At 68.0% G+C, this 57,073-nt stretch carries 52 protein-coding genes (2 of these 52 cut by a window edge); 30 read left to right on the top strand and 22 right to left on the bottom strand.

The features are described from left to right. From K2R93_10745 to K2R93_10735, 3 genes are all read right to left on the bottom strand, one after another. Window positions 1-38, bottom strand: partial view of a hypothetical protein gene (locus tag K2R93_10745; GenBank protein ID MBY0490307.1) — the beginning only. The gene continues 397 nt to the left of window position 1, outside the view; the window shows 38 of its 435 coding nt (coding positions 1-38); it begins with the start codon at window positions 36-38; the stop codon falls past the left edge of the window. Window positions 39-59: 21 nt separating this feature from the next. Next, the gene (locus tag K2R93_10740; GenBank protein MBY0490306.1) at window positions 60-1,379 is read right to left on the bottom strand and encodes a hypothetical protein; all 1,320 of its coding nucleotides are present in this window, start codon (window positions 1,377-1,379) and stop codon (window positions 60-62) included. Window positions 1,380-1,445: 66 nt separating this feature from the next. Continuing rightward, window positions 1,446-1,958, bottom strand: a complete 513-nt coding sequence (locus tag K2R93_10735; GenBank protein MBY0490305.1) for a cupredoxin domain-containing protein — start codon at window positions 1,956-1,958, stop codon at window positions 1,446-1,448. A gap of 368 nt (window positions 1,959-2,326) precedes the next feature. On the opposite strand from K2R93_10735, the gene hisG reads away from it, so the two are divergent. From hisG to K2R93_10685, 10 genes are all read left to right on the top strand, one after another. Continuing rightward, complete coding sequence (hisG, locus tag K2R93_10730; GenBank protein MBY0490304.1) at window positions 2,327-3,205, top strand: ATP phosphoribosyltransferase; 879 nt, start codon at window positions 2,327-2,329, stop codon at window positions 3,203-3,205. After that, a complete protein-coding gene (gene hisD, locus K2R93_10725) occupies window positions 3,202-4,560 on the top strand; it encodes a histidinol dehydrogenase (protein MBY0490303.1) in 1,359 nt (452 codons plus the stop codon). Before hisG ends, hisD begins: the two co-directional genes overlap by 4 nt. Then, the gene (locus K2R93_10720; protein ID MBY0490302.1) at window positions 4,557-5,627 is read left to right on the top strand and encodes a histidinol-phosphate aminotransferase family protein; all 1,071 of its coding nucleotides are present in this window, start codon (window positions 4,557-4,559) and stop codon (window positions 5,625-5,627) included. The genes hisD and K2R93_10720 overlap by 4 nt, the downstream gene beginning before the upstream one ends. After that, window positions 5,624-6,280: an imidazole glycerol phosphate synthase subunit HisH gene (hisH, locus tag K2R93_10715; GenBank protein ID MBY0490301.1), complete on the top strand. Its 657-nt coding sequence runs from the start codon at window positions 5,624-5,626 to the stop codon at window positions 6,278-6,280. The genes K2R93_10720 and hisH overlap by 4 nt, the downstream gene beginning before the upstream one ends. Then, window positions 6,277-6,990 (top strand): 1-(5-phosphoribosyl)-5-[(5-phosphoribosylamino)methylideneamino]imidazole-4-carboxamide isomerase, encoded by a 714-nt coding sequence (gene hisA, locus K2R93_10710; GenBank protein MBY0490300.1) that lies wholly within the window; start codon window positions 6,277-6,279, stop codon window positions 6,988-6,990. The genes hisH and hisA overlap by 4 nt, the downstream gene beginning before the upstream one ends. Continuing rightward, on the top strand, window positions 6,987-7,535 hold the full coding sequence (locus K2R93_10705; GenBank protein MBY0490299.1) for an imidazoleglycerol-phosphate dehydratase: 549 nt from the start codon (window positions 6,987-6,989) through the stop codon (window positions 7,533-7,535). Before hisA ends, K2R93_10705 begins: the two co-directional genes overlap by 4 nt. Before the next feature lie 3 nt (window positions 7,536-7,538). Then, a complete protein-coding gene (gene hisF / locus K2R93_10700) occupies window positions 7,539-8,309 on the top strand; it encodes an imidazole glycerol phosphate synthase subunit HisF (GenBank protein MBY0490298.1) in 771 nt (256 codons plus the stop codon). A gap of 229 nt (window positions 8,310-8,538) precedes the next feature. Further along, a complete protein-coding gene (gene hisN, locus K2R93_10695; protein ID MBY0490297.1) occupies window positions 8,539-9,318 on the top strand; it encodes a histidinol-phosphatase in 780 nt (259 codons plus the stop codon). Beyond that, window positions 9,315-9,926 (top strand): bifunctional phosphoribosyl-AMP cyclohydrolase/phosphoribosyl-ATP diphosphatase HisIE, encoded by a 612-nt coding sequence (locus K2R93_10690; protein ID MBY0490296.1) that lies wholly within the window; start codon window positions 9,315-9,317, stop codon window positions 9,924-9,926. The genes hisN and K2R93_10690 overlap by 4 nt, the downstream gene beginning before the upstream one ends. A gap of 152 nt (window positions 9,927-10,078) precedes the next feature. Then, window positions 10,079-10,858 (top strand): DUF4397 domain-containing protein, encoded by a 780-nt coding sequence (locus tag K2R93_10685; protein MBY0490295.1) that lies wholly within the window; start codon window positions 10,079-10,081, stop codon window positions 10,856-10,858. 40 nt (window positions 10,859-10,898) lie between these two features. Here K2R93_10685 and K2R93_10680 read toward each other — a convergent pair whose 3' ends face one another. The 5 genes from K2R93_10680 to K2R93_10660 all read right to left on the bottom strand — a co-directional run bounded on the left by K2R93_10680 (window position 10,899) and on the right by K2R93_10660 (window position 17,021). Next, entirely contained in the window at window positions 10,899-11,735 is an 837-nt protein-coding gene (locus K2R93_10680) for a D-hexose-6-phosphate mutarotase (GenBank protein MBY0490294.1), read from the bottom strand. Window positions 11,736-11,740: 5 nt separating this feature from the next. Next, window positions 11,741-13,255 (bottom strand): Gfo/Idh/MocA family oxidoreductase, encoded by a 1,515-nt coding sequence (locus K2R93_10675; GenBank protein MBY0490293.1) that lies wholly within the window; start codon window positions 13,253-13,255, stop codon window positions 11,741-11,743. A 46-nt stretch (window positions 13,256-13,301) separates the two neighbouring features. Beyond that, window positions 13,302-14,012, bottom strand: a complete 711-nt coding sequence (locus K2R93_10670; protein MBY0490292.1) for a DUF429 domain-containing protein — start codon at window positions 14,010-14,012, stop codon at window positions 13,302-13,304. 145 nt (window positions 14,013-14,157) lie between these two features. After that, window positions 14,158-15,558 (bottom strand): insulinase family protein, encoded by a 1,401-nt coding sequence (locus K2R93_10665; GenBank protein MBY0490291.1) that lies wholly within the window; start codon window positions 15,556-15,558, stop codon window positions 14,158-14,160. Between the two features lie 14 nt (window positions 15,559-15,572). Then, window positions 15,573-17,021 (bottom strand): insulinase family protein, encoded by a 1,449-nt coding sequence (locus K2R93_10660; protein MBY0490290.1) that lies wholly within the window; start codon window positions 17,019-17,021, stop codon window positions 15,573-15,575. Window positions 17,022-17,140: 119 nt separating this feature from the next. Between K2R93_10660 and K2R93_10655 the strand changes: the two genes are divergently transcribed. Next, complete coding sequence (locus tag K2R93_10655) at window positions 17,141-17,695, top strand: hypothetical protein (GenBank protein ID MBY0490289.1); 555 nt, start codon at window positions 17,141-17,143, stop codon at window positions 17,693-17,695. Beyond that, window positions 17,688-18,167, top strand: coding sequence for a nucleotidyltransferase (locus K2R93_10650; protein MBY0490288.1), 480 nt, complete (start codon window positions 17,688-17,690; stop codon window positions 18,165-18,167). The genes K2R93_10655 and K2R93_10650 overlap by 8 nt, the downstream gene beginning before the upstream one ends. A gap of 13 nt (window positions 18,168-18,180) precedes the next feature. Here the strand turns inward: K2R93_10650 and K2R93_10645 are convergent, their stop codons facing one another. Continuing rightward, entirely contained in the window at window positions 18,181-21,060 is a 2,880-nt protein-coding gene (locus K2R93_10645) for a protein kinase (protein ID MBY0490287.1), read from the bottom strand. 330 nt (window positions 21,061-21,390) lie between these two features. On the opposite strand from K2R93_10645, the gene K2R93_10640 reads away from it, so the two are divergent. From K2R93_10640 to K2R93_10615, 6 genes are all read left to right on the top strand, one after another. Further along, window positions 21,391-21,684, top strand: coding sequence for a type II toxin-antitoxin system prevent-host-death family antitoxin (locus K2R93_10640; GenBank protein ID MBY0490286.1), 294 nt, complete (start codon window positions 21,391-21,393; stop codon window positions 21,682-21,684). An 8-nt stretch (window positions 21,685-21,692) separates the two neighbouring features. Beyond that, complete coding sequence (locus K2R93_10635; GenBank protein ID MBY0490285.1) at window positions 21,693-22,139, top strand: type II toxin-antitoxin system VapC family toxin; 447 nt, start codon at window positions 21,693-21,695, stop codon at window positions 22,137-22,139. Window positions 22,140-22,143: 4 nt separating this feature from the next. After that, window positions 22,144-23,073 (top strand): UDP-N-acetylmuramate dehydrogenase, encoded by a 930-nt coding sequence (gene murB, locus K2R93_10630; GenBank protein ID MBY0490284.1) that lies wholly within the window; start codon window positions 22,144-22,146, stop codon window positions 23,071-23,073. Window positions 23,074-23,331: 258 nt separating this feature from the next. After that, window positions 23,332-27,075, top strand: coding sequence for a TonB-dependent receptor (locus K2R93_10625; GenBank protein ID MBY0490283.1), 3,744 nt, complete (start codon window positions 23,332-23,334; stop codon window positions 27,073-27,075). A gap of 102 nt (window positions 27,076-27,177) precedes the next feature. After that, the gene (locus K2R93_10620) at window positions 27,178-28,539 is read left to right on the top strand and encodes a hypothetical protein (GenBank protein ID MBY0490282.1); all 1,362 of its coding nucleotides are present in this window, start codon (window positions 27,178-27,180) and stop codon (window positions 28,537-28,539) included. Between the two features lie 117 nt (window positions 28,540-28,656). Beyond that, window positions 28,657-29,040, top strand: a complete 384-nt coding sequence (locus tag K2R93_10615) for a GxxExxY protein (GenBank protein MBY0490281.1) — start codon at window positions 28,657-28,659, stop codon at window positions 29,038-29,040. A 66-nt stretch (window positions 29,041-29,106) separates the two neighbouring features. Here the strand turns inward: K2R93_10615 and K2R93_10610 are convergent, their stop codons facing one another. Then, window positions 29,107-30,063: a creatininase family protein gene (locus K2R93_10610; GenBank protein ID MBY0490280.1), complete on the bottom strand. Its 957-nt coding sequence runs from the start codon at window positions 30,061-30,063 to the stop codon at window positions 29,107-29,109. Between the two features lie 223 nt (window positions 30,064-30,286). Between K2R93_10610 and K2R93_10605 the strand changes: the two genes are divergently transcribed. Continuing rightward, entirely contained in the window at window positions 30,287-31,354 is a 1,068-nt protein-coding gene (locus K2R93_10605; GenBank protein ID MBY0490279.1) for a hypothetical protein, read from the top strand. Window positions 31,355-31,487: 133 nt separating this feature from the next. On the opposite strand, the gene K2R93_10600 is transcribed toward K2R93_10605, so the two are convergent. From K2R93_10600 to K2R93_10580, 5 genes are all read right to left on the bottom strand, one after another. Beyond that, entirely contained in the window at window positions 31,488-33,581 is a 2,094-nt protein-coding gene (locus K2R93_10600) for an ankyrin repeat domain-containing protein (GenBank protein MBY0490278.1), read from the bottom strand. Window positions 33,582-33,588: 7 nt separating this feature from the next. Then, window positions 33,589-34,989: a DUF1552 domain-containing protein gene (locus K2R93_10595; GenBank protein MBY0490277.1), complete on the bottom strand. Its 1,401-nt coding sequence runs from the start codon at window positions 34,987-34,989 to the stop codon at window positions 33,589-33,591. A gap of 27 nt (window positions 34,990-35,016) precedes the next feature. Next, entirely contained in the window at window positions 35,017-37,545 is a 2,529-nt protein-coding gene (locus K2R93_10590) for a DUF1592 domain-containing protein (GenBank protein ID MBY0490276.1), read from the bottom strand. 292 nt (window positions 37,546-37,837) lie between these two features. After that, complete coding sequence (locus tag K2R93_10585) at window positions 37,838-38,743, bottom strand: 2-dehydropantoate 2-reductase (GenBank protein ID MBY0490275.1); 906 nt, start codon at window positions 38,741-38,743, stop codon at window positions 37,838-37,840. Window positions 38,744-38,772: 29 nt separating this feature from the next. Next, the gene (locus K2R93_10580) at window positions 38,773-39,468 is read right to left on the bottom strand and encodes a hypothetical protein (protein ID MBY0490274.1); all 696 of its coding nucleotides are present in this window, start codon (window positions 39,466-39,468) and stop codon (window positions 38,773-38,775) included. Between the two features lie 158 nt (window positions 39,469-39,626). Here K2R93_10580 and K2R93_10575 point away from each other — a divergent pair, with 158 nt between their 5' ends. Continuing rightward, entirely contained in the window at window positions 39,627-40,400 is a 774-nt protein-coding gene (locus K2R93_10575) for a VOC family protein (protein ID MBY0490273.1), read from the top strand. Between the two features lie 224 nt (window positions 40,401-40,624). Here the strand turns inward: K2R93_10575 and argG are convergent, their stop codons facing one another. Continuing rightward, window positions 40,625-41,956 carry an argininosuccinate synthase gene (argG, locus tag K2R93_10570; protein MBY0490272.1) on the bottom strand — a complete coding sequence of 444 codons (1,332 nt, stop codon included), beginning with the start codon at window positions 41,954-41,956 and terminating at the stop codon, window positions 40,625-40,627. Between the two features lie 95 nt (window positions 41,957-42,051). On the opposite strand from argG, the gene K2R93_10565 reads away from it, so the two are divergent. From K2R93_10565 to K2R93_10550, 4 genes are read left to right on the top strand one after another with little or no spacing between them, the layout of a single operon-like run. Next, window positions 42,052-43,599 carry a tetratricopeptide repeat protein gene (locus K2R93_10565; protein ID MBY0490271.1) on the top strand — a complete coding sequence of 516 codons (1,548 nt, stop codon included), beginning with the start codon at window positions 42,052-42,054 and terminating at the stop codon, window positions 43,597-43,599. A gap of 38 nt (window positions 43,600-43,637) precedes the next feature. Continuing rightward, window positions 43,638-44,786 carry an asparaginase gene (locus K2R93_10560; GenBank protein MBY0490270.1) on the top strand — a complete coding sequence of 383 codons (1,149 nt, stop codon included), beginning with the start codon at window positions 43,638-43,640 and terminating at the stop codon, window positions 44,784-44,786. Window positions 44,787-44,837: 51 nt separating this feature from the next. Then, on the top strand, window positions 44,838-45,788 hold the full coding sequence (locus tag K2R93_10555) for an alpha/beta hydrolase (GenBank protein MBY0490269.1): 951 nt from the start codon (window positions 44,838-44,840) through the stop codon (window positions 45,786-45,788). 31 nt (window positions 45,789-45,819) lie between these two features. Beyond that, window positions 45,820-47,448 (top strand): amidase, encoded by a 1,629-nt coding sequence (locus tag K2R93_10550; GenBank protein ID MBY0490268.1) that lies wholly within the window; start codon window positions 45,820-45,822, stop codon window positions 47,446-47,448. A gap of 124 nt (window positions 47,449-47,572) precedes the next feature. Here the strand turns inward: K2R93_10550 and K2R93_10545 are convergent, their stop codons facing one another. Next, window positions 47,573-48,550: an NAD(P)H-binding protein gene (locus tag K2R93_10545; GenBank protein ID MBY0490267.1), complete on the bottom strand. Its 978-nt coding sequence runs from the start codon at window positions 48,548-48,550 to the stop codon at window positions 47,573-47,575. Window positions 48,551-48,630: 80 nt separating this feature from the next. Here K2R93_10545 and sseA point away from each other — a divergent pair, with 80 nt between their 5' ends. Both sseA and K2R93_10535 read left to right on the top strand, forming a co-directional pair. Continuing rightward, a complete protein-coding gene (gene sseA, locus K2R93_10540) occupies window positions 48,631-49,506 on the top strand; it encodes a 3-mercaptopyruvate sulfurtransferase (protein ID MBY0490266.1) in 876 nt (291 codons plus the stop codon). After that, complete coding sequence (locus tag K2R93_10535) at window positions 49,503-50,099, top strand: hypothetical protein (GenBank protein MBY0490265.1); 597 nt, start codon at window positions 49,503-49,505, stop codon at window positions 50,097-50,099. The genes sseA and K2R93_10535 overlap by 4 nt, the downstream gene beginning before the upstream one ends. A gap of 6 nt (window positions 50,100-50,105) precedes the next feature. On the opposite strand, the gene hemJ is transcribed toward K2R93_10535, so the two are convergent. From hemJ to K2R93_10520, 3 genes are read right to left on the bottom strand one after another with little or no spacing between them, the layout of a single operon-like run. After that, entirely contained in the window at window positions 50,106-50,651 is a 546-nt protein-coding gene (gene hemJ, locus K2R93_10530; protein ID MBY0490264.1) for a protoporphyrinogen oxidase HemJ, read from the bottom strand. Between the two features lie 34 nt (window positions 50,652-50,685). After that, a complete protein-coding gene (locus K2R93_10525) occupies window positions 50,686-51,387 on the bottom strand; it encodes a peptidylprolyl isomerase (protein ID MBY0490263.1) in 702 nt (233 codons plus the stop codon). Next, complete coding sequence (locus K2R93_10520) at window positions 51,384-51,890, bottom strand: DUF2165 domain-containing protein (protein ID MBY0490262.1); 507 nt, start codon at window positions 51,888-51,890, stop codon at window positions 51,384-51,386. The genes K2R93_10525 and K2R93_10520 overlap by 4 nt, the downstream gene beginning before the upstream one ends. Before the next feature lie 114 nt (window positions 51,891-52,004). Here K2R93_10520 and K2R93_10515 point away from each other — a divergent pair, with 114 nt between their 5' ends. After that, on the top strand, window positions 52,005-53,378 hold the full coding sequence (locus tag K2R93_10515) for a M20/M25/M40 family metallo-hydrolase (protein ID MBY0490261.1): 1,374 nt from the start codon (window positions 52,005-52,007) through the stop codon (window positions 53,376-53,378). 27 nt (window positions 53,379-53,405) lie between these two features. Here K2R93_10515 and K2R93_10510 read toward each other — a convergent pair whose 3' ends face one another. Together K2R93_10510 and K2R93_10505 are read right to left on the bottom strand one after the other, a co-directional pair. Beyond that, a complete protein-coding gene (locus K2R93_10510) occupies window positions 53,406-53,816 on the bottom strand; it encodes a hypothetical protein (protein ID MBY0490260.1) in 411 nt (136 codons plus the stop codon). A gap of 139 nt (window positions 53,817-53,955) precedes the next feature. Next, a complete protein-coding gene (locus K2R93_10505) occupies window positions 53,956-54,801 on the bottom strand; it encodes an NAD(P)H-binding protein (protein ID MBY0490259.1) in 846 nt (281 codons plus the stop codon). 137 nt (window positions 54,802-54,938) lie between these two features. Between K2R93_10505 and K2R93_10500 the strand changes: the two genes are divergently transcribed. The 3 genes in view from K2R93_10500 to K2R93_10490 are tightly spaced (at most 47 nt apart) and all read left to right on the top strand, a layout consistent with a single transcriptional unit that may run on beyond the window. Then, window positions 54,939-55,907, top strand: coding sequence for an AraC family transcriptional regulator (locus tag K2R93_10500; GenBank protein ID MBY0490258.1), 969 nt, complete (start codon window positions 54,939-54,941; stop codon window positions 55,905-55,907). A gap of 47 nt (window positions 55,908-55,954) precedes the next feature. Next, the gene (locus tag K2R93_10495; GenBank protein ID MBY0490257.1) at window positions 55,955-56,227 is read left to right on the top strand and encodes a metal-binding protein; all 273 of its coding nucleotides are present in this window, start codon (window positions 55,955-55,957) and stop codon (window positions 56,225-56,227) included. Window positions 56,228-56,231: 4 nt separating this feature from the next. Continuing rightward, window positions 56,232-57,073 carry the 5' portion of a serine/threonine protein kinase gene (locus tag K2R93_10490; protein MBY0490256.1) on the top strand. The gene runs 829 nt beyond the window's last position, so only the first 842 of its 1,671 coding nucleotides appear in the window; the start codon lies at window positions 56,232-56,234; its stop codon lies off the right edge, out of view.

Raw genomic sequence — 57,073 nt, 5'->3', positions numbered from 1 at the left:
TGGCCACGCTCGAGGGAGAGCAGGGTATCGGCCCACATATCTCGCGGATCCTAGCGACGCTACCGCTCGAGGGGCAGCTGGCCCGTCCATAACACCACCGCACGGATGCGCCGCGACTCGAGCGCGAGCGCGCGGACCACCTCAGTGAGCCAGGGCAGGGCGGTCCGGCCGCGCTGCGCCACCAGCACCACATCGGCGTCGCTCGCGACACTGCGCGCAGTGGTCGCGCCGGTCAGGGTGAGCTCCGACGCCTCGGCGGCGAGCCCACGCCGCACGGCCTCCACCAGCACCGGCCGGTCGGCCAGCACCGTGATGCGCTGCGCCGCATCGTCGAGCGGTGTGAGGGCATAGTGGAGCGTGACCCAGGTGTCCGGCGCCCCGTCGGTGCGCCGGGCATCGGCGTCGTGAAGCAGCACGCGAGCGCCCGTGATCGCGAGCAGTTCGTCGGCCGTGCTCACCGTGGGGCGGCGCAGCTCGCGCGCCAACACCACCGCAAAGCCCACCGCGAGGCCAAGCACGAGCGCCGCGAGCAGCATCGCCAACGGCGGAATCGGCGCCTGCGCGGTCGCTCGCAGCGCGGCCTGCTGGCGCAGCAGGTCGTCGTTGATCGCCCGGGCCGCAGCGAGTGCCGAATCGGTGCGCGCGAGCACGAGGCGCTGCTGCGCGACCGCCGCTTCGAGCACCGTGTCGGCGGGCAGCGGCGCACTCAGAAGCGGCGTGGTGGTGGTATCGGTGAGCGTGGCTGATGGGGCCATCGAATCTGGCACGGCGCTGAAGGCGCGCCGGCGCGCGAGTTCACTCTCAGCGAGGCGCTCCAGCCGCTGCCCCAGCGCGGTAAGTCGCGCGGTGAGTGCCGCATAGCGGGCGTCGGGTCCGCCAAGCGCGGCCGAGGCTTCGCGCTCGCGATTGAGGGCTTCGATCGTATCGAGCGCGGCGCGCACCGCGGCGTTGCCGCGCAGCGCGGGCGAGGCGACCAGTGCGCGATAGCTCTCCACGAGCGGCGCCTGACGTACGCGCGCGACGAGCTGCTCGAGCGCCGCCGTCCCGCGGCTGCTGGGTGTACTGTCACGCAGGGAATCCGCACCGGTGGGCGTGATCGGCGACGCGAGCGGGCGCGCAGCCGCCAGCTGCGCCACGGCGCTGTCCAGCATGCGCTGCGCGCCATCACGCTCGGCGCGGAGCCCCACCGTATCGCGCAGCGGTGGCAGGGCGGCGAGCGCCGCCGCGAGCTGTCGATCGGCGCGGCGTGGCACGAGCACGAAGGTGAGCAGCGCGCCAATGACGACGAGCGCGCCAATCCCGGCAATGAGCAACGCGCGCCGCGAGGCATTGGCCGTGCGCGCGGTCAACCAGCGAATACGATCAGGTGAAGCGGTCACCCCGCAAAGCAGACGGGGGCCGGCGCGTTGCGCCAGCCCCCGTGGTCCTTCAGGTCACACGTCCGATTACTGGACGGTGATCTTGCCCTTCATGTTCATGGCGAGGTGCGGCGTGCAGTGGAAATCGTACGTGCCAGCCGGGATGCCCGCGAACGAGATCGTGTACGTCTCGTTGGCGTTGAGGAGCATCTTGCCCGACAGCTCGCCCGACTGCTCCGGCATGTTGGCCGAGAGCTGCGCCTTCGCGGCGGCCGGCACGGCGGCCGGGTCGAACGCGACGTTGTGCGGGCCACCCGTCACCATGACGAACTTCACGCCGTCGCCGGCCTTGATCGTCAGTTCGGCGGGCTCGAACTTATAGCCCGTGCCGTCGCCGATCATCTTGATTTCGTGCGTCGTGCCCGTGATCGGGGCCATCGCACCCGCGGCCGGAGCCGCCGCCGGGGCTTCCGCCGCCGGAGCCGCCGCCGCCGAAGCGCCAGCCGCCGCGGCCGTATCCGTCGCCGCCTTCTCACCACCACCGCACGCGCCGAGCACGATCGCCGCGCCGGTCACCACCGCAAAGCCGAGAAACCGCATGTCGAGAGGCCTCCAGAGCCTATCAGGAAATTTCCTTCTGAGTCAGGCGTCCGCATCGCGTAACGCCTGCGCTCGCAGGGCCCTGCGAGCATTGTGAACTTATTCACAAGGGTTTCCAGCGCCAAGGCCCTGTCGGGAAAATCCGCCTTGACGCCTCCGACTTTCGGCGCTAGCCTCCGGCCATCATGCTGAACCGCCACACCACCCACCATCATGCGCATCATGGCCACGGCCCGACGGGTCGGGGCGTTTCGCGCGTGACAGGGTAACCGGCAGCCAGCGCCCGTCCCACGCCCGAACGACCTGCGGCCCGTCCCTCCGGACGGGCCTTTTTGTTTTCCCTGCTTTCTTCCGCTCCGAGTACCGCCATGCTCCGCATCGCCCTGCCCAACAAGGGCCGTCTCTCCGAAGACACCCGCGAACTCTTCAATGACGCCGGCCTCGAGGTCCGCTCCTCGGGCGACCGCGCCCTCACCGCGTCGCTTGGCGGGGAGTTCGAGGCCATTTTCGTCCGCGCCCAGGACATCCCGGAGTTCGTCGCCGACGGCGCCGCCGATGTGGGCGTGACGGGGTGGGATCTGGTCAACGAATCGGGGCGGGAGCTCACCTCCCATCTGGATCTGGGCTTCGGGAAGTGCCGTCTGGTGGTGGCCGCCAAGGACGACAGCGGCATCCGCTCAGTCGAGGACATCGGGGCCAACGGCAAGACCGTTCGGGTGGCAACCGTCTTCCCGAACATCACGCGCCGCTTCTTTGCCGACGCCGGCCGCCCGGTCGAGGTCGTGCCGGTGTCCGGCGCCGCCGAGATCGCCCCGCACCTGGGGATCGCCGACGTCGTCGTGGACCTGACGTCCACGGGGTCGACCCTGCGGGTGAACGGCCTGCGCGAGATCGAGACGGTGCTGCGCTCCTCCGCCCACCTGATCACCGCCAAGGGCTTCCCGCCCCCGGGTGCCAACGACCGCGGCCGCGATCTCGACGACCTGGTCACCGCCCTCGCCTCGGTGATCCGGGCCCGGGGGCAGCGCTACCTCATGGCCAACGTCCCCCGCGCCTCGCTCGACGCCGTGCGCGGGGTGCTCCCCGGGCTCAACGGCCCGACCGTCATCGATATCGCCGAATCCGAGACGTTCGTCGCGGTGCACGCCGTCGTCAGCGCCGCCACCATCTATCGCACCATCTCCCAGCTCCGGGGCATCGGCGCCGAGGGCATCCTCGTGACACGCATCGAGAGGCTCGTCCCGTGAGTGCGGCGCCTCCAAACGACGGGCGCGTGGCCGGCCGGCTCGCGTTGCGCGCCCGGGGCCCCGTCGCCGATCTGACCCCGGACACGCGGCGGGCGCTGGTGGACCGGTCGTCCACCACCGACGCCACCGTTAGGATCCGAACGACCGCCATCATTGAAGAGGTGCGGAAGAACGGCGACGAGGCGCTACGCCGCTTTGCCCGCGACTTTGATCGCGTCGCCCTCGCCTCGCTGGAAGTGCCGCGCGCGGCCTGGACCGAGGCCCTCGACCGCCTCGATCCCGGGCTCCGGCGCTCCCTCGAGCGGTCGGCCCGGAACATCGCGGCGGTACACGAGGCCTTCCGGCCGCAGGCCACGCACTGCTCGCCGGAGCCCGGGATCGTGGTCGGGCGCCGCCCCGACCCGCTCGCCCGGGTGGGGATTTATGCGCCCGGTGGGCGCGCCGCGTATCCCAGCTCGCTGCTCATGGGGGCCGTTCCGGCGCGGGTGGCCGACGTGGGTGAGGTCATCGTCTGCTCCCCGCCGGGCCCCGATGGGCGGCCGTCGGAAGTGGTGCTCGCCGCCGCCGCGCTCGCCGGCGTCGATCGCGTCTTCGCTCTGGGCGGCGCCGGCGCCATCGCCGCCATGGCCCTCGGCACGGCCACCGTGCCGCGCGTGGACCGCATCATGGGGCCCGGCAACGCCTGGGTCGCGGAAGCCAAGCTGCAGCTCGTCTCGCACGTGGCCATCGACTCGCCGGCCGGGCCGAGTGAGCTGCTCGTGCTGGCCGATGCGTCGGCCGATGCCACCGCGATCGCGCGCGAGATGATGGCGCAGGCCGAGCACGACCCCGATGCCGCGGTCATCACCGTGCTCGTGAAGAGCGCGGGTCCGGTGGGCGCGCTGGCGATCGCCATCGAGAAGGCGCTCGACGCGCAGCTCGCGACGGCACCGCGCGCGGACATCGTGCGCGCGAGTCTCGCCGCGCGGGGCGGCATCGTCTGGTTCGACACGCTCGCCGAAGGCATCGCCTTCGCGAATGAATGGGCCGCCGAGCATCTGCTGCTGGTGGTGAACGAGGCCGAACGCGCCGACACGCTCGCGCAGCTGCGCAGTGCCGGCACGATTTTCGTGGGCGCCTCCAGCTCGGTGGCCTACGGCGATTACATGACCGGCGCCAATCACGTGCTGCCCACCGCCGGCGCGGGCCGCTCGTACTCCGGGCTGTCCACACTCGACTTCGTGCGCTGGACCACCTGGCAGGAAGTCTCACCGGCCGCCGCCGCGGCACTCGCCGATGATGTGGGGCGCTTTGCCGACGCCGAAGGGCTGCCCGCACACGCGGCCGCCGCGCGGGCGTGGGAGGCGGCACGATGAGCGAGCGGTTGGCCTTTGCGCGCGCGCTGTACGACGGCGTGCCGCTCTACGACCCCAAGCGCACCCCGGTCGCGCTCGACCTCACCGACAACACGAACCTGTGGGGGATGCCGCCGGTCGCGGAACGCACCTGGCGGGAGATGCCGGTGGCGCGCATCACGCGCTATCCGTCGCTCTATGCGGCGGAACTCAAGGAGGCGCTCGCGACCTTCGTGGGGACGACGCCCGATCGGCTCGTGACCGGCTGTGGCTCCGACGACATCCTCGACAGCGCCATGCGCGCCTTCGGGGAACCGGGCAGTGTGGTGGCGAGCCCCGAGCCGAGCTTCGCGATGATTCCCATCTTCGCGCAGATGAATGGGCTCCGCTACGTCGGCGTGACCGAACGCGCCGATCAGCAGCCCGATCTCGACGCGCTGCTCGCCGCGAACCCGCGCATTCTCTATCTCTGTTCGCCCAATAATCCCACCGGCGCGCTGGTGGCCCGTGACACGATCGAGCGCGCGGTGCGGGAGATGGACGCGCGCGGCGGCGTGGTCTTTCTCGACGAAGCGTACGCGGAGTTCGCGGGCGTGTCGGCGGTGGATCTCGCCAACCGCACGAGCAACCTGCTCGTGATTCGCACGATGTCCAAGGCGTTCGGCCTCGCTGGCCTGCGCGTGGGCTACGGCATCGGCGCGCCGGCACTCGTGCGCGACGTGGAGAAATCGCGCGGGCCGTACAAGCTCAACGCGATGGCTGAACAGATCGCACTCGCCGCGCTCCGCGAAGACATGGCATGGGTGCGCACGCACGTCGCGCTGGCCGTCGAGAACCGCGACCGCCTCGCGGCGGCACTGCGCACGCGCGGCTACGCGCCACTCCCCTCGGCGGCCAACTATGTGTGCGTGCCGGTCCGCAACGCCGTCGCGGTGGGGCAGGCACTGCGCGCCCGTGGGGTGGCAGCGCGCCCGTTCGAAGGCTTGCCGCATGTGGGTGACACGCTGCGCATCTCGGTGGGCCCGTGGGAGCTGCTCGAGCAGTTCCTCGCGGCCTTCCATGCCGCCACGGCGGAGGTGAATCCGTGAGCGAAGTAGACACTGCGCCGTTGCACGTCGCCGTCTTTGACTACGGCGCGGGCAATCTGCATTCGCTGGTAAAGGCGCTCGAAGCCGGCGGCGCCACCGTGCGGGTCGATACCGATGCCGCCCGCGCCGTGGTGGACACCGATGCCGTCGTCCTCCCCGGCGTGGGAGCGTTCGCGCCCGCCGCCGAGCGTCTCGCGAGTGGTCGCGAGGCCATGCGCGACGCGCTGCTGGGTGGCCTGCCGGCCCTCGGCATCTGCCTCGGTATGCAGCTCTTCTTCGACGGCAGCGATGAAGGACCGGGCGCGGGGCTCGGCATCGTCCCCGGTCAGGTGCAGAAGCTCACCGCCGCCCGCATCCCCCAGATCGGGTGGAACGGTCTCTCCGACGTCTCGGAGCCGCTGCTGCGCGAGGCGCAGATGGCGGTGGCCTACTACGCGAACAGCTTCGTGGGGCGCCCCACGGCAAACGGCCTCCCTTACGTAACGGCGTGGAGCGAACACGAAGGCGATCGCTTCCCGGCCGCCGTGCGGCGCGCGAACGTGGTGGGGACGCAGTTTCACCCCGAAAAGTCGAGCGCCCCGGGTGTGGCGTTCGTGAAGGCCTTCCTGAACATGGCGCGGGCGCGCCGCTACGGCTCGAGGAGCAGCACATGATCGCAATTCCGGCGGTGGACCTGCGTGGTGGCCACTGCGTGCAGCTCGTGGGCGGCGATTACGACCGCGAACAGGTGCGGCTCGATGATCCGCGCGGTGTCGCGCGTGATTGGGTCGATGCCGGCTTCAATCGGTTGCACATCGTGGATCTCGATGCCGCCACCGGCCGCGGCGCGAACAGCGAAGTGATTCGCGACCTGCTGCGCGAAAGCCCGGTCCCGGTGCAGGTCGGCGGGGGCGTGCGCGACGAAGCCCGCATCGAGCGGCTGCTCGAAGAAGGCGCGACCTGGGTAGTCGTCGGCACGCGCGCGGTGGAAGACGAAGACTGGCGCGCCGAGATGGCGCATCACTTCCCGGGGCGGCTCATCATCGCCGCCGATGTGCGCGAGCGGTTGGTCGTCACGAAGGGGTGGGCGGAAACGTCGCGGCTGGACGTCGTGGATTTCATGACCGAGCTGCGCGATCTGCCGCTCGCCGGCGTGCTGGTCACGGCCGTGCATCGCGAAGGGCAGATGCAGGGCACCGACCTGCCCCTCATGGAAGACGTCGCCGAGGCGAGCGCGTGGCCCGTCTTCGCGTCGGGGGGGGTGACAAGTCTGGAAGACATGCGGGCGCTCGATCATCGCGGCCTGGCTGGCGCGGTGCTGGGCATGGCACTCTACACGGGCGCGATCGATCCGCGCCGACTGGCCGAGGAGTTCGGAGCATGACCGTCGTCGTTCGCGAGTCCAAGGAAACCAAGATCCGCATCGCCATCACCGAAGGCACCGGTGTCGCCACCGTCGCCACCGGCGAGCCGTTCCTCGATCACATGCTGGTCGCCTTCGCGCGCTATGCTGGTGTGGACCTCGACGTGCAGGCCAGCGGCGACCTGCGGCATCATCTCATCGAAGACGTCGCCATCACGCTTGGCCAGGCGGTCGCGGCCTTCACGCCAGCCGGCTGCGCACGCTACGGCGAGCGCACGGTGCCCATGGACGATGCACTGGTGCAGGTCGTCCTCGACCTCGGCGGGCGCCCGTACTATCGCGGCAAGCTTCCGTCCAAGCTGTACGAACACTTCCTGCGCTCCTTTGCCGACAACGCCAAGGCTACGCTGCACGTGCGCGTGCTGCGCGGGTTCGACCGGCACCACATCGTGGAAGCGGCCATCAAGGGGCTTGGCTTCTGCGTGCGGCAGGCGCTCACCGAAACGGGCGCGGTGTTCAGCACCAAGGGCGCGGTGCGGCTCGACATCACCGACGCGCGGTCCTGACGCATGCTGACGCGACGTGTGATCGTCTGCCTGGATGTGAAGGGCGGGCGCGTGGTGAAAGGCGTGAACTTCGTGGGGCTCCGCGATGTGGGCGACCCGGTGGCGCTCTCCGAGCGCTACGAGCTCGAAGGCGCCGACGAAATCACCTTTCTCGACATCTCGGCGAGCGCCGAAGAACGCGCCACGCTGCTCGACGTGGCGCGTCGCACGGCCGAGCGGCTGTTCATCCCGCTGACGATCGGCGGGGGTGTGCGCACGGCCGAGGATGTCGCCCGCGCCCTGCGCGCCGGCGCCGACAAGGTGTCGCTCAACTCGGCGGCGGTCACCAATCCGCAGGTGCTCACCGAAGCGGCCGATCGCTTCGGTGCGCAATGCGTGGTCGCGAGCATCGATGCCAAGCAGAACGCCGACGGCGTCTACAAGGTGTGGGTGAAGGGCGGTCGTGAGGAAACGCCGCTCGAAGCGGTCGCCTGGGCGCAGGAGTGCGTCGCGCGCGGCGCCGGCGAGATCCTGCTCACCAGCATCGATCGCGACGGCGCCCGCACGGGCTACGACCTCGAGATCACCCGCGCGGTGGCCAACGCCGTGAACGTCCCCGTCATCGCCAGCGGCGGCGCCGGCACCGCGCAGCATCTGGTGGACGCGGTCCAGCAGGCCAACGCCGATGCCGTACTCGTTGCCGGCATTCTGCATGACGGGCTGACGACGGTGCATGCGCTCAAGGATGCGATGCGCGCGGCGGGGCTGGTGGTGCGCGAGTATTCGGAGGTCTGACGAGGGACTATGGACGACTATGGAGGTGGGAGTCGGGATCGGGCTCGGAGGTCCGGGTCGGAGTGGAATTTCCGAACGACCTGCTGGCGCCACGGTCGCCGTTGAACAGCGATGCCTGTGTCGCAGCAAGACCTGGTCGCCGGCACTCCGACCCCCACGTCTGTGCCCGATCCCGACTCCCACCTCCATAGTTGTCCGATGACCGACCATTCCCTCGACCGATCAGAACATGAGTGACTCCCTGCTGCAGGCTGCCGCCGAGGTGGCCGAGTTTGCTGCGAACGTCGCCATGCAGTGGTACCGGAAGGATTTCGCCGTGGAGACCAAGGGCGATGGGAGTCCGGTGACCATTGCCGACCGCACCGCTGAGCAGGAGGCGCGTGCGTGGTTGTCGCAGCGCTTTCCGCAGGATGGGCTCTTCGGTGAAGAGTTCGGCCTCGAGCGTGCCGACGCGAAGCGTCGGTGGATTCTCGATCCCATTGATGGCACCAAGGCCTTTGTGCGTGGCGTGCCACTGTGGGGGACGCTCGTCGCGTGCTGCGAGGGCGATACCGTGCTCGCTGGCGCGGCCTGCTACCCGGCGGTGGGCGAGCTCGTGGCGGCGGCGCCCGGCGAAGGGTGCTGGTGGAACGGGTCGCGCGCGTCGGTGTCCCGCATCGGCACGCTCGCCGAGTCCACCTGCCTCATTACCGATGAGCGGTTCCCCGAGCGCGCCGCGCGGCGCCCGCGCTGGCAGGCGCTGTCGCGCGAGTGTGGCGTGTCACGCACCTGGGGGGATTGCTACGGATATCTGCTGGTGGCCACCGGGCGCGCGGAGATCATGGTGGATGACATCGTGAACCCGTGGGATGCGGCGGCGGTGTATCCGCTCATTACCGAAGCCGGTGGGGTCTTCACCGACTGGCGCGGTACCGCGACCGCCTTCGGTGGTGATGTCATCGCCACCAACGCGGGCGTCGCCGCGGCCGCGCGCGCGCATCTTCTTGAACCTTCTGTGACGACGCCATGAGCGCGACGCTCGATCTCGATACGTTGGATTTCAGCAAGGGCAACGGCCTCGTCACGGTGGTGACGCAGGATGTGCAGAGTGGGGCCGTGCTCATGGTGGCGCACGCCGATCGCGAAGCGCTGGAGGTGACCCTGCGCACCGGCGAGATGCACTATCGCTCGCGCAGCCGCGGGCTCTGGCACAAGGGTGGCACCAGCGGCAACGTGCAGCACGTGGTGTCACTCACTGCGGATTGCGACCGCGATGCCGTGCTGGCGCGGGTCCGGCCCGCCGGCCCGGCCTGCCACGAGGGCACCGTCTCGTGCTTCCGCGATGAGGCGCTGGCGGCTGACGTGCTGGGCGCACTCGACGCCACCATTGCGTCGCGCGCGAGTGCCGCACCCGCCGAGAAACCGAGCTACACGCAGCGTCTGCTGGCCGATCGCAACCTGCGCCTCAAGAAGCTGGGCGAAGAGGCGGTCGAGCTCGCGACCGCCTGTGTGGACGGCGATGTCGAGCGTGCCACCGAAGAGACCGCCGATCTGCTCTACCATGCGCTCGTCGCCCTGCGCGCCGTGGGTGGCTCGCTCGAGGGTGTCCGCGCGGTGCTCGCGGCCCGCGCCCGATAGTTCGGCACGCCCCCTGCAACGAGTGGTTGGTGCACGCCTCCCCGGCAATCGGCCGTGGGAGGCGCCGACTGCTCAGGAAGGGATTGAGTGGCATCGTTGCCCTCCTCATGAGTCTGATCGGCGGACGTCGCAGTCTCTCATGGGAGGTACGCATGCCTTACACCGCATACCGGGCAGGATACCCGGCACTGCTGCTCACGCTCGCCGCGGCGGCCGCCTGTAAGGGCGAGCGTCGCGAAGACCGGGCCGTCCAGACGACGACATCGGAAGGACAGCTCGCGTCCCCCACGGCGGACGCCGCCGAGCGCCGCGGCATGTCGATGGTGCGCATGATCAATGCGCTCCCCGCCGGCAGCGCCGCCAGTGTGAGCGTCGACGACAAGGCGACCTTTACCGGCATCGACTACAAGACGGTGACGCCGTATACGGAAGTGTCCGAGAATGTCGCGCGCTTCCGACTGCAGAGCGGCAGCAAGGACACTACCATCGCGTCGAACAACGAGATCATGATGGATGGGTCTCGGTACACGATCGTCGCCCTGCCCGAGAAAGGCGGCGGCGTGCGCCTGCGGGTGCTGCACGACGAACTCGGCAAGGACACCACCAAGGCGCAGCTCCGGGTGATCCACGGCCTGACGGGGGTGGGCGAGATCGACGTACTCTTCCAGGGCAAAGACGACGCGCTCTTCGACAACGTGAACCTCGCGTCGGAAGCGGGCTACAAGGATGTCGATCCTCTCAACACCACGCTCATCGTGAAGGCGGATGGCAGCGGCAAGCAGCTCCTCAAGAAGGAGATGCGCTTCCAGCCGGGGCATGCCTACACGGTCGTACTGACCGGCACCGCGCAGCGGGCCGAGGCCATTGTCGTGGACGACACGGCCGTCAAAGGAACGACCAGAGATGCCGACTCGGGGCTGACCAAGCGATAACGGGTGACGGCGGTGGCGACAGCCGTAGCCGCCGCCGTACCTACTCGGCCGTCATCTCCTGCACCCCGGTCCACGAATCGCCGGGGACCACGCTGATGCGCGGATCGACCGCGGCGGCTTCCACACAGACCATGACCTGCTCATCACCGGGCGCAAAATCCTCGCGGCTGCTCGTGCCAGCGGCGCCCGGATTCCACACCACCGTTTCGGGGAAGCCCGACTTGGTGATGCGCAGCGTGCGATGGGGCTCATGGAGCGCGATCGCGGAGGGCGTATCGAGATACACGCGGTCGATTGGTCCGGGGATGCGCAGCACATCGGCCGTTTCCGTGTACTCCGCACCGCCCTGCAATGCGTCGCGGTAACGACAGCCACTCAACCCCTCAACCGACACCTGCAGCGCGTCGCGCACGCGGAAGTACGGGTGCAACGCTGCCGTGAACTCGAGCGGCTGCGCATCGGTGTTGGTCACCGTGAGTTCCACGCGCAGCGTGCGCGCGTGAACGGATACGGCGAGCTCCGCCGTGAACGCGAAGGGCCAGAGGGCGCGCGTGGCGTCGCTGTCGGTAAGGCGCAGCACCGCTCGGGCGCCGTGGGCATCGGCGACTTCACGCACCACCGTCCACCGCAACAGACGCGCGAATCCGTGCTGCTGCAGCGGCCCACTCTTGCCGAACTGCGGCCAGCAGAGCGGAATGCCCCCGCGGATGGCGTAGCCCGGCCCATAGAATGCACGAGCGGAGACGAACAGCTGTTCGTCTCCGCCGGCGGGAATCCACGAGGCGACGTGCGCCCCATCCAGGTAGAGGCGTGCCTGCGCGCCGTCGGGCGCGGTGAGCGTGATGGATGGGGCGTCCGTGGCCGACAGTGGTGGCATCGCGATTAGCGCAGCTCCCAGCCGCTGCGGTAGACGCGTGTCAGGTACTGATTCGCATCGGGCGCGTTGGTGAACTCCATCTTGCTGCCGTCATAGCGCACGCGACGCGCCTGACCGGCACGGAGCGCGGCAATGCCGAGCAGCATCGACTCGGTGAGCGGGGCCGCGTAGGAGAACGGCGAACTCGCCTTCGCTTCGCCCTTGGCCGCCTGCACCCAGTTCATCTCGTGCGAGGTCGTGATGCGCGGAAGAGTCTTCGGCACTTCCTCCGCCTTCTTCGCGGTCTTCTCGGGGTAGATGCGCGGCTTGTTGCCGTACGTCTCGTAGAACATGATCCCCTTCTCGCCGATGAAGACGCCGCCGCCGCCATCCGAGCCGGGATTGGCCATCGGTTCGCCGTCGGGGAGCAGGTCCGGGCGCGGCGGCATGAGGCCGCCATCGTACCAGTAGAGCTTCACCGCATCGCGCTTGCCGCGCTTGGGGAACTCGTACTGCACGAACGTCGCCATCGGATACGTCGCCGGGTTCTGCGCCCCGCCGCCCCACGGGCTCGACGACGCCGTGATGCTCGTCGGATGATCGAGGTCGAGCGCGATGAACGGCGCATCCATGAGATGCGCACCCATGTCGCCGATGGCGCCGACACCGAAGTCGATCCAGCCGCGCCACGCGAACGGATGATAGGCCGGGTGATACGGAATCTCCGGCGCCGCGCCGAGGTAGAGATCCCAGTTGAAGCCCGGCGGCGGCGTGGTGTCGTTGGCGGCCATCGCCGCGCGCACCGCGTTGTCCACCGTGCCCATGTTCCACTGCGGGCGCGGATTGGGCGTCGGCACCTGCGCGTTCGCCGGACGCGGGCGCGGAATCCCCTGCGCCCAGTAGCGCACCGGGCGATCGGTCCACACATGCACTTCGTGGATCTTGCCGAGCACACCGGCCGCGATGAGCTCGCGCACGCGATGCGTGCCTTCACCCGAGTGCCCCTGATTGCCCATCTGCGTGGCGAGCTTCGGATTGTTCGCCGCCGCCTTGGCCAGCAATCGCGTTTCGTACACCGAGTAGGCGAGCGGCTTCTGCACGTACACATGCTTGCCGAGCTGCATCGCGGCGAGCGCGATGGTGGCGTGCATGTGATCGGGCGTCGCGATCATCACCGCATCGATGTCCTTCTGCTTGGCCAGCATCTCGCGGAAGTCGGCGTACTTGGCCGCCTTCTTGTACGCCTCGCCCAGCTTCACGTTCTCCGGCGACGGCTCCCCCTGTCGCGGCTTGAGCCGCCCATCGAGCGAGCGCTCGACGTATGGGAAGTCCACGTCGCAGACCGCCACGATGTTCTGCGACAGGACCTGCTGCATGTTGTTCATGCCCATGCCGCCGATGCCGACGCAGGCGATGTTGAGCGTGTCACTCGGCGCCTGATAGCCCCGGCCACCGAGCACATAGCGGGGCACGATCATGGCGCCGAGCGCGAGCTTGGCGGAGTCGCCGACGAAATCGCGGCGGGAGTACGAATCGGACATGAGGGTCGCGGTGGGAGTCGCGGACGGTGGGAGACCCGACCGCGGATCAGCGCGCGGCCGGACTCATGATATAGCCCTCGCGCCAGCTGCCGTCGAGACGGAAGGGCGCGTCGCCGGCGAGATGCACCGCGTGTGTGTCACCGCGGGCCCAGGCCAGCCCGGCGAGCCCACCGATGGCGGCCTGCAGTTCGTCGTGTGTGGGCGTGCGGGCGAGCGTGAAACCGGTTTCCGCCGTGAAGCGCGCCGCCGCCTGGGCGACCAGGGCCGGCGTCGCCTTCCCCTTGGCGACGAGTGGCGTGAGCCCGAGCGCCCGCCACGCCGCGGTGGGGAAGCTTTCGGTGACGAACCGCGTCCCGGGTGCCGCCTCGGCCTGCCCGGGGAGCACCAGCTGGTGGATCTGCGTGAGCCGCTCGAAGAGCGCGATGGAGAAGCGGGTGAACGCCAGATACGTCGCCGGCTTCACCCTATCGGGCGGCAGCCCAGTCTTGCCGGGAGCCCGCAGCTGGCGCTCACTCCGGCGGCAATGCGGGGAATCGGTATCGGGCGCCTTCCAGCCGAGCGGGCCATCGATGCAGAGGCCCTGCGCGTCGTGCTGCGCGAGCTGCGCCATGAGCCAGTCCGCCAGTCGGAGAGGATCGGGCGGGCCTTCGAGGTCGATGTCCAGGAAGTCGACTCGGCGTGCCTCGTGGCTCAGGAGCGCGACGCCGACATCACGATAGCGGACGTACGCCAGATCGACGGAGAGAATGCGCGTCATCAGGATCGTGAACTGCTCGCACAGAGGTCACGGAGGGCCTCAGGGAACACAGAGGACCGCGGTTCAGCAATGTCGTCGTCCTTGGTGTTCGCTGTGCCCTCTGTGTTCACTGTGTTCTCTGTGAACTCTGTGCGTGCTGTTCCTCTCAAAATCTCAACAGCCGCGCCGGCGTCACCTTGCCCGGATCGCCCACATAGGCCCACCGCACCTGCCGCATGTACTTCCGCGCCGCGTTCTGGATGTCGAACGGCGTGACCGCGCGCAGTTCGTCCACGAAGCGCGACGCCCGGCGGAAATCCCCCTGATACAACTCGGCGCGCGCGAGCATGTTCGCCTGGTCGGCGTTGGTTTCGTTGTCCAGGAAGTACGTCACGATGAACTGCTGCACGAGCAGCTCGAGTCCCTTGTCGGTGATCGTCCCTTCCTGGAGTGCGCGGATCTGCTCGCGCATGATAAAGAGCACTTCGTCGGGCTGCGTGGTGGTCACGTAGAGGCCACCTACGGAGAACGCGCGCTCCTCGAACGGCGCGCTCACCGAATACGTCAGGTTGCGCTTCTGCCGCACTTCACCGAACAGGCGCCCCGAGAGCACGGCACACGCGAGGCGGAGCGCCGCGTAATCCTTGCTCGTGGCCTGTGGACCGTGGAACCACCCCTGCAGGTAGTTCGTCGGCAGCCCCTCGCGCTTCTCGATCACATAGGCGCCGGGCAGATCAGCCGGGGCCTGCGGCAGCGTCCACGCGTAGCCGCCCTTCGGCAGGCGTCCGATCGTTTCACGCACCAGGCGCTCCACCTTGCTGCGCGACACGTTGCCCACCACCACCAGCATCATGCGCGAGCTCACCATCTGCGTCGCCTGATACTGCTTGAGATCGGCGACGCTGATCTTCTTGAGCGTCTCTTCCGTGCCAGCTGGCTCGAGGCTGTACGGATGACCGGTGTAGGCGATGCTGTCGGCGAGATAGTCGAGCAGCGCATCCGGTGAATCCTTGCGCTGCGCCACCGCCTGCACGAACTGCTCGCGCACGAGCTCCACTTCGGCCGGGTCGAGACGCGGCGCCATGAGACGATCGGCGAGAATGGCCCAGGTGCTGTCGAGCCCGGTGGTCGTGGCGCGCAGCCCCACCGTGGTCCAGTCCACGCCGGCACTGACGGCAATCGCGCTCCCGAGTCGCGCCATCTTGGCCCGCAGTACATCGCGCGGATACTTGGCGGTGCCGCGTTCGCTCGCCTCGAGCAGCAGCAGCTCGGTGCCCTGCGTCTTGTCGGTGAGCTGCCGCGTGCCGCCCAGCAGATAGAGATTGGCGGCCACCACGTTGTTGGCCGTGACCTGCCGCAGAATGACCGGAATACCGCTCACCGTGAACTTCATGGTGAGCGAGTCGTCGCCCATGATCGCGGGCGACATCGGCTCGGCGGGAGCGGCGGCCTTGGGGGCCGCGGCCGTTGGCGCCGCCGTCTTGGTCGCTGGCTTCGGGGCGGGCTTCTTTGGTGCCTGCGCCGAGAGCACGCTCGCGCCGGTTGCGAGCAGCATGAGGGTACGCATGGTCAGACGCGCGTTCACGGCTTCACCCCCGCCTTGATCGGCGTCAGCAGTTCCTTTTCGCTCAGCCCCAGCGCGCGACGCGCCTGCGAGGAGAGCAGCACATTGGTCACGCGCGGCTTACCGGCGATGTACGTGGACGTGTACCGCATGAGGTCCGTGATGCGCTGCTGCGCCATCTGGTCGGTGTAGCCCATGAAGTAGTCGAGATTCGACACGCTCCACCAGAAGCCGATGGTGTGGGCGATTTCGCTGGCCTTTTCGATACCAAACGCACTCGACACCGCGCGCTGGGCCTTGGTGTTCTCGAGCTCGACCGGCGTGACGTATGTGGGGTCGGTGAAGCGCGCGATCTCCTTTTCGAGCGCCGCCATCGCTGCGCGGAACTTGTCGGGCGTCGTCTGCCCCGAGATCGAGATCGGGCCCGTCTGATTGAGCGTGTAGTAGTTCACCACCACACCCTGCCAGAGCCCCGAATCCACCAGGTTCTTCTGGAACGTGCTGGTGGGATTGTTGAGCACATCACTGAACACGTCGGCGGCGTAGGTCGCGTTCGGATCCTTCCCCACGCTCGGCCCTTGCCACTGCAGCAGCACGGCGATGCCGTTGATCGGCTCTTCGCTGATGTTCGCCAGATTGCCGGTGAGCGGCGGAATGGGCGGAATCGGATCGGCCTTGAACGGATCCTCGCCGCGGGGCCACGCGCCGAAGACGCGATTCGCGAGCGCAAAGACCGAATCGGGGATCACATCGCCGGTGACGATGAGCGCCGAGTTGTTGGGGACGTAGTACTTCTTCTGGATCGTGCGCATCTGCTCGGGCGTGACGTTCTTGAGCACCGTGCGATCGCCGATCGTGTTCTTCCGGCTGAACTGCCCCGGGTAGAGCAGTTCGGTGGCCTTCTGCTGAAAGTTGAAGCCCGGCTGCGCTTCGTTGCGGTCATACTCGCCGAGGACGACTTCCTTTTCCTTGGCGAGTTCGTCGGGCAGAAAGAGCGGACTGATGAGCGCGTCGGCGAGGAACTTGAGCCCGCCCGCAATCGAGTCGGCCGGCAGCGTGAGGAAGTAGTTCACGCGCTCTTCCTGCGTGGTGCCATTGAACACCGCGCCCAGTTCGCCCGCGCGATCGGTGAACGCATCGGCCGTGGGGAGCGCCTTGTTCGCCTTGAAGAACATGTGCTCGTACATGTGCGCGAGCCCCGCGTACTCCGGCGGCTGCGTGAACGCGCCGTTGCGCACATTGATCTCGAGCGTGGCGATGGGGATGCCGTGGTTCTCCACGACGATCACTTCCATGCCGTTGGGGAGCACGGCGCGCTTGAGGACCTTTTGGAGCTCGGCGCGGGATTGGGCGCGGGCGGGGGACGGCGTGACGACCGGTCCCAGGAGCGCGAGCCCGACCGTGACCACAAGGCGGCGGAGGGCGTGCGCGGAAAGCCCGCGACGCGGGCGGCGAGAAGCAATCATGCGGAGAGCGGGGGGAAGCTGGCGGACGTGCCCGAAGTCGTAGGATGCCACCCGTCCTACTGACGTCGCCAGCAGAGAGGTCCCTTCACTTTATTATGTCTAGTCTTTAGACTCATTTTATGATGTCCCTCGCGACCCTGGCCATCCTTGTGGACGCACCCCCCAAGTGGGTGCTGAACACCGTGGCGGCGGTCGATCCGGGGGCACGCTATTCCGAGGCCCTGGCCCGGCGACTGTTGGTCACGCGGGCGTTGCAGGCGGCCTGTCGCATCCCGCTGGTGGACAGCTACACCCTGGCGAATCAGGCCCTGCAGGCGTGGCGCGGGGAGCCTGGCGCCGTCTCCCTGCGTGTCCATCCCTCTGATGACGTCGCGGTGACGGTGGATGTCTATCGTCTGCTGTCAGCCCTCTACGTGCGGCAAGCGATGCTCGCGTCGTCCGGGATCGTGCATACGGAACCCCGCCGACCGCGCGGGCGGCCGCGAACACATACGCACGCGCGCGACGCCATCGCCGCCGCGCAGGCGTGGGGGCTCGACGTGTCGTTGATCCGGGAGAATCTGCGCCGGACACCCGGCGAACGATTGCGTCAGCTCGACTCGATGCAGGCGTTCGCGTCGCGCGTGCGCCGGCGTGCGCCACTCACCGCAGAGAGTCCATCCACTCGTGTTTGAGGCCATACTTGCAGCGCTCGTCGCACATCAGGTGCGCTTCGTACTCATTGGCGGCGTGGCGGCCACCATTCACGGCTCGGCGCGCTTCACCAACGATATCGACCTCTGCTACGACGCCGCGCCAGACAACATCGATCGTCTGGTAGCGATCTTGGTCGAGTGGCAGGCCTACCTGCGCGGCGTCGAACCAGGGCTGCCGTTCATGCTCGACGCGCGCACCTTTCGCACGACGCCCGTCCTGACGCTCACCACCACGATGGGGGCGATCGACCTGCTCGACCGCGTGCCGGGTGTCGGCGCCTACGCCGAGGCCCTGGCGGCGTCGGAGGAGGTCGAGATCGGATCGACGATCTTCCGCGCGTTGACGCTCGAGGCGCTGATTGCGTCGAAACAGGCGGTGCGGCGGAAGAAGGACCTCGAGCAGCTCGTTGAGCTCGAGGCCATTCTGGCGATGCGGCGGGCGGCAGGCTGAAAGCGGGGCAGCCTTACCCCGACTTCCGCTGCAGCCGCGCGATGCGGTCGCGCACATCCTTCACGAGCGGTTGGAGCGCGGGGTCCGCGTTCTTCCACAGCTCCACGAAGTCGGAGTAGCGCTGGATGGCGCGCTTCGTGTCGCCCTTGGCTTCGTACAGTTCGCCGAGGCGGCGGTAGGCGCGGGGGTACTCCAACAAATCCGCTTCGCGCAATCGCGTAGTGGGTTTGGACAGGGCGCGCTCGTACCACGCAATCACGGAGTCGGGCTGTTCCAGCCGATCGAAGGCGCGGGCGATTCGTACTTCGCCGCACGAGATGCATCGACCGACATCGGCCGCGCGAAACGCCTTGAGCGCCGTCTTGCCGTCGCCGGCCGCAAGCGCGATCTCGCCGGCAGCGGCGTCGATCAGCGGACGCTGCGCCGCGACCCACACCTTCGGTACCGTCCGCTCCCACTCTGCCAGCGACTGCCGCGCTGCGGCGATGTCACCGGTGGCGATATAGGCCTGGATGACCGCGCCATACGCCCGGTCGAGCGCCGGCAACGTGTCCCAGCGTGCCGTTCGAAGTGCCGCCGTGAAGTCACCGGCAGCATTCGTCGCCGCCGGGCGAAGCGAGGCACGCCAATACACGTCAGGGGCCAGACTGACGATACGCTGCAGCTGCTGATTACCCGCCTGCGCTGCCGTGCGCCGGAGCGCCTCAACCGTGAGCGCCGAGTCGAGTCGACCCGCGAGCAGATAGCCACCAGCAAGCGCGGCGTATCCCGGTAACGGATCTCGATCACCGCCGGCTCGGCGAAGGCGGGCGGAACCCACGGCAAGTAGTGAATCGGGATCGAGTTCGGCGGCGGCGAACAGTTCGCGAGTGACGAGTGTCTGCCCGTCGCTCTCGCCAAGCACCGCGACGGTACGGCGTAGGGCCTTACGAGCCTCCTCGACTCGACCCTCGCGAAGCAATGCCGCCACGTAGTTGGCCGGCCCGACGTTCGTCGACATGCGACTGGCGATCGTTTGATCGAAATTGAGCCGGAGGGCCTCAGTCGCCAATGGCAAGTTGCGAAGCTCCGTGTGTGCCAATCCAAGCTCACTCTTGATCATCCCGTCGTCAGGAAACTCCTTCGAGGCGCGACTGGCGACGGCGAGGGCGCTGTCCATCAATCCTGCATTCCGCAGATGGTTGCACTCCTCGAAGAGGCGGCGTGCACGGCTGGGAATGCGATCGCGAAGTCGATACGCGTTTGCGGAGGCTATACTCGCCTCGTGCTCGCTCAGTTGTCCGTTTCGATTGGAGGAGAACAACGAGGACCACGCGATCGCAAAGTTCGAATCGGCTTTCAGGACCTCGCGAAGCAGTCGCGCCGACTTCGCGTATTCAGCATCCGACCACGCGCGTCGCGAAACCAGATACAGGGGGGCGGCCTCCGAGCTGGTTCCGAGCAGCCGCCCACTGACCGGCGGTGGCGAGACCTTGCCAACGGCACGGCGAATGGCGGCCGTCGCGTCGCGTACCACCGAGCCGGAAGTACTCGAGATCTCGGCGGAGGAGTTCATGGGCGCTTCGACACGGAAGAGGGCGCTGTCGTTGCGCGTGCTGTATCCCTCCGCGATCAGCAACAGCCCATCTCCGGATCGTACGAGTGTGTGCTGGAGGTAGGCGTGAATGCCAAGATCGCGGTAGAACTGGCGGAGCGAATCGGGGGTCGCGGCGACCAATCCGATGTCTTCGGCGAGAGCCCGAATGCGTTTGGGCGTTTGCGCCAGGATCGTTGGCTCGAGCTGCAGACTGTTGATCTGGGCCTGCACCACCGACTGTGCGATGATGCTGTCGCGAGGTTCAGACACCACGGGCAGAATGGCGACCTGTAACCGCGCGGAGTCCGCCAGCACCTCGGTGCTCGTCGCCGACGGACGTTCGTTGTCCGCTGCTCGCGTGCGCCACCACCAGGCGCCAGCACCCACGACGGCTACGGCGAGCGCGCCCGCAAGCACCGACCGTCGTGCGCGCACCGCATTGACGGGATTCGTTCCATCGGCTCTCCTGGTGCGCGCCTCACCGCGGTCGATGTCGGCCAACACCACCGATGCCGCGGCCGGTCGCTCGTTCGGCGACTTGCCGAGACACGCCATGCGCGTCGTCGCCAGCGCCTCGCTCACCCCCGCGCGCCGCGCGCGAATGTCCGTCGGCGCCGTCGCAATGTGCGCGGCCATCATCTCCGCGGGCGAGCGCGCCTCGAATGGCCCACGTCCCGCCAGCATCTCGTACAGCACGAGCCCGGCCGCGTAGAGATCGGCGCGCGCATCCACGCTGCCGTCGCCCGCCGCCTGTTCCGGGGCCATGTATGCCGGCGTGCCGATGGCGAACCCCACGCCGGTCATCGTCATGCCGCCGCCACCGGTGCTCGCCGTGACGGCTTTCGCCACGCCGAAGTCCAGCGTCACCGCCCGCCGCCCGGTCAGCATGATGTTCTCGGGCTTGATGTCGCGATGCACGATGCCGCGGCCATGCGCGTACTCGAGCGCTTCCAGCAAATCGCGCCACAACCGCACCGCTTCATCAATCGGCAGCGGCCCGCGGGCCAGGCGCGTTCGGAGCGACTCGCCCTCCACGTAGGGCATGACGTACCAGAGCAGGTCCCCGTCGGCGCCCGCGGTGAGGAGCGGGACGATGCCGGGGTGCTGCAGCTGCGCGGCCAACTGGATCTCGCGGCGGAAGCGATCGACACTGACGCTCGCCGCCATATCCGGCGGGAGCACCTTGATCACCACCCGCCGGCCGAGCGCGACCTCCTCGGCCAGGTACACATGGCTCATCCCGCCGCCACCCAGCTCGCGCTCGAGGCGGTAGGCGGAGCCCAGGGCGCGCTGCAATTGGTCCTGCACTGACGACATAGAAGGGGGCTGGCGGTTCAGCCCTAGGATACGCCCCGCGAGCGGGCCCGGCCAATGCGCAGGATGCCCCGAGTGACCACATCATGGCAGATGTAGTCACACGTGACTACATTGATCCAGGATCGGACCTCAGACCTCAGGGCCCGATCGCGCCTCGGACCTCGGTCTCGCCATCGGACATCGCGGTGCAGACATCCGAATTTCGACCTCCGGACCGATGGCTGAATCCTGAGGCCAGGGTCCGACGTCCGCCGGCGAGACCGAGGTCGGAAGCCTGATCGGGGCTCCGAGGTCTGAGGTCCGACAAACACATCCCATCGGCAGGAAGTCATGCGCACCGTCGGCATCCGCGAACTCAAGACGCATCTCAGCCAGGTCCTCCGTGAGGTCCAGGGCGGCGAGACCGTCCTCGTCACCGATCGCGGTCGGGTAATCGCCGAGCTGCGGCAGCCGGGACTCTCGGCCGCTCCGCTCTCGCCCGTCGATCAGAAGCTCGCCGAGCTGGCCGCCAAGGGCATCCTACGGCTCGCTGAGAAGCCGAAGTGGGATTACGAGCCCAGCCCGGTTCACGTCCCACCGGGCACGGCGGCGGAGCTGTTGGCCGAAGATCGCGACGATCGCTGAGGCCCCTCGTGATTCTGCAACGCACCACCTATCTCGAAACGAGTGCACTCCTTGCGTGGCTGTTCAATGAGCCCGTTCAGGCGGACGTGGTTCGTCAGTCCGTGGCCGAGGCCTCCCGCGTGATCACCTCGGCGCTGACACTCGTGGAGTGTCAACGCGCCGTTCACCGAGCGGTGTATCAGGGTCGTCTGACGCCGGTCGAGTCGCTCGCACTCCAGCACTATCTGAGTCAGCTTGCCAGTAGCTGGATCGTGTTTTCGCTCGATGACGACGTCCTCGAGCGTGCGTCCGGTGCGTTCGCTGGCCCGCCGATTCGTACGCTCGATGCGATGCACGTGGCGACGGCGCTCGAGGCCGCGCGGCAGTTTGGTGCCATCGAGCTGCTCTCACTCGATCGTCGTGTCCGCGAGGTCGCACACCTCGCCGGACTCCCTGTGACGCCTGCTTCCATTTGATCGCATGACTCTCCCTGCGTCACTCAGCGCTCTCGACGTCACGCGCCTCCACGCGAACGCGCCACTCGCCCCCTACACCACCTTCAAGATCGGGGGTCCCGCCGACTGGCTCTACGAGGCCACCAGCGCCGACGATCTCGCCGCCGCCGTCAGCGCCGCAAAGGCCGCGAGCCTGCCGTGGTTCGTGCTCGGCCTGGGCGCCAACATCCTCGTGGGCGACAAGGGCGTTCGCGGCCTCGTCATTCGCAATCGCGCCGCCGCACACACCCTGAGCGGCACCGGCGAACTGTGGAGCGAAAGCGGCGCCGTGGTGCAGGATCTCGTCCTCGAAACCGCGCGCGCCGGCTGGTCAGGGCTCGAGCATTACATCGGCATCCCGAGCACGGTAGGCGGCGCGCTCTGGCAGAACCTGCACTTTCTGTCGCCGGCGCCTGAACGCGAACGCACGATGTTCATCGCCGAAGCGTTCACCAGCTGCGACATCCTCACCGAAGAGGGTGAGCGGAAGACCGTTGACGCGGACTATATCCAGTTCGGTTACGACGACACGGTCTTTCATCACCGCCGCGACATCGTGTTGAGCGCGCGCTTTCAGCTCACGAAGCAGGACCCGGCGGTGCTGCATCGGATTCTGCAGGAGAATCTCTCCTGGCGCGGCTCCCGCCATCCGTGGCTGCAGGTGCATCCGAGCGCGGGCTCGGTCTTCAAGAAGATCGAAGGTATCGGCGCCGGTCGCCTCATCGACCAGTGCGGCCTCAAGGGCTATCGCGTGGGAGATGCCCAGATCTCGCATATCCACGCCAACATCCTCGTGAACCTCGGCGCCGCCACCGCGGCGGATGTGCGGGCGCTGATCGCGCATGCGCAGCAGTGTGTGCGGGAGAAGTTCGGGTATGAGTTGGAGACGGAGATTGGGATGATTGGGGAGTTCTGAGCCGAATCTGCCGTCTGCCATCAGACGTCGGAGGTCAGTAACCCCCGAGAGCTCAGGGGGGAGAACGTCAGGGGGAAGAGCTCAGGACTGCCGCAGTCCTGAGCTCTTCCCCCTGAAATTCTGCCCACTGAGCTCTCGGGGGTTCCGCTTTTCCCCCATCTCAAGGAAACCACCCCCAAACCCAGTGGTGTCGAAACGCCAGCCCCCTCCAAGGCGTACCTCCTGCAGGTTCCCGCTCGTCCCTCAAGCCCTCCCGACGTGTCGCGTCGCTTCCGATATCTCCTCGTTGTCCTGCTCGCCTGCCTGGGCGTCGCCGCCCCGCCGGTGGGTGCGCAGCAGGTCGACGTCATCCGTGGCCGCATCACCAGCACGGACAACGAACCCCTCGAGAATGTTGCCGTCATCATCACGAGCATCTCGGGGAACGTGAATCGCACCACCCGCACCGACCGGCAGGGGCGCTTCACCGTCACCTTCCCCAATGGGGATGGCGACTACATGGTCACCCTCAACGCGGTCGGCTACGGGCAGAAGCGCTTTGAAGTGAAGCGCGCCGCCGACGAAGACGTCCTGCTGGCCGATGCGAAGCTCACCAAGGTCGGCGCGGTCCTCGATGCCATGAAGGTCACCGCCGAGCGACAGAAGGTGTCGCGCGGTGAAGCGAACCAGGACATCAGCGGGACCGAAAAGGCCATTCAGACCAACAATCCCGCGTTGCCCCCCGATCAGATGAACGATCTGGCAGCGATGGCGGCGACGCTTCCCGGTGTGCAGCTCGTGCCGGGGCAGGATGGTGGCGCCAACGGCTTCTCGGTGCTCGGACTCGGCGCCGATCAGAACCAGACGACGCTCAACGGCATGCTCTTCGGCGGCGCCGGTCTGCCGCGTGATGCGAGCGTCTTCAGCTCACTGGCCACGAGCCCGTACGATGTGTCGCGCGGCGGATTCAGCGGCGGCCAGTTCCAGCTGCGCACGCGTGGCGGCTCCAACTTCTCGAGCCGCTCGCTCTCCTTTGTGGGCGACGCGCCGCAGCTGCAGTGGACCGATCGCGCGGCGCAGGCGCAGGGGCAGAAGTACACCAATGGCTCGCTCGGCGGCAGCGTGAGCGGTCCGCTGGTCTTCGACAAGGCGTTCTACGCCCTGTCGTATCAGCTCGGCCGTCGCAGCAACGATCTGCAGACGCTGCTCAACACCTCGCCCGTTGGGCTGCAGGCCACCGGCGTGGCGGTGGACTCGGTGACGCGCCTGCAGAGCATTCTGAACGCCAACCGGGTGCCGCTGAGCGCCGGCGGTGTGCCGTCGAGCCGACTGGGCGACCAGGGCTCGGTGCTGGGCGCAATCGACTTCGCGCCGCCGTCGAGCACGAGCGGTACGGCGTACAACCTCACCGTCAACGGCAGCTGGCAGAAGAACAATCCGGCGGTGCCGCTCACTACGTCGCTCCCCACCACATCGGCCTCACGCACAAGCGTGAACGCCGGCGTGCAGGCGCGTCACAGCAGCTATCTCACGCTGCGCGGTGTGGGCGTGCTCACCGAAACGAACATCAGCGCCAATCGCGCCGAGAGCCACGGCGACCCGCTGGTGGACCTCCCGGGCGGTCGGGTGCGCGTGAACTCGACCTTTGCCGATGGCACGAACGGCGTGCAGCTGCTGAGCTTTGGCGGCAATCAGTTCCTCGGCACGTCGCAGACCACCACCGGCGTGCAGGCGATGAACACGCTCTCGTGGTTCAGCGGCAACAACAAGCATCGCCTCAAGCTCGGCACCGAAGTGCGCCGTGAGGGTGCCGCGCAGGATCAGACGGTGAACCGCCTCGGCACCTTCACCTACAACTCGCTGAGCGATCTGCAGGCGGGCATTCCGGTGAGCTTCACGCGCACGCTGTCGCCGCGCGAGCGCAGCACGAGCCAGGTCATCGGCGCCATCTCGCTGGGCGACTCGTATCGCCGCACCGATCGTCTGCAGTTCCAGTACGGCGTGCGCGTGGACGGCAATCGCTTCACCGACACGCCGGTGCGCAACACCGCCATCGAGCAGCAGTTCGGCGTGCGTAATGATCTGGTGCCCAACGGCGTCTTTGTGAGCCCGCGCGCCGGTTTCTCCTGGCAGTATGGCACCGCTCCGCAGATCGGCGCCTTCGCTGGTGCCTTCCGCGGCCCGCGCGCCGTGGTGCGCGGTGGCGTCGGGCTCTTCCAGAATACGCCGCAGAGCACGCTCATCGGCTCGGCGATCGACAACACCGGCCTCGCGAGCGCCATTCAGCAGCTCGCCTGCGTGGGCGCTGCAACGCCCACGCCCGATTGGAACGCCTACACCGATCCGTCGCGCATTCCCACACGCTGCGCCGACGGCACCACGGGCAGTGTGTTCAGCAACAGCGCGCCCAACGTGACGCTCTTCGCCAAGGACTACATCCCCTCGCGCAGCGTCCGCTCGAATCTGAGCTGGAGCGGCCCGATCCTGCGCAACCGCCTGAACGCCACGTTCGACGCCACGTACTCGCTCAACACCAATCAGGCGAGCTTCGTGGACCGCAACTTTGCCGGCACGACGCGCTTTGCCCTCGACAACGAGGGCAACCGCCCGGTGTTCGTGCTCCCCACGAGCATCGTGCCGGTCACCGGCGGGATCGCGGCGGCCGACGGGCGCGTGTCGAGCCAGTTCCAGCGCGTCACCGAACAGCGCAGCGATCTGGCGTCGCGCAGCGCCCAGTTCAGCGTGCGCCTGTCGCCCATGACCTTCAGCTCGAACTTCACCTGGAACGCGAGCTACACGTATGGCAACGTGCGCGAACAGTTCCGCGGCTTCACGAGCACCGTGGGTGATCCGAACGCCATCGGCTGGTCGCGCTCGAGCTTTGATTCGCGCCATCAGTTCACGTACGGCTTCACCTACAATGCGTTCGACTTCGTACGCCTCAGCTGGTTCGGCCAGGTGCGCTCGGGCACGCCGTTCACCCCCAGCATCGCCGGCGACGTGAACGGCGACGGCTACAGCAACGACCGCGCGTTCGTCTTCAGTCCCGCCAGTGCCAACGACGCGACGCTCGCCAGCAGCATGCAGAGCCTGCTCGCCGGTGGCTCGCGCGTGGCCAAGTCGTGCCTCACCAGCCAGCTCGGCACACTGGCCGCGCGCAACAGCTGTCAGGGGCCGTGGCAGCAGACGGCGAGCCTGGGCGTGTCGTTCAACCCGCTCAAGCTGCGTTTACCGCAGCGCGCCACGCTCACCTTTACGGTCTCGAACCCGCTCGGCACCGCCGACCTGCTCGTCAACGGGCAGGACAACCTCAAGGGGTGGGGGCAGACGCCGTTCCTCGATCAGTCGCTGCTGTACGTGCGCGGGTTCGATCCGATCACCAGGCGCTTCAAGTACGAAGTGAACCAGCGCTTCGGCGCGACCAACCCGCAGTTCCAGCAGTTCCGCACGCCGGTCACCATTACGGCGCAGCTCCGCTACGACATCGGCCCCACGCGCGAACGGCAGCTGCTCACGCAGTCGCTCGATCGCGGCCGTCGCACCGAGGGCGTGAAGATGCAGGAGGCGATCATCAAGGCGCAGTTCGGCACCGGCGGCGTGCCGAATCCGCTGGCGACGATCCTGCGTGATCAGGACACGCTCAAGCTGAGCGCCGATCAGGCCGACAGCCTCGCCACGATGAACCGCCGCTTCACGGTGCGGCTCGACTCGATCTGGTCGCCGCTGGCCAAGGCGTACGCCGCACTCCCGAACGACTTCAGCCACGACGAGATCTACGTGAAGTATGTGCGGGCGCGTGAGGCGAGCATCGACATCCTGCGCGGGTATGCGCCGGCGGTGAAGAAGCTGCTCACGAAGGCGCAGCTCCGGCAGCTTCCCCCGTTCATCGCCACGGCACTCGACGATCGCTATCTCAAATCCATCCGCTCCGGTACCGCCGGCAGCGGCGGTGGCTTCATGGGTGCCGGTGGCATGATGATGGCCGGTGGCATGGGCGCCATGACGCAGGTGATCATGCGATGACCCTCATGCGATGACCCTTATTTGATGACGGTGTCCCAAACTCCAACCCCGACCGGCGCATATTCCATGCAGCCGTCTTTCTCTCTCCTTCCCCGTCTCTCCATGACGTTCACCCGATCCATCCTTGGCGCGCTCGCCCTCGGCGTAGCGGCCACGGCCGGCGCGCAGTCGCGGCCGGCGATTCGCCAGCTTGGCCCCGCGCTCGCCACCACCACCGACTCCATCGGCCTGGTCACCAACGTCCGCGCGCTCCCCGGCGGTCGCTTGCTGGTGAATGACATCGTGAGCCGGCGCGTGCTGCTGCTCGACTCCGCGATGAAGATCGTCTCGGTCGTGGCCGACTCGACGCCAAGCACGGCCAATGCCTACGGCCCGCGCCCGGGCAGTCTCATCGCCTTTCGCGGCGACTCCACGTTGTTCGTGGACCCGGCGTCACTCTCCATGCTGGTGATCGATCCGCAGGGGAAGCTCGGGCGCACCATGAGTGTGCCGCGCGCGCAGGACGCCATGATGCTCTCGGCGGGCCTCGGCGCGTACTACAGCAACGGCCATCTGGTATACCGCGGGATGCCCAATGTGCAGATGCGCATGTCGGGCGGGCCCGGTGCCGGCAACACGCCGCAGGTGGAAGTCCCCGACTCGATGGCGGTGGTGCGCGTCAACCTGCAGACGCGCGTGCTGGATACCGCTGGCTTCGTGAAGATCCCGCGCACGCGCCCGATCATCAGTCGCGTGGACGACAAGATCAGCGTGTCGGTGGAGATCAACCCGCTACCCGTGATCGACGAGTGGGTCGTGACGTCGAACGGCGACATTGCCATCCTGCGTGGCAAGGACTTCCATGTGGACTGGGTCGGCGCCGACGGTCAGCGCCGCAGCTCGCAGAAGGTCGCGTTCGACTGGAAGCGCATGACCGACGACGACAAGGCGAAGCTGGTTGACTCGGTGTCGAAGATCCTGGAGAAGCAGTTCGCGAGTGGCTCCGCCGGCGGCAACGCGCTGCAGCAGGGCTTCCAGTCCATGATGGGCGGTGGTGGCGGCGCGGCCCCGGCGGTCACCATGCGCTTCGAAATGCGCGCCGGTGACGGCCCGGGCGGCGGCGGTGGCCCAGTGCGCGCCCCGCAGATGACGGCCCCGAAGCTCACGGTGGTGTCGCCAAGCGAACTGCCGGATTATCAGCCGCCGTTCTTTGCGAATAGCGCGCGCGCGGACCTCGACGGCAACATCTGGATCCAGACGATCCCCACGAAGCCGCAGCCCGCCGGTGTGGTCTACGACATCCTCGACAAGGACGGGCAGGCGATCGATCGCGTACTCATCCCCGAAGGCCGCACCATCCTCGGCTTCGGCGCCGGCGGTGTGGTCTATCTCGCGGTACGCGAAGGCCCTGCCACGGCCATCGGGGCCGCGGGCGCGCTACCGACGGGCGCGGCGATGAAGATCGAACGGGCGAAGGTGCGCTGAACGGCTCGCACAGAGCGCACGGAGACAGAAGAGGGCACAGGGGACTACAGTCCTCTGTGCCCTTCTTGATCCCGCGTGGTGACGGTGTGATGACGATCGCCGCGTATCTATTCACGCATGCTCACAGATACCGACATCACCGGCGTGATCATTGAGGAGGCGATCCGGCTGCACCGGCATATCGGACCAGGGGCATTCGAGCGAGTGTACGCCGAGTGCCTGACCCATGCACTGCGCGATCGGGGACTCGACCCGCAACGGGAACTGGTGCTCCCTGTAGAGTATCGAGGAATTCGCGTGGAGCTCGGCTACCGAGTCGACCTCCTCGTGAATGACCGGGTGATAGTCGAGATCAAGTGCTCCGAACTGCATCATCCGGTTTATACCAAACAATTGCTCACCTACCTCAGACTCTCGAACAAGCGTACGGGCCTCCTCCTAAATTTCGGCATGGAACGTCTCACCGACGGCATTCACCGAGTGATGAACGGATGGCAATAGGAGAAAGGCACAGGAGACCGTAGTCCCCTGTGCCCTCGTCCGTCTCCATGCACCCTGTGTGCGCAGTTAGAACGACCCCGGCCCTCCGCGCCCACGCCCGGCGGGCGCGGGCAGCGTGCCTTTGTTCGCGATCGCCTTGTTGATCGCATCCACCGCCACCTGCGCGCGGAAGGCGATGATCTGCTTGCCGAGCTCGGTGTTCTTCTTCTTATCGGCAATGTTCACGCCGTTGATCGACGCCTTGCCGATCTTCACGCGCTCCTCGTAGCGGATGCTCTTCGGATCATCCATGAACATGTTGAGCGAGATGATCGCGTCGTCGTGCAGGTTGTCCGACGCCCCATCCACGATGCCGTGGTCTTTCATGTACGCCGCGGCGCCGGCGTAGTCGTAGTACTCCTGGATGTGTGCGATGACCGGCGAGCCCTGCCAGATCTTCGTGAGCGAGTCGGCGACCCAGCGCTGGCCGGCCTGATTGCCGCCGCTGTCGCCGATGTAGATGATGTTCTGGAAGCCATGCTGCTTGAGGCTCATCCCGATATCCATCAGCATCGCGCGGAACGTCTCCTCGCGCATCGAGATCGTGCCCGGGCTGACCATGTGGCTCGTGGGCGGATCGATACGCCCTTCGGGCACGAACTTCACGATCGGCGCGCACAACGCGTTGCCGAGCTTGCGGCCAATGGCTTCGCAGTTGGCGTGCAGCACGTAGTTGTGCTTGCCGGTGGCGAGCCACGGGCCGTTGGGCTCCATGCCGCCGGTGGCGATGATGACCGTGGTCTTGCCGGCCTTGATGGCGTCGCGCACATCCATCCACGTCATCTCTTCCATCCACACCGTGTTCGGTGCGGGGAGCGGATTGACGGCGTCCACGCAGTTGTACGCATTCTGGGCGCAGTTGCCGCCACCGCGGTTACGTGGATCGGGGGGCGCACCGCCGCCCTGGGCGTGAGCGGCCGGCGCGAGCGAAACGAGGCCAGCCAGCAGGGTGGTCGCGAGCAGGTGCTGCGGTAGTCGACGCATGGAGCGCTCCCAAAGGCGGGGTGGGGCCGTGAGGCAGGATGCCAAGAGTTTGCAGGTCCGCCGTGCCGGTCGCCAGTGAACGGGCGCGGCGGCCCAACGCTTGGCGTGCGCTGCACGTTTGGGACTGGTGCGACCCGTGTCTGGCACGCACTTTCGCGGGGTGGGACGCGTCGCCACCAGAAGCTGACCCGACGCGCCCCCGACCAACCTTTCAGGCGCCACGATGCACTCCCTCCCGCTTCGTGATGGCCGCACCTGGCGGCCCTCCTATGTTCCCGCGCTGCTCGCGCTGGGGCTGTTCTTCACCACCGCCTCGCTCGAGGCGCAGACGGCCGGCGGCGCCCCCCCGGCGCCCCCGGCGGCCAGCGCGGCCGGGCAGCCGGCGCTTTCGATCGAGCAGATCCGCAAGCTGGCCGAAACGCAGCTCGCCATCGGCCTCGTCCATGACTCGGCCGACGCGCGTGCCGCGCAGGCGAAGAACAAGAAGGACGAGACCCAGGCCGACCTGGCCAAGGAAAAGCAGCGACTGATCGGTGAGGTGCTCAAGCAGAAGGGGATGACCGACGCCGAGTACCGGCGGCAGCGCTTCATGGTGAGCACCACCGAAGGGCTGCGGAATTCCTTCGACAGCATCATGGCCAAGCTCACCGGCGCCCCGCTCCCCGGGCGCGCCGTGGCGGCCACGGTGAGCGGCTTCGTGCCGTCGAGTCAGCTGCCCGGTGGCATGGTGGGCACGCATATCTCGCATCTTACGACCAGCTTCATCGACACCCCTGACAAGTCGGGGCTGCTCGTGATGGCCTTTGCGGAGGCGACGGTCGCCTCACAGCACGCCGCGCTGGCGATGCGCAATCCGAATGATCTGGCCCAGCTGCAGCTGCACGCCGGCCACATTCTGAACGCGCTCGATCCGGCCATCGAGAAGACCGGTCCGGGCAAGGGTTTTGGCGTGAAGGCCGCCGCGCTCGGCGTGGCCAACCACATCGAACTCGCGGCCAAGGAACCCAACGCGAGCCCCAACGTGAAGGTGCACGCCACGCACATCGCCACCGCCGCCCGCGCCACCGCCGCCCGCGCCGACGCCGCGATCGCGCTCGCCCAGCAGGTGCGGCAGGCGAAAGACGCCAAGGCCGCCGCCGCGCTGATGTCGCAGCTCGTCTCGCTCTGCCAGCAGATCACCATGGGCGCCGACGTCAACGCCGATGGGCGCATTGATTGGTCGGACAAGGAAGGAGGGCTGCAACAGGCGAATGAGCATGTGCAGCTGATGCTGGCGGGGGAGAAGAAGTAGAGCGCTCGACTGACACCGTTGTTTAGAAGTCAGGCGGGAGAAGACAGGGGGGAGTGCCGATGACCGGCACTCCCCCCTGATTGCTTCTCCCTGGCTCCTGAACTACGAGGCCAGAATCACGCTCTCCCGCGCGTTAGCATCCCACGCACTTATGGTTGTTCTTCGCGCCCATTTTCTCCAGCAGCTGGATCGTCTCCGGGAACGGACGCAGGCGCTGCACGGGACCGTTGGCCATGTCGACCGTGGTCTGGCCGTTGCGCGCGACCGCCTTCGGATCGGCGCCCTTGCTCACGAGATAGAGGATCATCTCGTTGTCGCCACGCGCGGCGGCGTGATGCAGCGGCGTGAAGCCACCGGCGTCGCGCTTGTTCACGTCGTGATGGAGCTCTTCCACGAGATACTTCATCACCGGCATCCAGCCATCGGGCGCATGACGGTGCGCGTTCCCCGCGAAGCCGTTGCCGTAGCCCACGCCGGCCGCCGAGTGAATCGGATAGGTGCCCACACCCACCGGCGCCGCCTGCGCGGCCGCGTCGGGGTTCGGGTTGAACGAATCCGGACCGCCCGGCGCACCGGCACCCGGACGCGCACGACGCGCGGGGGGACGGCTGGGCATCGTGTCGATCGCGCCCGCGGCCTTGAGGAGCTTCATCGCGTCGAGGTCCACGGCATACGCCGCGCGCCAGAACGGCGTCGTCCCATCGAGCATCTCGAGCCCGCAGTTCGCGTTGCCGCAGTTGCTGTAGCCAAAGAACCAGAGGTTCTTCTTGAGCGGCACGTTCACATCAGCGCCCGCCTTGATCAGCGCATCCATGACCTCGAGGTAGCTGGTCTTCTGGACCTGCCAATCCTGCGGCTGCGGATAGCGCGACTTCGGGTGCCAGTACGTGTTGAGCACGGCGTACAGCGGCGTCAGCCCGGCGGTGGACATGAGCTTCGGATTCGCGCCCTTCTTGATGAGCGCCATCGCCATGTCGTACTGGCCGTTGACCGCCGCCATCAGCAGCGGCGTCGTGCTGTCGGAGAGCATGGGGGCGTTGATGTCGGCCCCGCCGTCCACCAGCGCCAGCGCCGCTTCGATATTCCCCTGCCGCACCGCGTGATGCAGCGCCGTCAGGCCACCCATCGAGCCGACGGTCGCTTCCAGACCGAACTGGAAGCCGTTGGTCGTATCGGCCGGCACTTCCTGCGTGGCCGCGCCGACCTTGTCGGCCGTGTACATCTTGCGACCGGCGAGCACCGCTTCGGCAACCTGCGCCGGCGTGAAGAACTTGTCGGGGAGGTTCGGCACCTTGAACGCCGTGTCCGGCGCCGCCGCCGCAGCGATGCGCGTGGAATCACCACCACGCGCCGCACCCGGAGCGCCCGGCGCACCGGCCCCACCCGGCGGGCCACCACGCCCACCACCCGCAAAGCCGCCACGACCGCCGGCGCCGCCGAGCGCCGCCCGGGCGTCGGCCGCCTTCTTCGCTTCCGCCTTCTTGATCGAGTCGCGCGTGGCTTCGGGGAGGAAGCCCCAGAGCACTTCATTGCGCTTCTTCGCCGCCGCCTGCGTGCGCGCGAGTTCTTCGGTAAGGCTCACCGTGCGCGTGCGGGCCTTCACATCCGCGCCAGCCGCGAGCAGCGCCTTCACCGCCGCCGGGCGATCGGCCGACGCCGCAAACATCAGCGGCGTCTGCCCCCAGCTCGTTTCCTTCGCGTTCACATCGGCCTTCTTGGCCACGAGCGCCTTGATGGCCTCGGCGTTGCCGGCTTCCGCCGCCAGGTGCATCGCCGTCGCCCCGGTCGTGGTCACCGCATTCGGATTGGCGCCAGCGGCCAGGAGGGCCTTCACGATCTCTCCGGAGCCACTGCGCGCGGCTACGTGGAGCGGCGTGTAGCCGCCATTCACCGTCGTGCCCACCGGCTTCGCACCGGCACGCAGCAGCGCCATCGTCATCGCGACATCACCACGCTCGGCGGCCCAGTGCAGCGCCGTCATGCCGTCGCCCAGCGGGGCATTCACGTCATACTTGGTGAGCAGCGCGCGCACTTCGGCGAGATCGCCGCGCTGCGCCGCATCGGCGATCGCCGGCGTGGCGCGCGACTCGCGCGGCGTGCTCACACGCACCGACTTTTTCGCGTCGGCGGCGTTGCCCGCGTTGTTCTGCGCCGCCAACGGCGTCGCCAGCCCCGCGCCAAGCGCGAGGGCCATCGACAACCGGGTGGCAAAGACACGGTGCGTCATGGACACCTCAGACGGTGGTCGAGAGAGTGAACGGCTGAACACTGTCACCGAAGCTCGGCGTGTCCACGCCAAAGCTGTGCAGCAGCGAGAGCATCGCATCAGCCATCGGCGTGCCGTCCGGCGCCTTCAGGTGCATGTTGCCGGCGTGAATGGCCGTGTTGCCGCCGAGCACGATGAGCGGGCAGCGGCGATGGTTGTGGATGTTGCCGTCGGCCATCGGCGAGCCGTAGATGATCGTCGTGTTGTCGAGCAGGTTGCCATCGGCATCCTTCGTTTCCTGCAGGCGCTGCAGGAAGTACGGCAGCATCGACACGTGGTACTTGTTGATCATGTTGAACTCGAGCACCGCCGCCTCGCGTCCGCCATGGTGCGACGCCGGGTGGAAGCCCTTGTTCGTGCCCGACTCCGGGAACGTGCGGCTCGAGGCATCGCGGCCGGTCTTGAAGCTGACCACGCGCGTCATGTCCGCCTGCAGCGCGAGCACCTGGATGTCGAACATCAGCTTCACATGCTCTTCAAAGCTGTCCGGCACGCCCGCGGGCGCTTCCGGGATGAGCCGCTCTTCGCCGCTCGTGTTCTTGGCTTCGATCGCCTGGATGCGGCGCTCGAGTTCGCGCACGTTCGTGAGATACTGATCGACGCGGCGCCGGTCGGTCGGCCCGAGCTGCGTCTTGAGCGTGGACATCTCGCCCACGACCCAGTCGAGGATCGAGCCGTTTTCCTTGCGGCGCGACGCGCGGTCCTTGTTGTCGGCACCGGCGCCGAAGAGCAGATCGAACGCCGCGCGCGGATTGCGGATCATCGGCAGCGGATCATTGGGCGACGCCCAGCTGATCGTGTCGGTGTAGGCGCAGGAGTAGTTGTACGTGCAGCCGCCGGCCTGGTCGAGATTCTCGATGCAGAGCTGCAGCGACGGCATCGGCGTGTCCTGGCCGATCTTGCGCGCGATGAGCTGATCGAGCGACGTGCCGGCGTAAAGGTCCGAGCCCTGCGTCTGCTTCGGGTGCGCCTGCGTGAGGAACACCGCGCTCGAGCGGAAGTGGTCGCCGCCGATCTCCGGCGCGTCGAACGGCTCGGCCATGCGGCAGTCGGTGTTGCTCACGATCGTGAGGTACTTCCGCCACGCGTCGAGCGGCGCGAGCGCGCCTTCCGGGTTGAGCTGGAAGCTGCGGCCCACGCCTTCCGGCGCCCACAGGTACTTGGAGGCGCCCCACGCATTGCTGCCGGCGGCGCCGTGCACCGACTCGATCGCCACAAAGCGCTGACGGCTCGTCGCCGCCCACGACGCCGACGACCCGAACAGCTTGCCGGCCGGCACCATGGCATCGAGATACGGGAGCGCGATCGCCGCGCTCATCCCCTTCAGAAACGTGCGCCGATGCAGGGCCTTCTGGGTCAGCAAATTCATCGAATGCTCCGGATCAGTGAAGAGGAGTTACTTGGAGTCGTCGGCGACCGCGGGTTCGGCGCGCCGTGAGGTGAAGGCCTTGCTCGTGACGATGCCCGTCACGAACGCGGAGAACTTGTAGTTCTGCTTGCCGGCGTCGCGCACGATGGCGCGGACCGTCGCCATGTCGCTGTCCTCGACGCGACGCCCGAGGGCGTACGTCATGAGGTTCTCGGTGAAGTTCCGCATGAGCGGCAGCGGCCGCTTGAGCAGCGCCTTCGAGAGATCCGCCGGCGTGTTGAGCGCCGTGCCGTCGTACAGCTGGCCCCGCGTGTCGAGCATCGCGCCGTTCTCGCGATAGCGCATGCGCCCGGTCACGTCGAAGTTGTCGAGCGCGAGCCCGATCGGATCGATGAACTGGTGGCACGACTTGCACGTCGGGTTCGAGCGGTGGGCTTCCATGCGCTCACGCGTGGTGAGCTGGCGCCCTTCCTTCGCGCCGTTCGTCTGCTCGAGGTCGGGCACATTGGGGGGCGGCGGTGGCGGCGGGGCTCCGAGGAGCACTTCCATCACCCACTTGCCGCGGAGCACCGGGCTCGTGCGGTTGCCGAGCGACGTCTGCACCAGCACGCTGCCGTGGCCGAGCACGCCGCGGCGCTGGTCGTCGATGTAGGCGACCTTGCGGAAGTAGTCGCCGGTCACATTCGGGATGCCGTAGTGCCGCGCGAGCTTTTCGTTCACGAACGTGGACTCGGCCGTGAAGACCGTGAGCACGCTCTTGTTGTTCCGCACGATGTCGTTGAAGAAGAGCTCCGTCTCCTTGTACATCGCGTTGGCGATCGACTGATCAAAGTCGGGGAAGATGAACGCGTCCGGGTGGACCTTCTCGAGGTCCTGCAGGCGGAGCCACTGCGCCGCGAAGCGCGTCGCCAGCGCCTCGGCCCGCGGATCGGCCAGCATGCGCTTCACTTCCGCCTGGTAGACCGCTGGCGTGTGGAGCGTGCGGTTCTTGGCGAGCGTCAGCAGGCGCTCGTCGGGGATCGTGCTCCAGAGGAAGAACGACAGGCGCGTCGCCAGCTCCAGATCGTCGATCTTGTAGTCCTGCCCTTCGGCGACCGACGCCGGCGTCTTCTCGAAGCGGAAGATGAAGTACGGGCTGGCGAGCACCGCCTGCAGCCCGAGGCGCACGCCATCTTCGAACGCGTTCGGGTTGTCGGCGGTGGCGGCCTTGTCATAGAACTTCATGAGGTCGGCGCGATCCTCGGCCGTGAGCGGGCGGCGATAGGCGCGCGTCGCAAAGCGGCTGAGGATCGTTTCGGCGCAGGCGCGCTGCGCCACCTTCGCCGTGGGCGCGCAGGTGAAGATGCGCTGCCGCGACGGCGACATGCTCATGCCGGTGATCTTGCTCGGGCCGGCGATCGTGAAGTCGAAGAGGTAGGTCGGTTCGGTCGTGCCCGCCGAGGCCGTGCCGCCCGAGGCGCGCGACCACTCATGCGGCTTGATCAGATCCTCGTACGGCCCTTCGGCGCGGCGCACGAAGGCCACCGACACCGTGTGCTGGCCGGCCGGAATCTGGATCGGCCCGGTGCGGATGTAGTCGGCGCCCAGCGGCAGGTCGGCCGATTCGTTGTTGCGCGAGATGCCCTTGTCATACGCGAGCATCGCGATGCGCTTGCCGTCGATGGAGACGTCCACGTCTTCCACCGGGCGCCCGCCCATGCCACCACCCACGTTGACGCGGATTTCGTACGTCCCGTCGGCGGGGAAGATGTGCTTCACCACCATGCCGCCGCGCGTGCCGTAGGGCGTGCCCTCGACATGATCCCACGGATGCTGCGACACGAAGATCGACGGCTTGTACGTCGTCTGGGCGTCGATCGCCTTGCGATCGCCGATCGCCATGCGCACCACGCCGGCGGCCGCATTCATGTAGCCTTCGAGGAGCGTCGGCGAGAGCGCCTGCACGTCGGAGACGTTGTCGAAGTTCGCGCTCTTCTGGTCGAGCGGCAGCCAGTTGCCGGCGTCGACCTCGAGCCCGAACAGATCCTTCACCACGTGCTGGTACTCGGCGCGGTTGAGGCGCTGGAAGGTGCGCGTCCCCGGATTGGTCGGGAGCGCGTCCACCGTGTTCTCGAGCGTCTCCACCAGCGCGATCAGCGTGTCCCCGCCCGGGCGCTTCGAGCCCGGCGGCGGCATCATGTCGGCGCGCAGCTTGCGGATCATCTTCTCGGCCACGTCGAGATGACGCGCACTCGAATCGATCCCGAACCCGCGCAGGCTCAGATTGCCGCGCTTCATGGTGGGATTGTGGCACGAGCCGCAGTAGCGGCTGATCGTGGAATCGAGCGCCGCCATCGCGATACCGCGCGTGCCGAAGCGCGTCTTGGAGCCGGTGCGCGTGTGGCCTGGCGCGACCTTTTCGGCGGACGGCGTGATGGGCGACGCGAGGAACGTCGGTAGCGGGATACGATCACCGGCCGTTGCCGGCGGTGTCGCACGGGAATGTCCGATCACCGGTGTCGACACGAGTGTCGCCACGGTTGCGGTGATACCGGACCACGCGAGCAGAACCTTCATGCCTGCCACTCCACGGAGTTGGTGCGCGGGGAGACCTGCGGAACCTGCAACGACGGGCTGCCTTCCCTCTGGTCGGCGGGTGGGGGGCCGGTGAGGGAATAATTCCGGTGATCATCCTGGGCGGGGATCCGCATGCCGGGATGAGACACAAAGGAATGTACGTACCAAGGGTCAAAGGCGCTGCAACCGATTACCAACCCGTCGGTTGCAGCGCCCAGATGAAGTGTTCTCTATCCACACGCGTTGTGGAAAACTGTGACCCGCTCGCCGGGGTCACCGGCCTGCCGCCGCGTCAGTCCGCGTTCTTGGCGGTGGGGAGCAGGATCGCATGCAGCGTGCGATGCACCGGCACCGGCACGCCGTGCGCGGTCGCCAAGCGCACGATCGCGCCGGTCTGGGCGTCGAACTCGCTCGGCCGACCGGCCATGAGGTCGCGCGCCAGCGAGGTCGTGCTGTCTGGCGGCAAACTGTCGTAGCGCTCCCAAACCCGGGTCTTGGCATCCGCCGGCCATGCCACACCCACGGCTCGCCCCACGGCGATCAGCTCTTCCAGGGCTGAGTCGGTGAGGGCCCGGAGCTCCGGCAGCGATCGTACGGTGCCGAACGGCTGACGCGACGCCGCACTCACGACGCCCATCGGCTCGATGAACAGGAACTTCTCCCAGCTGGCGATCGCCATGTCCACCGGCTGCATGGGCACCAGCCCGGCGCCGCGGAACGCCGCGTCGATCGCCGGCAGCTGGGCCGCGACCGCCGGATCGAGCGGGGCCCCCGCGCGGGGGCCGAACTCCACGACCGGGGTCACGGCCGTATGGGAGACATGGCCGGGGCCGGCCAGCGCCGCGATGACCCGGGCGACCCCTTCGAGCACATGCCCCGCGCCCAGCGCGGCCGCGAGGTGTACGCCCGCCTCGACGCCGTTCTGCATGGGGATCACGGCCGTGTGCGCCACGATCAGCGGGCGCAGCGACGGCGCCACCGCCGCGACCTGCGTGGCCTTCACCGACACGAGCACCAGATCGACCACGCCAATCGTGGCCGGATCATCGGTGACGGTGATCTGCGGCAGGCGCAGGTTGCCATCAATGCTGTCGATGACGAGGCCCTGTGCGCGCAGATGCGCGCAGGTCGCCCCGCGCGCCACGAACGCGACCGTGTGGCCGGCGTGTTGCAAGCGGGCGCCGAGTAAGCCTCCCACGGCGCCCGCTCCAATGACCGCAATGCGCATCAGTTCTTCGTCAGCGAGAACCCGGCGACGTGCGCGTCGGTGTTGTGTCCCATGCGGAAACCCACCATGCCATCGGTCGTCGTGAGCTTGCCGGCGGCGACGACATCGGCCTTCGGATAGCTGCCGACTTCCTTGCCGTTGATGCTGCAGGTGACCTTGTCGGCCGTCACGCTCATCGCGATTTCCTGCGTCACCGGCTTGCCCTTCTCGGCGGCCTTGTTGACTGCGTCGTTCGCTTCGCCACGACGGCCGTTCATCTGGAACGGGGCCGGGCCGAAGCCGCGCACGATGAACGTGCCGTTGCCGTACGCCGCGCAGTACAGGAAGCTCGCGTCATCCGTCCCCATCTTGTTGCCGGCGATCACGATGCCGTAGGGATGCGGATGGCTGTTGAGCCCCATGTACTCCCGCTCGGTGAAGGTCGCCTTCACGGTGTAGTTCCCCTTCGCCATCATCGACGGGTTCCAGTACGTCGTCGCCGGCCCCGTCGTGGCGTGCATGTCCTTGCCCATCGACACCATCTTCGTGCTGTCGACGGACATGCCAGCCTTCGCTTCGTTCGCGTCAACCTTGCCCATCCAACCCTTCACCTGAATGCCTCCCTTCACGGCCATGACCTTTTCTTCCTGGGCGTGCACGGCGACGGGGGCGAGCAGCGCGAGCGCGACGCACGCGCTTCTGACAACTGACGACATGGGGTAACTCCGAATGAGGTGGGAGACCAGCGGGGGCGGCGACCGAATCGGACGCGGGTGTGCAGCAAACGGCCCGACACAATTCTTGCGACCCCTCGGCGTCGGCGATAGATCCGTGGCGCACCGAATTCCCGCTGGCCCCTTTCTCCCACCTGGCCATGCCCACCATCACTGGCACGCTGACGAACCGCCCCGTCTGGTTCGACCTCTCCACCAGTAACCTCGACGCCGCCAAAGCCCTCTACGGCGAGCTGTTCGGCTGGACCTTTGTCGACAGCGGCCCCGAGATGGGCCACTACACGATGGCCTTCCGCAACGGCCAACCCGCGGCAGCCATCGCCCCCAAGATGCCGGGGCAGGAGCAGGCGCCCACGGTGTGGACCGTGTATCTCGGCGTCTCGGACGCCGATGCCACCGCCGCCGCCATCGTCGCCAACGGCGGATCGATGATGGTGCCGCCGATGGATGTGCCCGGGAATGGGCGCATGGCCATCGCCATCGACCGCGGCGGCGCCGCGTTTGGTCTCTGGCAAGCAGCTGGCTTCGCCGGCGCACGCGTCGAAGGCGAACACGGGTCCATGTGCTGGGCCGAAGTCGCGTCGCCGGAGCCGGCCAACGCCGCGTTCTATGAAGCCGTGTTCGGCCTCACCGCCCACAAGCTCGACGCGCCCGGCGTGGATTACTGGACCCTGCATCAGGCCGGTGTCGACGAAGCCGTCGCCGGCGCGATGCTCATGAGCGGCGCCGGCTGGGAGGGCATCCCGGCGCATTGGCTCGCCTACTTCGCCGTGGCCAACCTCGAGGAGGCCAACGCGACGTGGACGAAGCACGGCGGCACCATCATCCGGGGCCCGATGCCGTCGCCGTACGGCAGGATCATGATCGGGCAGGATGCGCAGGGAGCAGTGATCGCGTACATGAGCGCGCAGTGAGAGCGCGCCGACGGGCCCTCGAGCGAACCGCCCGCGCGTGCTCGTCACGCGCACCGTAGCTCAGGGGCCAGGGGGAAGTACCAAGGGAGCAGTGAAACGCGGCGGGGGCGACGTGCCATGCACGTCGCCCCCGTTCCGCACTGCTCCTCCCCCTAGACCCTTCCGCCTGGCTCCTGAACTGCGGTGCCGGTGACCGGCACGCTCAGGCGAGTGACAACCAGTCCCTATTCACCACTCTTCAACTGCGGCACCCCGTTCGCCTCACTACTCCTCAGCAGCCCCGTCGCCGCGTACACCGCGAGCTTCTCGCGCGTGTCGATGATGTCGAGGTTGCGCATCGTGAGCTGACCGATGCGATCGAGCGGCGTGAAGAACTCCTGCCCCTTCTCCATCGTGAGGCGCTCGGGCTTGTACGTCAGGTTCGGGCTCGACGTGTCCATGATGGAGTAGTCGTTGCCGCGACGCAGCTCGATGGTGACGTCGCCGGTGACCGCACGCGCGACCCAGCGCTGCGCGCTTTCGCGCAGCATGAGGCTCTGCGGGTCGAGCCAGCGCCCCTGATACAGCAGCCGGCCGAGCTTGCGGCCGTTGATGCGGTACTGCTCGATGGTGTCTTCGTTGTGAATGCCCGTCACGAGCCGCTCGTAGGCAATGAACAGCAGCGCGAGCCCCGGTGCTTCGTAGATGCCGCGGCTCTTCGCTTCGATGATGCGGTTCTCGATCTGGTCGGTCATGCCGAGGCCGTGGCGACCGCCGATCACGTTGGCTTCGGTGAAGAGCTCGAGCGCACTGCCGAACTCCTGCCCGTTGATCGCCACCGGATAACCTTCCACGAACTTGATCGTGACCGTCTCCTTGGCGATCGCGACCTCGTCCTTCCAGAACGGCACGCCCATGATCGGCTGCACGATGTGCATGCCCTTGTTCAGGAACTCGAGATCCTTGGCTTCGTGGGTCGCGCCCAGGATGTTCGAGTCGGTGGAGTAAGCCTTCTCCACCGACATCTTGTATTCGAAGCCGCTCTTGATGAGGTACTCCGCCATCTCCGTGCGGCCACCCAGCTCATCGATGAACTGCTGGTCGAGCCACGGCTTGTACACGCGCAGGTTCGGGTTCGTGAGCAGCCCGTACCGGTAAAAGCGCTCGATGTCGTTCCCCTTGAACGTGCTGCCGTCGCCCCAGATATCGACGCCGTCTTCGCGCATCGCCGCCACGAGCATTGTGCCGGTGACCGCGCGTCCCAACGGGGTCGTGTTGAAGTACGTCTGGCCCGCGGTGCTGATGTGGAACGCGCCGCACTGCAGCGCGGCCAGCCCTTCGGCCACGAGCTGCGCGCGGCATTCGATCAGCCGCGCCTGCTCGGCCCCGTACGCCATCGCCTTCTTCGGGATGTCGTCGTAGTTCGCCTCATCGGGCTGTCCCAGATTCGCGGTGTACGCGTACGGAACGGCGCCCTTGGCGCGCATCCAGTGGAGCGCGGCGCTGGTGTCGAGACCGCCGGAGAAGGCGATGCCGACCTTCTCGCCGATGGGGAGATGCTGAAGTATGTTGGGCACAGAATGCTCGAGGCCGATGCGGGTCCGGGTGAAGTCAGGAAAGATAGCAGACCCGGGGCGCTGTGGTGACGGGCAGGCGTGGGTGGCGATCAGCGGTGCACCGCGTGATCGCCGGGATGGTGATGGTGGGGGCGCGGGTCGCCCTCGCGCAGGCGGGTGGACCGACGTCATCGGGCGTCGCCCCGCGTGACAGTACGCCCCTCGAACGGGGCGTCATGGCGGCGTATCAGGTCGAGCGGGCCGGTCAGACGGCGCTCGCCGAGCGGCGCTATCGCGAAGCCATCGCGACGGCACGACAGCAGCGCGATAGCGCCGGTCTGGCCGCGGGCGAGTATCGCCTCGGGCTCCTCTTCTGGAGTCACAGCCGCCAGGACAGCGCAGTCGCCCACCTGAAAGCGGCGGTGACGTTGCGCCACGACCAGGCCGAGCGCGATCCCGCGCTGCGGGTGGAGTACGCCCGCGTGCTCAATGGTCTGGGGGCCGCATACTACCAGAGCGGGCTCTACGAGCCGGCGATTCGCGCGTATACCGAGGCGCAGGCGATCCGGCGGGCCGTGCACGATACGCTGGGGCTCACCCGGACGCTCACCAACATCGGCAAGACGTATCAGGATTGGGGACAGCTCGATCGCGCGCGCGCCAAACTTCGCGAAGCGATCGCGCTGGCGAGCGCGGCCCCGACGGCACCAGCCGCGCTCGGCTACGCGCTCAACAGCCTCGCACTGGTCGAGATCGATGCCGGCGCGTTCGACAGCGCGGCGGCCATCATCGCGCGATCCGACTCGGCCTATGCGCGCCCCGGCGCCTTGCTCTCGCGCGCCGATTCGATGGATGCGGTGGGGAACTCGCTCGCTGCGCGCGGAGCACTCCTGCTGCGTCGCGGACAGCACGACGCGGCCCGCGTGGTGCTCGATTCCGCGTACGCGAGCGCGGTGGCCCGCGGGAGTGTGCGCGGGCAGGCGCTGGCGCTGCTGCAGCTGGGCGAATGCGCGCGGGCCGTGGGGAATCTTGAGGAAGCCGACCGGCAGTTCACGACCTCGATGCGTCTGGCGCTGTCGGTCGAGCAGCGCGTGATCACGCTGGCGGCCGTACGGCATCTCGCCGACATCGACGAGGCCCGCGGTCGCACCACGCAGGCGCTCGCACATCGCAAGCGCTATCAGGCCTTGCGCGACTCGGTCTTCGATCAGGACGCCGCGCTGCGCGTGGCCGCGTACGAAGCCGAACTCGAGGTGGCCGCCCTGCAGCAGACTACGCAGGCCCAGGAGCTCACGATCTCGCGGCAGCGCTGGGCCGTGGTGGGGACGCTGCTGGTGCTGGCGGTCGTCACCACGCTGGTCACGCTGCTGGTGCGCGCCACGAAGGCCGAACGCCGCCGGTCCGCGGATCTGTCGGCCTCCAACGCCAGCCTCGCGCAGCTGAACGAGGAGCTGCGCACCGCCATGGCCGAAGTCCGCACGCTCTCGGGGCTGATTCCCATCTGCTCCAACTGCAAGCGGGTCCGTGACGACCGCGGCTATTGGCAGGCGGTGGAAACCTGGGTGTCACGGCACTCCGAAGCGACGTTCAGCCACAGCATCTGCCAGAGCTGTGGCCCCGTGCTGTACGGGAGTTTGTGGACGAGTGAGGGCGACGCGCGATAGGTTTGGACTCCGCCCTCGTCGTCCTTCTCGGAGACCTCGTGCCTGTCCTGCGTGTCCGTCTGCCGTCCGCCCTCGCGGGCGTTGCGTTGTTCGTCGTGGCGCATCTTCCCGTGGCGGCGCAGGCACCGGCCGCCACCGGCCCCAAGCCCAAGGTCCTGATCATCGCCACCGGCGGCACGATCGCCGGCGCGCAGCAGGCCCCGGGCACGTTGGGCGCGTATCGCGCCGGCAGCCTCAAGGCCGAAGAGATCGTCGCCTCGGTCCCGGAGCTCTCCCGCTTCGCCGAGATCGAGACCGAGCAGTTCTCGAACGTGGCGAGTACCGCCATCACGCCGGCGCAGTGGCTCGCGCTCTCCAAGCGGATCAACACGGTGCTCAAGGAGCGGAAGGATCTGGCCGGCGTGGTCGTCACGCACGGCACCGACCGGCTCGAAGAGACGTCGTTCTTCCTCTATCTCACCGTGCGATCGGACAAGCCGGTGGTGGTGGTGGGTGCGCAGCGGCCGGCCACCGGCATCAGCCCCGATGGGCCAATCAACCTGCTGAGCGCCGTGCGCACCGTCGTCACCCCGGAGGCGGTCGGCAAGGGCGTGATGGTCGTCATGGACGATCGCATTCTGTCGGCGCGGGAATCCCGCAAGCTCTATCAGCGCACCGGCGGCTTCAGTGGTGGCGAGATGGGGATGCTGGGCGTGGTGAACAACGCGAGCGTGGAGTTTCTCTTTGCGCCGGTGCGCGTGCACGGTGCGGCGAGTGAGTTCGATGTCATGAAGGTCGATTCACTCCCCACGGTCGAACTCACCTACTCGTATCCCGGCGGCACCGGGCCGATGTTTGCGAAGAAGCCCGACGGCGTGGCGGTAGCCAGCAATGGCATGACCCCGGCCGAGTCGCAGGTCTACGCCGCGCTGCGTCGCGAGGGGGTCGTGGTGGCGTCGATCTTCGCCTACGGCGACAACATGTCGGCGGTGGGCGGCGGCGGCGACTTCGGGGCGCCGGCCGCGGCGCGCCCGAATGCGCCGCGCGACAGCAGCACTCCTGCGGACACCGTCCGTCGCCCCGCGCCGGCCCCACCGATGGTCACGGTGCAACACCTCACCCCGGCGAAGGCGCGCATCCTGCTCATGGTGGCGCTCACGCGCACGCGCGACCCGCGCGAAATCCAGAAGCTGTTTCAGCGATACTGACGCACTGGCGCGGTCACGGAACCCCTCGGGGACCCGTGACCGTTCGCCTGCGTGATCAAACGTCTCTGGCTTCCAGTGCTCGCGGCCGCGCTGACGGCGCTCGCCGCGTGGCTCTATACCCCCGATCTCGCTCGCACCGTCGTCGAGCAGCGCTATCTGGCGCAGCCTGGTGATATCCGCCGCATCGATGGGGTGGCACTTCATGTGCGCGACAGCGGCCCGCGTGAGGCGCCGGTGCTCGTGCTCATGCACGGCCTGGGTTCGAGCCTGCACACGTGGGAGCCGTGGGCGCGCGCGCTCGCGGATTCGTTCCGCGTCGTGCGTTTCGACTTTCCGGGCCACGGGCTGAGCGGCGCCGATCCCGATCGCGATTATCGCGACCCCCGCACGATCCGCCTGGTGCAGGCGCTGCTCGACACACTGGGGATCACGCGCGCCACGCTCGTGGGGAACTCGATGGGCGGGCGGATCGCCTGGTCCTTCGCGGCTGCGCACCCCGAGCGCGTCGAACGCCTGGTCCTGATCGCGCCCGATGGCTTCGCGAGCCCCGGCTTCGCGTACGAGAAGCCCGCCGAAGTACCGGCCGTCCTGGGCGTGATGCGCTGGGTGCTCCCGCGGGCGATGCTCGAGGCGAACATGACGCCGGCGTACGCCGATCCCTCGCGCCTCACCGATGCACTCGTGGGCCGGTACTACGACCTGATGCGGGCGCCCGGCAATCGCGCGGCGCTCTACGATCGCATGCGACAGGTGACGCTGCACGACCCCGTGCCGCGGCTGCGCACGATCACGGCGCCGACGCTGCTGGTGTGGGGCACGCAGGACCAGATGATCCCGCCGGCAAATGCCAACGACTATCTGGCGGCGCTGCCACACGCGCAGCTCACCCGACTGCCCGGGTTGGGACACGTGCCCTTCGAGGAGTCGCCGGGCACCGCGCTCGTGCCGGTGCGGGCGTTTCTGCGGGAGCGCATCCCGACGCGGTCACTCACGGCAAATTGAGTCTGCCGCGTTCCGGCGGCACATTAGGGGCATGAGCCCAACGCGTCGCGATGCCCTGCGCCAGCTTGGCGCACTCTGTGCGCTTCCGTTCGTGGACTGGTCGCGGCTGGTGCACGAGGCCGCGCACGGCGCCGCGGATGATCCGCTGGCCGGAACGATCGCCGCCTATCAGGCGGGCCGCGCCGCCGGCAGCTGGACCGCCGCCAGCGTCACCGCCACCGCCCTCGATCGGGCGCGCGCGTGGACGGCCACGCTGCGCGCGATCGATCTGCTGGCCACCACCGCGATGGCCGAGGCGCGCGCATCCGACGCGCGCCTCAAGCGCGGCGCGCTGCGCGGACCACTCGATGGCGTGCCCGTCTTTGCGAAGGCGATCTACGACGTGAAGGGGCTGCCGACGACCGCCTCGAACCTCGAGTGGTCGCAGCTCTTCCCCGAACCGGCGCTGTTCGATGCCGTGGAAGTCGCGCGGATGCGCGCGGCCGGTGCGGTGGTGCTGGGCAAGACGGCCGCCGATGATTTCGCGTACCACGGGGTGGGCACCAGCACGCTCACCGGGCAGGTGCGCAATCCGCACGATCGCACCGGCACGCGCACCCCCGGCGGCTCGAGCGCCGGCAGTGCCGTGAGTGTGGCCTGCGGCATCGCCTTCGCCGCGCTGGGGACCGACGACGGCGGCTCCAATCGCATCCCCGCGCAATGCACCGGCGTCGTGGGCATGAAGCCCACCTTCGGGCTGGTGCCGCGCACCGGCGTGATTCCCACGTGGCCCGTGCTCGACACGCACGGCCCGCTCGCGCGCACCGTGGCCGATGCCGCGCTGCTGCTCGATGCGATCGCCGGCCCCGACACGAGCGACGGACTCGTGCTCAAGACGCCCTACACCCGCGGCGCCCTGCGCACGCTCCACCCGGAGGCGCTCAAGGGCGCCCGCCTGGGTCTCGTGGAAGCGCATGTCCCGCGCGCCCAGATGAGCCTCGAGTGTCAGGCGATCTTCGATCGCGCCATCACCGACTGCGTGTCGGCCGGTGCCATCGTGGAATCGTGTTCACCGGCCGTGACGCGCGTGACGTATCGCGATCAGTTCGCCGCCGCCGCGCAGGCCCGTGGCGATGTCGCGCCCAACGCCAACAGCCCCGCGGCCACGGCCAATGCGCTGCTGCGCTATTTCCTGCGCCACGGCGATGCCTCGCATCCGTTCGACGCGCGCGACGCGATCAAGCGTGGCCTGGCCGCCTATCGCGCGTACTACGATGTGTTGCCCGCCGATTCCGACGCGATGGCCGTGCTCATCGAACAGCCCTACGAGCGCGATGCGGCGTCCCGTTCGTTCCTGCGTTCCCGCGACGCCGTGGTGGCGCAGCTCGCCGAGTCGATGGCCAAGCAGCAGCTCGACGCGCTGGTGTACCCCACGATGCCCTTCGGCGCCTGGGTCACGCAGGCCGGCTGGCCCGACGTGCGTACCGCGCTCGGCTTCGGCAACTGGCTCGGCCTCCCCGAAGTGAGCGTGCCCGCCGGTTACGGCACCGACGGCATGCCCGCCGGCAATCTCTCGTTCGTGGGACTCCCCGGCACCGACGCCAAGATGCTCGCCCTCGCCCACGCGTACGAGCAGGCGTCCAAACGCTTCGTGGCGCCGCCGCGGCCGATTGGGCAGTAGGGAGTGGAGGTAAACTGATCACATCCAAGGCATTCAAGCGATCCAAGGCATGAAGTCACGACATGGTTCTCTGACGCCTTGGATCGCTCGGACGTCTTGGATGTGATCAGTTCACACCCATCACTCAGAACACCGCATGCTCGCCGCGATCGTCGGCCACTTCACCGCGGAGCATTTTCGTGTAGTACTCGGCCAGCGTATCGTTGCCGAATGACGGCGTGGCAGCGGCGTCGTAGCGCTGGCGCTGCGCATCCCACACGAGCATGCTCTCGGTGGCGTAGTAGCGGCCGATACGCGCGAACTCCGCCTTGTTCCTGAGCGGCGGGATGACGGTGCCCAGCACCGAGAGCGCGCCGATGATCACGTCGAACATCGCCACCGGCACGCTCGTGAACTTGGGCGGCTTACCGGCGAGCGAGAAGAGCAGTTCGCCCTGCTGCTTGAGCGTGATCGCCATCCCCGGTCCGCCGATGGGGAGGATGCGATTCCAGCGATCCGGCTCGCGCAGACACGTCGCGAGATACTCCGCGCAGTCGTCGTCGCTGATCGGCTTGCAGGCGGTGAGCGTGCCGTCGCCAAAGAGCAGGAACGGCTTCCCCTGCTGCACGCGCTCGATCTGCCCCGAGATCGACTTGAAGAACGCAGTCGGGCGCACGATGGACCAGGTGAGCCCCGATGCCATCAGCTCCTGTTCGAACGCGAGCTTGGCGCGCTGGAACTCGAGCCGCGGCTTCTGCACGCAGATCGCGGAGAGCAGGACGAACTGCGTGGCGCCATGCCCCTTGGCGGCATCGAGGAGGTGCAGATGCGCCTGATGATCGATCGCCCACGCATCCTTGGGCGCTCCGGTGCGCGACGCCATGCAGCTCACCACGGCATCGAAGCGATCGCTCCCCAGCGCGTCACGGATGGACAGCGGATCGGTGACCACGCACTCGTGGATCGTGACCCCATCCGGCAGCGCGGCGCGGGCAGTCCCGGGACGCACCAGACACTTCACGGCATGCCCGTGGCGCAGCAGCGCGCGCACGGTCGCCCGCCCGATGGTGCCCGTGGCACCCAGCATCACCACCCGCTTCGGGGCGAGTCGTTCGGAATTCATGCCCCGCAATGAATACGGCCCCGGCAGGCCCAGCAATCCCCGGCCTTGTGCCGAGCGGCCGCCCGTCGTTGAATGGACGCATGGCTCTCGACCTGCCCACTCCGATCGTTTCCACCGACTGGCTCGCCGCGCATCTCGGTGACCCGTCGCTCCGCGTGGTGGATGCCACGTGGCACATGCCCGCCACCGGCCGCAAGGCGCGCGACGAGTACGCGGCGGGCCATATCCCCGGTGCCGTCTTCGCGGATATCGACGCGCTGAGCGACGAGACCGCGCCGTACCCGCACACCCTGCCGTCGCCCGAGACGTTCGCGGCGCGCGTGGGGGCGCTGGGGCTCGGGAGTGCGCACGCCATCGTGGTCTACGACAGCAGTGCGCAGAACTTCAGCGCCCCGCGTGTCTGGTACATGCTGCGCACCATGGGGCACGCGCGGGTGGCCATCCTCGATGGCGGGCTGGCGAAGTGGACCGCCGAAGGCCGCCCCCTCAGCCACGAGGCGGTGTCCCTGCCGCCAGCCACCTTCACCCCGGCACTCAACGCGGCCCAATGGCGCGACCTCACCGCCATGCAGGCGAATGTGGCGTCACACGCCGAGCAGGTGGTGGACGCGCGCTCACCCGGTCGCTTTCAGGCCATCGAACCGGAACCGCGCGCGGGCGTGCGCGGCGGGCACATCCCCGGTGCGCGCAACGTGCACTACGCCACGCTGGTCAACGCCGACGGCACGCTCAAGTCGGCCGACGCGCTGCGCGCCCAGTTCGCGGCAGCCGGCCTCGATCTCTCAGCGCCCATTGTGGCCTCATGCGGTAGCGGCATCACCGCGTGCGCCGTGACGCTCGGACTTGAAGTGGCCGGCGCAACGCAGGTGGCGGTGTACGATGGCAGCTGGACGGAATGGGGCAGTCAGGCCAACACGCCGGTCGAGACGGGCCCCGCCGCGGAGCCGCGCGCATGAGCGATCGCCTCAAGCATCTCCTGCGCGGCAAGCATGTGGACGTGTGGGCGGCCTTTGCCGCCGAAATCGGTGGCACATGGAATGACCCGAGCCCCGGTGAGCAGGCGCGCATCGAGGTGGCACATCCCCATGGCCCCGTGGTGATTCAGGCCGACGCGTCGATGATCCTGGTGGGCAAGGTCATGGTGCCGGTGCTCTCCACCGTGTTCACGGCGCTCCGCCCCACCGCGCGCCCGCGGCGCTTCTCGGTATCGCGCGCCAACTTCGCGACGTCGGTGGCCGAGTGGTTCGGAAGCCTCGACATTCATGTTGACGACGCGACCTTCGACCAGCAGTTCGTGCTCAAGGGGGAGACGCCGGATTTCGTGCGTGCGGTCTTTGCCGACGCCGCGCTGCGCGAGCGCTACCAGCGCGACTTCAGCGGCCAGCTCGCGCTGCGCGACGACAAGGTGCTCTTCAGCGATCCCACCCCGGGGTTCGACCCGCTGGAGCTCACGCTCCCGGGCTACGTCGAGGAGGTGGACACCCTGCGCGCGCTCTACACCCTCTTCGTCGCCACGCTCGACCGCATCGAATCGGTCGCCGCGGTCTGACGCCGCTCAGTGCTCGGGATGCGTGCGCCGATACCCGGCGTACGCCTTGAAGCCGAGGTAGATCGACAGAATGACACCGGCCAGCGTCCAGCCCAGCTGGCCGAATTGCACGGCGCTCTTGAAGATCACGAGCACGCTGACGAGCACGAGCACGAGCGTGGGCCCTTCGTTGGCCACGCGGAAGAACTCCCCGGTGCGCGACGTGGCGCCGGTGGCGAGCTCCTTCATGACCTTTACACACAGGCCGTGATAGGCGCTGAGCAGCAGCACCAGCAGCAGCTTGGCGCGCAGCCACGGTTCGCCGAGGAGTCCTGGCTGGAGCGCGATCATGGAGACGCCGGTGATCCAGCTCAGCACCATTGCCGGCGTGGTGATCACATTGAGCAGCCGGCGTTCCATCAGCGCGAACTGCGGCGCCAGAATCCCGCGGCGCGGCTCGCTCTCCCGGTTGGCGTCGGCGTGATAGACGAACAGCCGCACCAGATAGAACAGGCCAGCCATCCAGCTGACCATGAACACGATATGGAACGCCTTGAACCAGAGGTACGCCATGCGAGTGCGGGATGCGTGAGTCGGAAGGTGGAGGCTACGGCTGAATGATGCGTGCGCTCACGATCGAATCCAACGCGGGAAACCACTTTCGCAAGTAGCTGTTCCCCTGATGGCTGATGCGCGAGTAGTTGGGCTCCTCGCCGTACTCGGCGCTGATCTTGTCCACCACGTCCATGCCCTGTACCACCTCGCCAAAGGGGGCGAAGCGCTGGCGATCGAGGGTCTTGGCCTGGTCGCCGGTGGCGATGAACACCTCGGTGGCGCGGGAGTTGGGGCCGTTGGCCGCGAAGGCGATGCGACCGCGCACGTTGGAGGTCTTCATCGGTTCATCGGGGATCGTGGCGCGATCCCATTGGGCGTTCACCGCCGTATCGCCGTGAATGCCCCACTGCGTGATGAACCCCGGCACCACCCGATAGAAACGGGTGCGCACGTAGTAGCCGTTCTGGACGAGTTCGTAGAAGCGGTCGGCCGCGCGCGGCGCGAGCGCTCGCGTGACGGCCACGATGAACACGCCCTTGCTGGTAATGAACTCGGCCCGGTACTGGTCCGGGCTCTTCGTGGGGGTCGCCGCCGGACCAGGCACGGCGCGCGGCGGCGCGTCGCTCACGGCCGGCGGGGCGGCGGAGCGCGTGGCGGCGGAATCGGAGCCACCGCCGCAGGCGGCGAGGCCGATCAACAGCGCCGTCATCCAGCGCGACCGCGGCGCCGGCGATCGGCGTAGGGACTGGGTCATGCGGTCACCTCCGGCGCTGGCCCCTCGGACTCCGGGGCGCTGACGAAGAGCAGAACGATGCCAACGACGGTGAACATGCGCCCCGCCGTCTCACTGCCGTTCCAGACGTTCGACTGCCACATGGCGAACCATTCGCCGCCCACGGTGAGAAAGGCCACGAGCCATTGCAGCAGATTGCTGGTGAGCCCCAGCAGCGCGAGCCCCTTGGCGGCCACGAACGCGCGGGGCGCGCGGCGCGCCGCCCACAGGCGCCACGCGCCAAGGAGCAACAGCACCGCCGACCGGATTTCCCACGCGATGATGGTGACGTAGAACGCGTGGTGCACCCACGGCGCGCGAATCGCGCGCCAGAGCAGCGCATTGCCCGGGAACGTGGTGTCCATGCTCAGCACGTGCTGCACGAACTGCAGGTTGGACCCGTAGTCGGTGACGTTGTTGAACGCGACCAGCGCCAGATACAGCCCGGTCGCGCCCACCAGCAGGGCCTTGCACGCGCGGACCATCACGCCGGCCTCCCGGCAGCGGAATTCTTCGGCATGCGGTAAGGTACGCTCCAGCCCCGCCCCGCGAGGCGGCGTTCCCGTCCCCCCGTGTCCCTGTTCCCGTCCCCTGCGTCCATGTCCATGCCCCGTACCGCCGCGCTGCTCAGCGCCGCCCTGCTCGCGCTCCCGCGCGCGACGCTCTTCGCTCAACCGGCCGCGCAAATCCCCGAGAAGTACCGTGACGTGGCCACTCGGATCATCGCCGCCGCGCAGGCCGACAGTGCCGCCGCGTGGAACCGGATTGCCGAACTCACCGACACGTTCGGGCATCGGCTGAGCGGGTCGAAGGCGCTCGAGCAGGCCATCGACTGGACCGTCGCCACGATGAAGGCCGATGGTCTCGCCAATGTGCGCAAGGAGAAGGCGATGGTGCCGCACTGGGTGCGGGGTGCCGAATCGCTCACGCTGGTCTCCCCGCGCATGCAGACCCTCCCGATGCTGGGGCTGGGCGGCAGCATCGCCACGCCGCCGCAGGGAATCACCGCCGAGGTGATGGTGGTGGCGAGCTTCGAGGAGCTCACGCAACGGGCGGCCGAAGCCAAGGGGAAGATTGTGCTGTACGACGCCGAGTGGCGCGACTACGGCTACAACGGCGCGTTCCGCCGGCAGGGCGCGATCGCGGCGGCCAAGGCGGGCGCGGTCGCCAGTCTCGCGCGCGCCGCGGGGCCGTACAGCATGCGCACGCCGCACACCGGCAACATGAGCTACGACTCCACGGTGAAGAAGATTCCGCACGCGAGTGTCACCGCCGAAGACGCGATGATGATGCGGCGCATGATCGCGCGCGGGCAGAAGGTGGTCGTCACGCTCAGGATGAGCGCGAAGACGCTCCCCGATGCGCAGAGCCACAACGTGATGGGCGAACTCGTGGGGCGTGAGAAGCCCGACGAGATCGTCGTGATGGGCGGCCACATCGACTCATGGGATGTGGGGCAGGGCGCGATGGACGACGCCGGGGGCGTGGTCGTGGCGTGGGAAGCGATTCGCCTGCTCAAGAAGCTCGGGCTCACGCCGCGCCGCACGATTCGCGTGGTCGGCTGGACCAACGAAGAAAATGGCGGCAAGGGCGGCCAGGCCTACAAGGACGCGCACCAGAACGAGGTGCACCAGCTCGCGATCGAAAGCGACGGCGGCGTCTTCTCGCCGCTCGGCTTCGGCTTTACCGGCCCGGCCGAATCACGGAAGGTCGTCGAGGCCATCGGGTCCCTGCTGGCGCCCATCGGCGCCAACAAAATCGGCCCGAGCGGCGGGGGCGCCGATATCGGGCCGATCATGCAAACTGGCGTCCCCGGCATGGGGCTCGAGGTCGACGGATCGCGCTACTTCTGGTTCCACCACACCGATGCCGATACCCCGGACAAGCTGGACCCCAAGGAGGTCCAGCGGTGCGTGGCGGTCATGGCGGTGATGGCCTACATCGCGGCGGATCTGGAGCAGTCGCTGCGCTGAGCCGCGATGCCCGCTCCGCCGAGCGCGTCAGGCGACGGCGGCGACGGGCGGATGCACGACGTGGCGGAGGCCGTCGAGGACTTCCTCGTCGGTCACCGCCACGAAACCGCCGGCCGGCTTCTGCTGGAGGCGGCTGAACCACGGCAGGTCGCTGAGCGGCACGGCCGGCTTGAGCCACAGGCCGGTGCGGCCCGAGATGCGGTACTTGAACTGGTCGTGGTTGCCCGGCGCGTCGCTATCGACACGGAAGCGGCCGAAGAGATAGTGCTCGGCGGTGGCGGCCTCGCGGCCGATCATCCACACGAAGTCGCCCGCGAGATCGCGCACGCGCTTGTTCGCGAGAACGCTCCACGAGGCGACTTTCGCGAAATTGATCCCGAGCACCTCCGAGTCGTGGTAATGCACGAAATGCCGGATATGCGAAACGCTTGCTGCCACGGGACCATCCATCTCGAGAGAACGCACCTGAGGTGCGAAAATGCCTCTCTTGAGAGCTAGGGGAGAGCGAGGGCCGCGCAAAGGGCCAATACGACCGAATTACCGTTGGCCCCCGCCCTGAACGAACGGGTCGTCACCGTCAGGCGGCCACCGGCGAGGGATAAGCGGCGCGGAAATCGCGCGCATACGCCTCGAAGGTTCGCGGTGCACGCCCCGTGATGCGCTCCACCGCATCGGTCGTGCGCTCGGCGTAGCCGGCCTTGAGATACGACAGAATCAGCAGGAGAAACTCGACGTAGTCGGCCGGGAGCCCCGCGGCGAGCAGCCCGGGACGCATCGACTCCGAGGTGATGTCCTCAAAGCGGATCGGGCGATCGAGTTCGCGTGACAGGATCGCGGCCACCTCGGCGTGCGTCAGCGACGCGCCACCCGTCAGATCGAACGCCTGATTGTCGAAGTCCGCGCGCTGGAGCAACGCCGCCGCCACCGCGGCGATATCGCGCGCATCGATGAAGCTCGTCCGGGCGTCACCCACCGGCAGCTGCACGGCGTTGTGGTGCGTGATGCCGTGCAGCCAGAAGGTGTGGAAGTTCTGCATGAACCAGTTGGGGCGAATCACGTTCCACGCGACCCCCGACCGTTCGAGCGCCAACTCGGCCTTCCGCATCGGCGCCTCGTCGCTGGCATCGGCCCCCATGGCGCTCATCATGACCACCTTGCGCACCCCCAGGCGCTGCGCGGCCGCAAACACCGGCGGCAGCAGCACGTCCTGATTGGTGTAGCCCGGCGGCGCGAAGACGAAGGCGCCATCCACGCCGCGCAGGGCGTCATCGATGCCCGCGCCGCTCACCAGATCGATATGCACCTGCCCCGCCCCCGCCGCCCGGCTCGTGCCGCGACGGACCACATGCCCCGCCGCTTCCAGCAAACGGGCGACCTCGTGCGCCACGGTCCCATTGGCCCCTACCACCAAGTACGTCGACATCTGCCACTCCGGATCGAGAGATGCGGCGCCGGGAGTCGGCCCCGCCCGTACCCATGATGGCCCGGTCCTCACAGACGCAAAATGGCATAAAGTCTCGATTTATTGTCCAATCGTCCGAAGAATGATACCTTTGGGATATGGACGTCCTGACCGACCTGTTCCGGGAATCCGGCCTGCGCCGGCGCCTGCTCGATCTGCACCATTTGCCCGCGGCGCGGGCCCTGCGCTTCCCCTGCGACCGCAGCGTGGGCTTTCACGTGGTGCTCACGGGCACCGCCTATATCCACGCCCCGGGCGAGCCCGCCCCGATCGCGCTCGCGGCCGGCGATATCGCCATCATGGCCCGGGGCTGCGAGCATCTGCTGAGCGGGGCCGCCACCCTCGCCGGGTTGCCGGTCGATGACATCTCACTCGCGCCCACGGGGCAGCCGCGCGAGGCGCACCCCGGGGAGAGCAGCGCCGCGCTGGTCAGTGGTGCCTATCAGCTGTGGAATGCCCCGCTGCATCCGTTCTTCACCGAACTGCCCCCCTGGTTCGTGCTGCGCGCCGAACGGACACTGTCGCTCAGCCCCGTGTCGCTGACCGTGGCCATGCTCGCCGAGGAGGCGCGGCAGCAGGGGTTGGGGCGGGAGACCGTGTTGCACGGCCTGCTCGATGTGCTCTTCACGCAGCTGCTGCGCGTCGTGGTCGAGCAGCAGGGCGCCCGCGCGTCCGGGTGGAGCCAGGCGGTGCGTGAGCCACACATCCGGCACGCGGTCACGCTCCTGCATCAGGAGTTCGCGCGCGACTGGACACTCGAGGCGCTGGCGCGCGCGGTGGGGCTCTCGCGCAGTGTGTTGGCCGAACGCTTTCGCGATGCCATGGGCGAGACGCCGCTCGCCTATCTCCGCACGGTGCGGCTGCAGCGCGCCATGCGGCTGCTCACCGACGGCACGCAGACGCTCGAGCAGGTGGCGCTCGCCGTGGGCTATCAGGACGCCTTTGGGTTTTCCAAGGCGTTCAAGAAGGCCGTGGGCGAATCGCCCGGCGAATTCCGGCGGCGGAATGCCGCCGAAGCGGACATCCCGTGGCGACTGCGGGCCAGCGACGCGGTGGGCGCGGGCTGAACGGCACCCGTGCGCGGGCCCCTAGGGGGCCCGGCTACCTTTCGCCCATGACTGAGAGACCGTTCTACACGCTGATCGGCCCCGACGGCTCGCCGTACCCAAGCCCCACCAAGGGCACGATCGGCGGCCACCGCAAGAATCGCATTTACGGGCGCCTCGACTGCAAGGCCGCGCGACGGGCGCTGGGCACCGGCCGCAGCTACGAACAGCAGCGCGTCTTCTTTGCCGACGAAGCCACCGCGATCGCGGCCGGCTATCGCCCGTGCGCCGTGTGCATGCCGGCGGAGTACGACCAGTGGAAGGCGAAGGGCGGGAAGTAGGCGATTGGCGGCGCCGCTGCAGACCGACGCCGACGCGCTGACCGGTCGGGTCCTCGAGCGAAAGTACCGGATCGGGCGTCGACTCGGTGAAGGCGGCATGGGCGCCGTCTACCTCGCGGAGCATGTCGGCATCGGCCGCGATGTCGCGCTCAAGATCGTGCACCCCGAGCTGCTGGCCGATCCGCTCGCCGTCGAGCGATTCACGCGCGAAGCGCGCGCCGCCGGGGGCATCCAGCATCGCCACGTCGTCAACGTCACCGATTTTGGCGTCGATCGCGTGGATACGCAGGACATCGCGTATCTCGTCATGGAGCGACTCTCGGGGCAGACCCTCGAGGAGGTCCTGCACGAGCGCGGCGCGCTGGCGTTGCGCGAAGTGGTCGATATCGTGGCGCAGGTCGCCGAGGGGCTCGCCGCCGCGCATCACGCCGGTGTGGTGCATCGCGATCTCAAGCCCGCCAATATCTGGCTCACGCCCGATGCGCGTGGCGGCTTTCACGTGACGCTGCTGGATTTCGGCATCGCCAAGTTGCGCGACGCGCAGTTCGCGCAGCGGCCCGCCGACGCGCGCCTCACGGCACTCCCCGAGCGAGCAGCGGTCGCGCCGCGCGCACGACCCGAGACCGACGGTCCGGCGACGCAGGTGGGCGAATCGGTGGGCACACCGGCCTACATGTCGCCCGAGCAGTGTGTCGGCGATGACGTCGATTGGCGGAGCGACCTCTACAGCCTCGGCGTGGTCGTCTACCAGATGCTGGTGGGTGTGCTCCCCTTCCAGGGCGATACGATGGCCCTCCTGCGGCAGCATTTCGTCGCCGAGGTGCCGGCGCTGCCCGCCGATCGCGC

The sequence above is a fragment of the Gemmatimonadaceae bacterium genome (assembly GCA_019752115.1).
Classification (GTDB): Bacteria; Gemmatimonadota; Gemmatimonadetes; order Gemmatimonadales; family Gemmatimonadaceae; genus Gemmatimonas.
This window is presented reverse-complemented; position numbering and strand designations above follow the sequence as displayed.

Bases quoted from the DNA above. Each gene is read 5' to 3' on its own strand.
- K2R93_10735 (MBY0490305.1), bottom strand. From the start codon at position 1,958: ATGCGGTTTCTCGGCTTTGCGGTGGTGACCGGCGCGGCGATCGTGCTC.
- hisG (MBY0490304.1), top strand. From the start codon at position 2,327: ATGCTCCGCATCGCCCTGCCCAACAAGGGCCGTCTCTCCGAAGACACC.
- K2R93_10720 (MBY0490302.1), top strand. From the start codon at position 4,557: ATGAGCGAGCGGTTGGCCTTTGCGCGCGCGCTGTACGACGGCGTGCCG.
- hisA (MBY0490300.1), top strand. From the start codon at position 6,277: ATGATCGCAATTCCGGCGGTGGACCTGCGTGGTGGCCACTGCGTGCAG.
- K2R93_10705 (MBY0490299.1), top strand. From the start codon at position 6,987: ATGACCGTCGTCGTTCGCGAGTCCAAGGAAACCAAGATCCGCATCGCC.
- hisF (MBY0490298.1), top strand. From the start codon at position 7,539: ATGCTGACGCGACGTGTGATCGTCTGCCTGGATGTGAAGGGCGGGCGC.
- hisN (MBY0490297.1), top strand. From the start codon at position 8,539: ATGAGTGACTCCCTGCTGCAGGCTGCCGCCGAGGTGGCCGAGTTTGCT.
- K2R93_10690 (MBY0490296.1), top strand. From the start codon at position 9,315: ATGAGCGCGACGCTCGATCTCGATACGTTGGATTTCAGCAAGGGCAAC.
- K2R93_10685 (MBY0490295.1), top strand. From the start codon at position 10,079: ATGCCTTACACCGCATACCGGGCAGGATACCCGGCACTGCTGCTCACG.
- K2R93_10680 (MBY0490294.1), bottom strand. From the start codon at position 11,735: ATGCCACCACTGTCGGCCACGGACGCCCCATCCATCACGCTCACCGCG.
- K2R93_10675 (MBY0490293.1), bottom strand. From the start codon at position 13,255: ATGTCCGATTCGTACTCCCGCCGCGATTTCGTCGGCGACTCCGCCAAG.
- K2R93_10670 (MBY0490292.1), bottom strand. From the start codon at position 14,012: ATGACGCGCATTCTCTCCGTCGATCTGGCGTACGTCCGCTATCGTGAT.
- K2R93_10665 (MBY0490291.1), bottom strand. From the start codon at position 15,558: ATGCGTACCCTCATGCTGCTCGCAACCGGCGCGAGCGTGCTCTCGGCG.
- K2R93_10660 (MBY0490290.1), bottom strand. From the start codon at position 17,021: ATGATTGCTTCTCGCCGCCCGCGTCGCGGGCTTTCCGCGCACGCCCTC.
- K2R93_10655 (MBY0490289.1), top strand. From the start codon at position 17,141: ATGATGTCCCTCGCGACCCTGGCCATCCTTGTGGACGCACCCCCCAAG.
- K2R93_10645 (MBY0490287.1), bottom strand. From the start codon at position 21,060: ATGTCGTCAGTGCAGGACCAATTGCAGCGCGCCCTGGGCTCCGCCTAC.
- K2R93_10640 (MBY0490286.1), top strand. From the start codon at position 21,391: ATGCGCACCGTCGGCATCCGCGAACTCAAGACGCATCTCAGCCAGGTC.
- murB (MBY0490284.1), top strand. From the start codon at position 22,144: ATGACTCTCCCTGCGTCACTCAGCGCTCTCGACGTCACGCGCCTCCAC.
- K2R93_10620 (MBY0490282.1), top strand. From the start codon at position 27,178: ATGACGTTCACCCGATCCATCCTTGGCGCGCTCGCCCTCGGCGTAGCG.
- K2R93_10615 (MBY0490281.1), top strand. From the start codon at position 28,657: ATGCTCACAGATACCGACATCACCGGCGTGATCATTGAGGAGGCGATC.
- K2R93_10610 (MBY0490280.1), bottom strand. From the start codon at position 30,063: ATGCGTCGACTACCGCAGCACCTGCTCGCGACCACCCTGCTGGCTGGC.
- K2R93_10605 (MBY0490279.1), top strand. From the start codon at position 30,287: ATGCACTCCCTCCCGCTTCGTGATGGCCGCACCTGGCGGCCCTCCTAT.
- K2R93_10600 (MBY0490278.1), bottom strand. From the start codon at position 33,581: ATGACGCACCGTGTCTTTGCCACCCGGTTGTCGATGGCCCTCGCGCTT.
- K2R93_10595 (MBY0490277.1), bottom strand. From the start codon at position 34,989: ATGAATTTGCTGACCCAGAAGGCCCTGCATCGGCGCACGTTTCTGAAG.
- K2R93_10590 (MBY0490276.1), bottom strand. From the start codon at position 37,545: ATGAAGGTTCTGCTCGCGTGGTCCGGTATCACCGCAACCGTGGCGACA.
- K2R93_10580 (MBY0490274.1), bottom strand. From the start codon at position 39,468: ATGTCGTCAGTTGTCAGAAGCGCGTGCGTCGCGCTCGCGCTGCTCGCC.
- K2R93_10575 (MBY0490273.1), top strand. From the start codon at position 39,627: ATGCCCACCATCACTGGCACGCTGACGAACCGCCCCGTCTGGTTCGAC.
- K2R93_10550 (MBY0490268.1), top strand. From the start codon at position 45,820: ATGAGCCCAACGCGTCGCGATGCCCTGCGCCAGCTTGGCGCACTCTGT.
- K2R93_10545 (MBY0490267.1), bottom strand. From the start codon at position 48,550: ATGAATTCCGAACGACTCGCCCCGAAGCGGGTGGTGATGCTGGGTGCC.
- sseA (MBY0490266.1), top strand. From the start codon at position 48,631: ATGGCTCTCGACCTGCCCACTCCGATCGTTTCCACCGACTGGCTCGCC.
- K2R93_10535 (MBY0490265.1), top strand. From the start codon at position 49,503: ATGAGCGATCGCCTCAAGCATCTCCTGCGCGGCAAGCATGTGGACGTG.
- hemJ (MBY0490264.1), bottom strand. From the start codon at position 50,651: ATGGCGTACCTCTGGTTCAAGGCGTTCCATATCGTGTTCATGGTCAGC.
- K2R93_10525 (MBY0490263.1), bottom strand. From the start codon at position 51,387: ATGACCCAGTCCCTACGCCGATCGCCGGCGCCGCGGTCGCGCTGGATG.
- K2R93_10520 (MBY0490262.1), bottom strand. From the start codon at position 51,890: ATGGTCCGCGCGTGCAAGGCCCTGCTGGTGGGCGCGACCGGGCTGTAT.
- K2R93_10515 (MBY0490261.1), top strand. From the start codon at position 52,005: ATGTCCATGCCCCGTACCGCCGCGCTGCTCAGCGCCGCCCTGCTCGCG.
- K2R93_10505 (MBY0490259.1), bottom strand. From the start codon at position 54,801: ATGTCGACGTACTTGGTGGTAGGGGCCAATGGGACCGTGGCGCACGAG.
- K2R93_10500 (MBY0490258.1), top strand. From the start codon at position 54,939: ATGGACGTCCTGACCGACCTGTTCCGGGAATCCGGCCTGCGCCGGCGC.
- K2R93_10495 (MBY0490257.1), top strand. From the start codon at position 55,955: ATGACTGAGAGACCGTTCTACACGCTGATCGGCCCCGACGGCTCGCCG.